Here is a 52,437-nt window from a genome sequence, read left to right on the forward strand (position 1 = left end):
GGCTGAAGGAGCACGCCTGGAAAGTGTGTATACGGCAACGTATCGAGGGTTCGAATCCCTCCCTCACCGCCAAATTGATAGCCCAGTTGATTTAATCAGCTGGGCTTTTTGTTTTTATCCGCGGTGCATTTTCTTTTTACTTAGTCGACTTGCCTTCACATCTCCTCCACTCGTTATTGCTCACTGTAAGCCTGTAGCTGTTCGACCAACAGATCGATAAAACCTTGGCGCTCAACACCCAACAAAACCGTAGCATTCGGCTCGTGCGTGCTTAGGCGGTATCTATCCACCACCGTCATACCGACAGTGTATTGGCCCTGCGTCTCGACGCTCACGTGGCATTCAATACCGGTAAACAGCTCAGGACGCAGTAACCAGGCAATGGTGCACGGGTCATGTAGCGGCGCACCGACAAAGCCCCATTTCGGATCGCGGTGATAAATCATGAAAAAGTCGAGCAGTTCAGCCACAGTGCGGGCGATAGGGTTCGTGATGGCACGAATACGTTCGATATCCTCATCCATCACTTGCGCGGCGTGTGTGACATCTAGCCCACACATGGTGATCGGCACGCCTGCGCCAAATACTATTTCTGCCGCTTCCGGATCGACATAAATATTGAACTCAGCCGCCGGTGTCCAGTTCCCCGGACCGGCGCTCCCGCCCATCAGTACAATCCGTGCAATCTTCGCCTTGAGCTCGGGATGGGCACTGAGCAGCAGTGCAATGTTAGTGAGCGGGCCGGTCGGTACCAGCGTTACCGGCTCTATGCTCGCACGCAGGGTTTTGGCCATCAATTCGACCGCCGTTAAGGCTTGTGGCGCAAATCCCGGCTCAGGTAGGGCAGGGCCGTCGAGACCGGATTCGCCGTGAACGTTATCGGCAATGATCAGCTCGCGCAGCAGTGGCTTGGGTGCGCCGCCAGCTACTGGAATATCGTGACGACCTAACAAGGTGAGGATGCGCAGAGCATTGCGCAGCGTTTTATCGGGGGTTTGGTTACCGGCGCTGGTGGTTACGGCGAGTACGTTCAGCTTCGGGCTGGCTAGCGCAAGAGTGAGCGCAATGGCATCGTCATGGCCAGGATCGCAATCAATGATGATAGGCAAAGCCTTATCCATAGCTATTTCTCCTGTTACGGCTACGGCGGGAAATAGCTTACCCTACCAGCCTCAGACGCCCCTTTCCGGCGCTCGGCTCACACTTATCTTTAGCAAGTGTGAGAGTGATTCGTATGCGGGAGATAACGCGTGGCAGGTGATGAGAGGATGAAAAGGCGTGATGAGGTAAGAAAGTAAGAGTATGCGAGAAGGCGCTATCGAGAACACGCCATCGAGCAAAATAATAAAGCCCCGTCAGGATCACTCCCGACGGGGCTTTTAAAGCAAAAAACAGCAGGGTAAATGCGTTATACGTTGAACAGGAAGTTCATGATATCGCCATCTTTAACGATATAGTCTTTACCTTCGGCACGCATCTTACCGGCTTCTTTGGCGCCTTGCTCACCACGGTATTTGATGAAATCGTCAAATGCGATGGTTTGTGCGCGGATAAAGCCTTTTTCAAAGTCAGTGTGAATTTTACCTGCCGCTTGTGGCGCTGTGTCACCCACAGAGATAGTCCACGCACGCACTTCTTTCACGCCCGCGGTGAAGTAAGTTTGCAGGTTCAGCAGTTTGTAACCGGCGCGGATCACGCGGTTCAGACCTGGCTCTTCGATACCCAGCTCAGCCATAAATTCAGCTTTATCTTCGTCTTCCAGCTCGGCGATATCGGCTTCGATAGCGGCACAAACAGGAACCACGACTGAACCTTCAGCGGCTGCGATAGCGCGAACTTTGTCCAGATACGGGTTGTTTTCGAAACCGTCTTCGTTCACGTTAGCGATGTACATGGTTGGCTTCAGGGTCAGGAAGCTCAAGTACTTGATGACAGCTTTTTCATCATCGCTCAGATCCAAGGTGCGCAGCATCTGGGCATTTTCCAGGTGTGGCAGACACTTTTGCAGTACTTCCTGCTCCAGCTTGGCATCTTTGTCTCCGCCCTTGGCACGCTTTTGTACACGCTGCAGAGCGCGCTCACACGCTTCCAAGTCAGACAGCGCCAGCTCGGTGTTGATCACATCAATGTCATCAGCCGGGTCAACTTGGCCAGCAACGTGAATGATGTTGTCGTTTTCAAAGCAACGAACAACGTGACCGATCGCTTCGGTCTCACGGATGTTAGCCAGGAACTGGTTACCCAGACCTTCACCTTTGGATGCGCCTTTTACCAGACCGGCGATATCCACGAATTCCATGGTGGTCGGCACAGTGCGCTGAGGGTTGATGATCTCAGCCAGCTGGTCAAGACGTGGATCCGGCATCGGCACCACGCCGGTGTTAGGTTCAATGGTGCAGAACGGGAAGTTAGCTGCTTCGATACCCGCTTTGGTCAGGGCGTTGAACAGGGTAGATTTACCCACGTTAGGCAGACCTACGATGCCACATTTGAATCCCATGATGTAATTACCTTCTACACTCGAAATGTCATGCACGAAAAAAGGGTGCAAATCAAACTATAGATTATATCACAGCTTTACCGGCATTGAGCAGGGCTGCTGTGCGTGAACGCTGGGGCGAGCTATCAAACCATCAGACGTTGGCTTTGAATGCATGCAGGCGATTCATGGCGGCCAGCATGCCGTCTTTCATCAGCACATCGGTGCAACGCACCGCCTCATCAATGGCATCATCAATCAGACGCTGCTCGGCAGCCTGTGGTTTACCGAGCACAAAACCCGTGACTTTATTTTTATCGCCCGGATGACCAATACCGATCCGCAGGCGGTGGAAGTTCGGATTGTTCCCGAGCTTGCTGGCAATGTCTTTCAACCCGTTGTGACCACCGTTGCCGCCACCGAGTTTAAACTTGGCCACGCCCGGAGGCAGATCCAGCTCATCATGGGCGACCAGAATTTCATCGGGATTGATGCGATAAAAAGAGGCCATCGCCGCCACGGCTTTACCGCTTAAGTTCATAAAGGTGGTCGGCACCAGCAGGCGCACATCTTGACCATGGATACTGACACGGCCGGTATAACCGAAAAACTTAGCTTCTTCTTTTAAGCTGGTGTTATAGCGGCGGGATAGCAGATCCAGATACCAAGCTCCGGCATTATGGCGGGTAGCCGCATACTCGGCTCCAGGATTGGCCAGACCGACCAACAGTTTAATCGTACTCATGACAGTCTCGGGTTGATAAATATAACTGATGCAGGCGATACCCTGCTCGAGTTCACGGGGCAGGGTAGACAATGGGCGCTATTCTACACGCTGGCGGCCTAGAATGACAAAAGGCACCCGAAGGTGCCTTTTTGCATGTAGCCATTAATACCGTTGGGAATTAATGTTCGAACATGGCAGAGATTGACTCTTCATTGCTGATACGGCGGATGGCTTCAGCCAGCATGCCTGACAGGGTCAGTACGCGTACTTTGTCCAGCGCTTTGAACTCAGGCGTCAATGGAATGCTGTCGGTTACAACCACTTCATCAATCATGGAGTTCTTGATGTTGTCAATTGCAGTACCAGAGAACACTGGGTGCGTGGCATAAGCGAATACACGCTTCGCGCCGCGCTCTTTCAGTGCTTCAGCCGCTTTACACAGCGTACCACCGGTATCGATCATGTCGTCAACCAAGATGCAGTCACGGCCATTCACATCACCGATGATGTGCATTACCTGAGACACGTTGGCACGTGGACGACGCTTGTCGATGATCGCCATGTCGGTATCGTTCAGCAGTTTAGCGATGGCGCGCGCGCGCACAACACCACCGATATCCGGAGAAACCACAACCGGGCTGGTCAGGTTTTTCGCCAGCATGTCTTCCAGCAGAACTGGGCTGCCGAACACGTTGTCAACCGGAACATCGAAGAAGCCCTGAATCTGCTCGGCGTGCAGGTCAACCGTCAGAACACGGTCAACACCCACGTTGGACAGGAAATCAGCCACTACTTTTGCGGTAATAGGTACACGAGCAGAGCGTACGCGACGATCCTGACGGGCATAACCGAAGTAAGGGATAACCGCAGTGATACGACCTGCCGAAGCACGACGCAGAGCATCTACCATTACCACCAGTTCCATCAGGTTGTCGTTGGTTGGGGCACAGGTAGACTGGATAATGAAAATGTCACCACCACGGACATTTTCGTTAATTTGTACACATACTTCGCCGTCGCTAAAACGACTCACAGTAGCGTCGCCAAGAGAGATGTACAAACGGTCAGCGATGCGTTGTGCCAGTTCCGGCGTTGCGTTACCAGCAAAAAGCTTCATGTCGGGCACGAGAAGAACCTCAGGCTTGCGTCCAGGATACGGGGGGAATCTGACGGGCCTTTTAACGGCAGACAGCAGGTATCTGTCGGTAAAATGCACCAGCCCGTAAGGGCCAGATTCAATCAGTAAATCAATTTAGTTGTTCACGGATATTCGTTTACGCTGCAGTCATGTCACGAAACTGCTGTAAGGTTTGCTGCAAAGGCGAGATGTTAACGCCTTTGGCTACAAATCCTTGCAACCAATTCGGTGCCGACTGCAAAACTGTACGGGCAGCGGCTTCTGTATCAAATTCAGCAAAGACACAGGCACCGGTACCGGTCAGTCGAGTCGGGGCGTATTGTAACAGCCAAGAAATAAGGTGTTCAACCTCGCGAAAACGTTTTCTTGCGACATTTTCGCAATCGTTTTCGTATGGCGCTGCCATCAGGGCTGTCAAAGTACGCTCCGGGGTGTTACGGGTCAGTTCGGGATCGCCGAAGATTGCCGCTGTAGGAATGCTGATGCCGGGATGCGCCACCAGATACCATTTCTCTTGTGGTGCGCAGTCTTGCAACTGCTCACCGACGCCTTCTGCAAAAGCGGCATGGCCGTGCACAAACACCGGCACATCGGCGCCCAGTTGTAGTCCTAATTGCTCAAGCTCGCTACGGCTGCATCCGGTTTGCCACAAACAATTGAGCGCCACCAGTGTCGTTGCCGCATTCGATGAGCCGCCGCCTAAGCCTCCGCCCATCGGCAGAATTTTATGTAGGCGAATGTCCGCGCCTTGTGTGCAGCCGGTATGCTGTTGCAACAGGCGTGCCGCACGGATGATCAGGTTGTGCTCATCGGGAACATCAGGGATAGAAGGAGATAACGTTAGCACCCCGTCAGGACGGGGAATAAAGGAGAGGCTGTCGCCATAATCCAGAAACTGAAACAGGGTTTGCAAAGAGTGATAACCATCGGCACGGCGGCCAGTGATATATAAAAACAGATTCAGTTTGGCCGGCGAGGGCCACTGTAGTGGCTGCGCCGGTGGGCAATCAGAGTATCCAGTCATCGATTTTCAGTTTGATCCGTTGGTCGCCTTGTGTCAGTTCCATTGCCGCAGGTAATACGGGGCTGGAATTCACATCATAACTGTTGTAGCGCATCATCCAAGTGCCATCAGGCGTGACATGCTGCAAGGTGGCTAGCCGTTGTCCGGCCAGGGTGTAGGTATCGTTATCACCGGGCAGGCCGAGAATCCAGTGGCGCAAATTGGTCACCGGAATTTGCATTCCGGTCAGGCGATACACCAATTCATCGGCATTGACGCCTTGGTAGGTTTTACCATCGTTATCTTTTAGCGTGATATTGCCGGGTGCGGCGCTGATTTCCAGTACTGTGCCACCGAGTGGGTTGAGTAACAGTAGCTGATAATGCTCTGCATCTTTCTGTTGTAAGAAGAAACGTGCAGATTGGCGGCGTTGTGGCGTGAGATAAGCAAAGGTGCCGCGTGCCTGAAAGCGGCTGAGATCGTTTAACTGCTGCACATGGGCAGACCAGCTAACGGCTGGGCCAACCGGTTCGGGTGGCGTGCTGACACAGGCGCTAAGCAACCAGACCAGTGTCAATGGCAGCAGGCGCAAATAAATGGATTTCGGCATGATAACGAAGAAAATTCAGTAAGAAACGTAGTATAGCCGATCTTGATTTTACCGGCCAGCCATTGATCTGTGCGACCTGCGTGCGTGATTGCTTTAATTGATCGACATCATCAAGTAGAATAAAGCGCACTATTGATGATGTATCAACTCTTCATATCTGACTGATTCTGCATGGCATTGCTTGCTCTCGGTATAAACCATAAAACCGCACCGGTTGCGCTGCGGGAGAAAGTGGCTTTCTCTCCAGAAAAGATGACGCTGGCTCTGCAGAGCCTGGCGGCGCACCCGGTTGTGCGTAGCGGGGTAGTGCTGTCTACCTGTAACCGTACCGAGTTGTATCTGAGCGTAGAAGATACCGCACAGGCCGGCGAATCGCTGATTACTTGGCTGTGTGATTTTCACCAAGTGCCAGCCCATCCGTTACGCGACAGCGTATATCTGCACCATGATCAACAAGCCGTCACCCATTTGATGCGGGTGGCCAGTGGCTTGGATTCTCTGGTTCTCGGTGAGCCGCAAATTCTGGGGCAGGTCAAAAATGCTTATGCGCTGGCGCAAGAGCGGTTATCGCCCGATTTAGAGCGTCTGTTCCAGAAAACCTTCTCGGTGGCTAAACGGGTACGCACCGAAACCGAAATCGGTGGTAGTGCGGTGTCGGTGGCTTTTGCTGCTTGTACCTTAGCGCGTCAGATTTTTGAGCATATGGCGAATTTGACCGTGCTGCTGGTGGGCGCGGGGGAAACCATCGAGCTGGTGGCGCGTCATCTGAAAGAACATGGTGCCAAGCGGATTATCATTGCTAACCGTACGGCCGAGCGCGCACAAGCGCTGGCGGCGGAAGTGGGCGCGGATGTGATTTCGTTGCCACAAATCCCTGAACATCTGATGCAAGCCGACATCATTATCAGCTCCACTGCCAGTCCACTGCCGATTATCGGTAAAGGGATGGTGGAGCGCGCACTGAAAGCGCGCCGTTATCAGCCGATGTTACTGGTGGATATTGCAGTACCGCGTGACATCGAAGAAGAGGTGGGGCATTTGCCAGATGCCTACTTGTACACGGTGGATGATCTGCTGGCGATTATTGAGCGCAACTTGGCGCTGCGTAAAGCTGCGGCGGTGGAAGCGGAAGCTATCGTGAAGGAAGAGAGTTTGGCCTTCATGCAGTGGATGCAATCGCAAAGCGGTGTGGAAACCATCCGCGAATACCGCTCGCAAGCTGACTTAACGCGTCAGGAACTGGTAGAAAAAGCCTTGCACTCACTGCGCAATGGTGGCGATGCCGAAGCGCTGCTGGTGGAGCTGGGGAATAAACTGACCAACCGCCTGATTCATGCCCCGACTCAGGCGCTGCAACATGCCGCCAAACAAGGCGATCACGATCGTCTGGCTATTTTACGTACCAGCCTTGGGCTGGACGTCTGACTGACTGTTTTCTCACAGGATTTACGCTTTTCATGAAGCCTTCCATTGTTGCCAAATTAGAGGCGCTGCTTGAGCGCCATGAAGAAGTTCAAGCGATGCTGGGTGAGCCGTCGGTGATTGCCGATCAGGAGCGCTTTCGTGCATTGTCCAAAGAGTATGCCCAGCTGACCGATGTGGTGAAGTGTTTCCGTGATTGGCAGCAGGCACAAGAGGATCTGTCGACCGCCGAAGAGCTGCTCGATGATCCCGAAATGCGCGATATGGCGCAAGATGAGCTGAATGCTGCGAAAAACAGCATCGAGCAGTTGGAGCAAGAGCTGCAAGTCCTGTTGCTGCCAAAAGATCCTAACGATGAGCGTAACTGTTATCTGGAAATCCGCGCCGGTGCGGGTGGTGACGAAGCGGCCATTTTTGCCGGTGATCTGTTCCGGATGTACAGCCGTTTTGCCGAAGCGCGTCGCTGGCGGGTGGAAGTCGTCAGCTGCAGCGATGGCGAGCATGGCGGTTATAAAGAGATGATTGCCAAGATCAGCGGTGATGGCGTGTACGGCGTGCTGAAATTTGAGTCCGGTGGTCACCGCGTGCAGCGCGTGCCGGCGACGGAATCGCAAGGCCGTATCCACACCTCAGCCTGTACGGTGGCTATTTTGCCAGAAGTGCCGGAAGCGGAAATTCCAGATATTAATCCGGTCGACCTGAAAATTGACACCTTCCGCTCCTCCGGTGCCGGTGGGCAGCACGTTAACACCACTGACTCCGCGATTCGGATCACGCACTTGCCAACCGGTTTGGTGGTGGAGTGTCAGGATGAGCGTTCACAGCATAAGAACAAAGCTAAAGCGATGTCGGTGCTGGCCGCGCGTTTGCGGGCCGCTGAAGAAGAAAAGCGTCATCAGGAAGAGGCGTCTACCCGTCGTAACCTGCTGGGCTCTGGCGATCGCTCCGATCGCATCCGTACTTATAACTATCCACAAAGCCGCGTGACGGATCACCGCATCAACCTGACGCTGTACCGCCTGGAAGAGGTGATGGAAGGTAAGCTGGATATGCTGATCCAACCGATCGTTCAAGAGCATCAAGCCGACCAGTTGGCTGCGCTGTCAGAGCAGGATTGAGTCTGATGCGCACCGATGAATGGTTGCTCGCCACGACGGCGCGTTTACAGCGCGCCGGCAGTGAAAGCGCGCGCCGTGATGCCGAAATCTTGTTCGGTCATGTGACGGGCAAAAATCGCAGCTTCTTGCTGGCGTTCCCTGAGTATACGTTAAGCGGTGAGCAGTGTGAGCAGCTCGATGCGCTGGTATGTCGGCGCGAGCAAGGCGAGCCGGTGGCTTACGTAATTGGTGAGCGCGAGTTTTGGTCCTTGCCGCTGCGCGTATCGCCAGCAACCTTGATCCCGCGCCCGGATACGGAACGTTTGGTGGAAGAGGCGCTAAACCGGTTACCCGCGGCCTGTACCCAGCTTCTGGATTTAGGCACAGGCACCGGCGCGATTGCTTTGGCGCTGGCCAGTGAGCGGCCCGATTGCCAGATTATCGGCATTGATGTGCAGCCCGATGCGGCCGCTTTAGCGGCAAGCAATGCGGAACGCTTAGGGATAAACAATGCCCGGTTTCTAACTGGCAGTTGGTTTGAGCCGTTACGCGCCTTAGTGCCTGCGCCACGCTTTGCGCTGATCGCCAGTAACCCTCCTTATATTGATGCCAAAGACCCGCACCTGAGGCAGGGCGATGTGCGTTTTGAACCGCGCAGTGCACTGGTGGCCGATGAGCAAGGGCTGGCCGATATTCGTGTGATTGCGGCGCAGTCACGCGAGTTTTTACTGCCCGGTGGCTGGCTGTTGGTCGAGCATGGCTGGCAGCAAGCGACCGCGGTACAGGCGATTTTCCAAGCGGCAGGTTATCAGCAGGTGGAAACCGTACAAGATTATGGCGGCAATGATCGGGTAACGTTGGGTTGTTATGCCGATGTGCCTGCTTAATTTAATATGCTGACTTTAATAGTTTACTTTAATCAAAGTAACGCAATAAGAGATTGTTAACTCAAACTGTTAACCAATAAGGACGTGGCCCCATGTACATGTTTTTAAAGCACCTGCATCTGACCACCATCGCAATTTCTGTCACGCTGCTGGTTTTGCGATTTATCGGCAGCATGCTGCACGCCTCAGTGATGCAAAAGCGCTGGGTGAAAATCGTTCCTCATATCAATGACACCATTTTGCTGCTCACCGGCGTTGGCTTGATTGCGGTCACGGGTTTTTACCCGTTTACGCCGCAAAGCGCGTGGCTGACTGAAAAATTGCTGGGCGTGGTGATCTATATCCTGCTGGGTTTTGTAGCGCTGCGTGAAGGGAAAAACAAAGCGATTCGCACGTTTGCCCTGTTGGGTGCGTTAGGCTGGATCTGGCTGATTGCCCAAATGGCGATGACCAAAGTTCCTTTGTGGTAATCGTGCGTAGCGATAAGCTACACGGCTGCGATGACTCGAGAGCCGCCGAACGAGAGCGACTGCACCTGTGACTGACGATGTGACAGAAATAGTGACGGAAATTGTGACCGAAATAGTGGCGAAAGCAAAAAGCAAAATCCTGTTTGATTTTGAAGAGCACACCCTCGCGCAAGGATTGAGCTGGCTGGCTGGCCGGGTATTTCCGGATTTTGATGCCGATGAGGTCGAACGGACGCTGGCGCAGCTCTGTGATGACGTTCGTGAGTTGCACGTGGTCGGCCCTGAGTTGGCGCGCACGCTGGCGTTGCTGGAAATGGTCTATCAAGACTGGGGCTTTCACGGCGATTACCAGACCTTTTATCGCTCCGATAACTTGCGGCTGGATAAAGCACTGAGCACTCGTCAGGGCGGGCCGGTGGTGCTGGGCATTTTGTTGCTGACGCTGGCCTCTGAGCTGGATTTACCGCTGTATCCGGTGGTGTTCCCAACGCAGTTTTTAGTGCGTGCTGAATTCGATGACACGACGCTGTTTATCAATCCGTTCAACGGCGAGATTGTGGATGAGCATATCCTGACGGCGTGGCTGAAAGGTCAAGAGGGCATGCTGGCTGAGCTGCGAGATGAAGACGTGGATATCAGCTGTCATTCACAGGTCATGATGCGCGTGATGGATGCGATGAAAGCCGCCTTGATGCACGAGAAAAGCGGCGAACTGGCGCTGCAGGTCAGTGCCTTGTTGTTGGAGCGCAGCCCCGGCGATCCGTATGAGATCCGTGATCGTGGCCTGATTTATGCCACACTGGATTGTACCCAGGCCGCCAAGGATGATTTAACCTATTTTATCAAGCAGTGCCCGAAAGATCCGGTGATTGCTCTGGTGCGTGAACAAGTGCGCGCACTGTCGATCCCTGAAGTGGTGCTGCACTGAGTTCTTACCTACGTAAAGGTCAAACGCATGCAACAGAAAAATGTACGTATCGGCGATATTGATGTCGCGAATGATAAACCGTTTGTGCTGTTTGGCGGCATGAACGTGCTGGAATCGCGCGATATGGCGATGCGCGTGTGTGAGCACTATGTCGAAGTGACCAACAAACTGGGCATTCCGTATGTGTTCAAGGCGTCTTTTGACAAAGCGAACCGCTCTTCTATCCACTCTTACCGTGGCCCAGGCTTGGAAGAAGGGATGAAAATCTTCCAAGAGCTGAAGCAGACTTTCGGCGTGAAGATCATCACTGATGTGCACACTGAAGCGCAGTGCCAGCCAGTGGCTGACGTGGTTGACGTTATCCAGCTGCCAGCGTTTTTGGCGCGTCAAACCGATCTGGTGGAAGCGATGGCGCGCACCGGCGCGGTGATCAACGTGAAAAAACCGCAGTTCCTGAGCCCAGGTCAGATGGGTAACATCGTTGATAAGTTCGCTGAGTGCGGCAACGATCAGATTATTCTGTGCGATCGCGGTAGCAACTTTGGCTATGACAACCTGGTTGTGGATATGCTGGGTTTCAACGTGATGAAGAAAGCGTCTAACGGCAGCCCAGTGATCTTTGACGTGACTCACGCCCTGCAGTGCCGCGATCCGTTTGGTGCAGCGTCTGGTGGTCGTCGTGATCAAGTGGCGGAACTGGCTCGTGCCGGTATCGCCGTTGGGATCGCCGGTCTGTTCTTAGAAGCGCATCCGGATCCGGTCAATGCCAAGTGTGATGGCCCATCCGCGCTGCCACTGGCTAAACTGGAGCCGTTCTTGCTGCAGATGAAAGCCATTGACGATTTGGTGAAAGGCTTCCCTGTGTTGGATACCTCTTGCTAAGCATGCGGCTATCATGCGCCGTGTGATTTGTTCGATGATGCACTTGCCGGTGGGTGATAGCGTTATCGAAACATGAGCGGCAAATAGCAACATGAAAAAAGGCATCCTAAGGGATGCCTTTTTGTTTGGGTTCGCGCGTTAAATACGCGATTAATGCGCGATGAAAATGCGATTACAGAATAAAGCGGTTCACCTCTTGGCGCAGGTGGAACGCCAATTCGCTCAGCTCTGCGGCTTGACGCGCCGCATCACTGGCTTCTTGCGCCAGATCTTGTGCCACTTCCTTGATGGATTCTGTATTACGGGTGATCTCTTCGGTTACCGAGCTTTGCTCTTCGGCCGCCGTTGCGATCTGCGCTGCCATATCGTTGATCACCGTGACCACATCGTTAATCTGAATCAGGTTGTTGCCAGCGGTATCGGCATCATTCACGCTGGTATCAGCCAGATTACGGCTACCGGACATGATATCCACCGCTTTGCGCGTTGAGTGCTGCAGATTGTTGATCATCGACTCAATCTCTTCCGTGGAGGCATGAGTTCGCTGCGACAACATACGCACCTCATCGGCTACCACGGCAAAACCTCGACCTTGATCGCCAGCGCGTGCCGCTTCGATGGCCGCATTCAGCGCCAGCAAATTGGTCTGTTCGGCAATCGAACGGATGGTCATCATGATTGTGCTGATGCTGGCGGCATGGCTATGCAGCTCATCAATCACACCGGTGGCCACGCCCACTTCTTCAGCCAATTGACGGATAGAGTGCTGGCTTTGCACTACTTGCTCACGACCATCATGGCAGATGCTCACGGCGCTACCGGCTTCGGTGGCGGCTTTATCGGCACTGGCGGCAATCTCATGGGTGGCGGCGGACATCTCGGTTACCGCGGTGGCCACCATGGTGATTTCACCTTGTTGCATGTGGATACGCTGAGTGCGCTCTTCCGCGCTGGCGGCAGTATGTGTTGCTTGATTGTTCAGGCTGTCAGCAATATCGCGCATTTGCAGCAAGATATTCTGTAAGCGTTCGACGAAGCGGTTAAAGTTTTTGGCTAACATTCCCACTTCATCATCATAGCGTGGGGTGATGCGCACGGTCAGATCGCCTTCACCATCGGCAATTTCCGCCAGTGCTGCCGATACGCGGTTCAGATCGCGGAACAGGAAACCAACCAGCAAGGTAATACCGACGGTGGTCAGCAGAGTCAGCACCACAGAAATACCGAGCAGCAGGTTACGGGTACTGCGGTAGTTAGCAAGCTCAGCATCTTCATCTAGCACAAAACCAAGAACCCAGTCACTGTCAGGAACGCGTTGCAGCAACATCAGCTTGTTTTGCTGGTTGATGGTCAGCGCGCGCAGCGTACCGGCACTTTCCAACTCTTCCACGCGGCTATTGGAAAGGGTAGGGTCCAACTTGGTAATTGGCTGCATGCTCAGCTCTTTATCGGGGTGAGCAATGATTTGATCTTGGCCACTGAGCAGCATGACGTAACCGCCATTACCGATTTTCAGCGAGCTGATTTTGTTCAGCAGCTGATCCAGTGTCAGGTCAGCCCCAATCACGCCTTGTAATACGCCGTTTTCGATCACCGGAACAGAGATAGTCACAATCAGCTGTTGTGTTACCGCATCGCTGTAAGGTTCGGAAATCACCACTTTCTGCGCTTTGGCCGCATTCATATACCAGTCGCGAATGCGTGGATCATAGCCTGCGGTAGTTGGACGCTCTGGGCGGTCAAACATTTGTCCGGTGGCGGCACCGTAATAGATGTCATCGAAATGACCGCTGAGATAAGCTTGAACCAGATGGGGGATGAGTGTGGAAGTGTCTTTGGTGAACGGGGTGACGGCTTGTACGGCGCTGATTTTTCCTTGCAGCCAAGTAGATATATCGCCGGAGACGGTGATACTCATGCCATCAATACGCGTTTGAGTATCTTGTTGGTTTTCGTTATAGAGATGGACAGAAGACTGCCAGGTCAGGATGCTGGCAACCAGCAAAATGGACAGGAGACTGATCCCTGTGATTTTTTGTTTAAGAGAGAGTCGCATAGTGCCGGTAAACTCCGTTTGGCAAGATGACTGTAAGCCTTTATCGGCCTCGCTCTGCTCACTCTTGAGAGTCTTTAATCGTTTAAGATGTAACCAGCGGTGTCCACTTGCAACAAAGTGCAGCTTCCGCAACTCTTGCATGCGAAAGCTGCGTATTGTCTCGCAACTTTTATCTTTTGCCCGTTTTTAAGCGCGTCTTTTACGTGAGGTACTGAGAAGTGTGCTGATTTACTTAACAACTACACACAGACTCCTCAGTCGCCTCTTTTGCAGTACTCTCTTTCTTCGTAGCGCCGCGGCTTAAAGAATAAAGCGATTCACCTCTTGGCGCAGAGTCAGGGAAAGCTCGCTCAGTGAGGCGGCCTGACGCGCGGCATCATTGGCTTCTTGGGCCAAATCGGTTGACGCTTCCTTAATCGACTCCGTATTGCGGGTGATTTCTTGCGTTACCGAGTTTTGCTCTTCCGCCGCGGAGGCGATTTGTGAGGCCATATCACTGATGGTGTTAATGGCTTCTGCTATCTGATTGAGGCTGACTGCCGCTGAATCGGCATCGGTCACACTGGTTTGCGCCAATGTTTGGCTTTGCGCCATGATCTCAACTGCGCGGCGGGTGGCCTGCTGCAGATTGTGGATCATGGTATCAATCTCTTCGGTAGACACATGGGTGCGCTGTGACAGCATACGCACTTCATCGGCCACCACCGCAAACCCGCGACCTTGTTCACCAGCACGCGCCGCTTCAATCGCCGCGTTCAGAGCCAGTAAGTTGGTTTGCTCCGCAATGGCTCGAATAGTCAGCATGATAGAGCTGATGTTATCGGCGTGCTGATTCAGCTCCATGATCACATCCGTGGCCATGCCCACTTCTTGCGCCAGTTTACGGATGGAGTCTTGGCTCTGATCAACTTGCTGACGGCCGGTATCACTCAGATTTACCGCATTGTGAGCTTCACGCGAGGTCGCATCCACATTGCCGGCAATCTCGTGGGTGGCGGCTGCCATTTCGGTGACCGCCGTAGCTACCATCGTGACTTCATCTTGTTGCAGATGAATGCGATGGGTACGCTCTTCTGCGCTGGCTGCAGCTACGTCAGCTTGCGCGGTCAGGCTATCGGCCACATCGCGCAGGTTGAGAATAATCTTGTGCAGACGCTCAACGAACAAGTTGAAGTTCGTCGCCAACTGGCCAATTTCATCTTGTGTCCGCGGATGGATGCGCACCGTTAGATCGCCTTCACCGCGGGCGATTTCGGACAGCGCAGCGGAGACGCGGTTTAAGTCGCGGAACAGGTAGGTGACAGCGCCACCAATTAGCACCGCTGCCAGCAGCGTGAACACCGCAGATACGATCAGCAGCTCCATACGTGTTTGCAGGTAGCTACGCTCCACTACATCTTGCTCGACTTGCAGGCCGACCAACCAGTCAGTACCCGGTACCGCTTTAAGGTAAACCAGCGTTGATTTGCCGTTAATGTCGAATTGGCTGATGTCTTGATGTTGCAGCTGTTGCTCGATTTCCGTCTGGGTAAATTGTGGTGAGATCCGCGTAGTAGGTTGCATGATCAGCTGCGCGTCACGGTTGGCAATGATTGTGCCATCGCGGGTAATCATCAGCGCTTGTGCACCTTCGCCTACCGGCATATCACTGATGGTTTTGGCGATTTGCTCCAGTGTGAGATCGGCGCCCAGAATGCCGAAAAATTGCTGGTTGAAATACAGCGGTTTGGACAAGGTGATCACCAAACCACCCGAAATGCTGTCTTTATACGGCTGGGAGATCCGTAGGTTGTTTTTTTGCAGGGTTTCTTGATACCAGCTTTTTTGCGTTGGATTGTAGCCGCTAAAATCCCAATCGGTGTGTGAAGAGATCATGCGGCCATCGGCGGCACCAATATAGACATGGTCAAATTGACCGTTTTGCTGCGCTTGTTTTAAGTGCGTAATTTGGGTGGCTGGATCAGCCAGATAGGTAGGGGCGCTATCTAATACCGCCAGTTTATCGTTCTGCCACAAACTGACGGTGGCGCTGGCGGCATCGGCCAGACTGTGCAGGCGTTCTCTAATTTGTGCGCGTGTTTCGTTATACAGATTATTGGTAGCAACCCATGTTAACGCAGTGGCTACCGCGATCACCGCAAGCAAGCTAGTTCCCAGCAGCTTTTGTTTTAAAGACAATTGCATTCTTCTATGAACCTTAATTCTTATATTAATTTGTGAATTACGTCACAATATTTCAGCGAAGTTGCAAATACTAATCGATGACAGACACAGATGCACATATCTCAACAGAATTTGTCACACGAATTTATTGCAAAATATGTCAAATGGCTATTTTGGCTATTTAGACGTCCAGATGTTTACAAATCTATGCGTCTCAACGTAAAATCGGGTCATAGACTTAAATCACCCTTATGTTGTGGGTTCTTATGACCGATAATCAAAATAATATTCCGGCGCGTTCCTTTGCGGCTTTGCTGCCTTTGCTTGTCTTTTTAACGGTATATATCGGAACCGGTATCTACTACACCCTGCAGGGGGCGGATTTCGCGTTTTACCAGTTACCGGCACCGGTTGCGGTGTTACCTGCCATTGTGCTGTCGCTGTTGCTGGCCAAAGAGCCGCTCAATAAAGCCATCAACCGTTTTATCGGTGGGGTAGGCCATCCCGATATCATCGCCATGTGCATGATTTACTTGCTGGCCGGTGCGTTTTCATCGGTGGCGAAAGCGACCGGCGGTGTGGATGCCGCAGTTGGTCTGGGCTTATCGGTATTGCCGGGCTGGGCGTTGTTACCGGGGCTGTTTTTAATTGCCGCGGTGATTTCCACGGCCATGGGCACGTCGATGGGCACCATTGCGGCGCTGTCGCCAGTGGCGCTGGGTGTGGCGCAAGCGACCGGTATTTCGCTGCCGCTGATGGCAGGGGTGATCCTCTCCGGTGCGATGTTCGGCGATAACATGTCGGTGATTTCCGATACCACCATTGCGGCGACCCGCTCTCAAGGCTGCTTGATGCGCGATAAGCTCAAGGAGAACTTCCGTATTGCACTGCCTGCAGCGATTGCCACGCTGATTTTGTTTTTCTTCCTGACGCGTAGCAGCGAAGTTCCGGCGGCTGAGCCTTTCTCATGGATTTTAGCGCTGCCGTATCTGGTTATCTTGGTGTTGGCGCTGTCTGGTCTGAACGTCTTTTTAGTGCTGGGTGTGGGGATTTTGTCCGCCGGTCTGATTGGCTTTGGCGCTTCCGAGACCTACACGCTGGGCGGTTTTGCGCGTGATATTTACAGCGGTTTTGGCAGCATGCAGGAGATTTTCTTGCTGTCGATGCTGATTGGTGGCCTGAGTGAGCTTATGAAGCAGCAAGGTGGTTTGGCGTTCTTAGCGCATCATATCCAACGTATGATTGAGCGCTTGAATAGCTCCGGTAAACCGCATAGCCGTGCCGGTGAGATGGGCATCGCGCTGCTGGTGGCGCTGACGAACTGCTGCACCGCTAATAATACCGTCGCCATTATTGTGAGCGGTGGCGTGGCGCGTACGCTGGCGAAAGAGAACCAAATCAGTCCACGTCGTGCTGCCAGTGTGCTGGATATCTATTCTTGCGTAGTACAAGGCTTGTTGCCGTACGGGGCGCAGGCGCTGCTGCTGGCATCAAGCTTTAAATTGTCGCCACTGGATGTGGTCACTCATGCGTGGTATTGCGTGGCGTTGGCGATCAGTGCGTTGCTGTTTATCTGCTTACGTCCATCACGCTGATTTTCCTCTTCGTTGTCTCATGTTGCTTTGCGCCGTCCACGTGGACGGCGTTTTTTTTCGTGCTTCCCTCCTGCGATTGCGGTGATCTGTCGCATAAAGTTTGATGTAAATAACAGTTCGTTGTCTTGGCAGAAGAGTTATGCGCCACAAAAATTTAGACTGGTTCCCGTGCTTAACAGTGGCAGCACCCGACAGCGCCGCATGCTGTTTGGAAATACGCTGATAGCGATTGGATAAATAGAACGAATAAAAGGAATCATCATGACATTCAAGACCCCGTATAAGATTACGGTATGCAGTCTGGCGGTAGCGCTGGCCTTAGGAACCGGCGTAGCGAATGCGCAGACATGGGAAAAAGATAAGACCTACAACATCACCATCCTGCATACCAACGATCATCACGGCCATTTCTGGCAAAACGATCAGGGCGAGTATGGTTTGGCAGCGCAAAAAACGCTGGTTGATCAGATCCGCAAAGATGTCGAGTCTAAAGGCGGCTCGGTGTTGTTGCTGTCAGGCGGTGACGTTAATACTGGGGTTCCTGAGTCTGATTTGCAGGATGCCGAGCCTGATTTTCGTGGCATGACCATGATTGGTTATGATGCGATGGCACTGGGTAACCACGAGTTTGATAATCCGCTGAGTGTGCTGCGCCAGCAAGAAAAGTGGGCCGGTTTCCCACTGCTGTCAGCCAACATTTATGATGAGAAAACCGGTAAGCGCCTGTTCAAGCCGTATGAGCTGTTCGACAAGCAGGGCGTGAAGATTGCCGTTATCGGTTTGACTACCGAAGATACACAGAAAATTGGTAACCCTGAGTACCTCAAAGGGATCGTCTTTAAAGATCCAAAAGTGGAAGCGAAAAAGGTTATTGATGAGCTCAAGCAAAGCGAAAAGCCTGACGTGATCATTGCGGCGACCCACATGGGTCACTATGAAGATGGTCAGCACGGCTCCAATGCTCCCGGTGATGTGGAGTTGGCGCGTGCGCTGCCAGAAGGCGCGCTGGATATGATTGTGGGTGGTCACTCACAAGATCCTGTGTGTATGGAAGGCGAGAACAAGCGTAATAACAAATATGTGCCAGGCACCCCGTGCCAGCCAGATCGTCAAAATGGCACGTGGATTGTCCAAGCCCATGAGTGGGGCAAATACGTTGGCCGTGCCGATTATCAGTTCAAAAATGGTGAGCTGAAGCTGGTGAGCTATGATTTGATCCCGGTAAACCTGAAGAAAAAAATCAAGCTGGATGACGGCAAATCAGAATACCAGCTGTACACCACCGAAATCCCGCAAGATAAATCGATGCTGGATCTGCTGACCCCATTCCAAGACAAAGGTCAGGCGGAGCTGGGTGTGAAGATTGGTGCGACGAACGGCAAACTGGAAGGTGACCGTAACGTGGTGCGTTTCCAGCAAACCAACCTTGGCCGTCTGATTGCGACTGCGCACATGGATCGCGCGAATGCCGATTTCGGGATCATGAACTCCGGCGGTGTGCGAGACTCTATCGAAGCGGGTGATGTGTCATATAAAGATGTGCTGAAAGTGCAGCCATTTGGCAACATTGTCAGCTATATGGACATGAAAGGCAGCGATCTGATTGATTACCTGAATGTGGTGGCTACCAAGAAAGTCGATTCCGGTGCGTATGCCCAATTTGCCAACATCTCGATGATCGTGGAAGACGGCAAGGTGCACGACGTGAAAATTGGCGGTAAGCCAATTGATATGAACAAGACCTACCGCTTTACCATCCCAAGCTTCAACGCCGCGGGTGGTGACGGTTATCCGAACATTGCCAACAAGCCAGGTTATGTGAATACCGGCTTTACCGATGCCGAAGTGCTGAAGGATTATATCCATAAGAACTCGCCATTGGATGTGTCTAAGTTCGAGCCAAAAGGCGAGATCGTATACAAATAATTCGTCGGTTTACTGCATGTAATCTGGCGCTATGTAGATCAGTCGTCAGATGGCTAGCAAATGTAGACCGGTAGAAAGTAAAAAAGCAGGCGTAATGCCTGCTTTTTTTGTGTGTTGCCGAGAGTGTGTCTAATCCATGTCTTTTATCGGCAAAGTTATTTGGCGGTGTCGATAAATTAAAGTGCCGCTTTTTTTTCGCGCTTTAATTTTAGCTCATCGCTTAACGGGGCTTAGAGCGCGACCGTTTTCATTACCGACATCACTTTATTGGCGTAGCCTATCGCGCGGCCTTTATCCCAAGAGTGATAGCGACCAATGCCTAACTTTAAATTGTTTGGCGACGAGTCCAGTGCATTTTTCAAGATTTCAGCACCAACGCGTAAATTGGTTTTTGGATTAAATAAATCCGCCGGTTCATCGACCCGAGAGCCGTGCCAGCCTAAGTTAACTTGCATCGCACCGACATCGATGTGCTTTTTATCGGTCGAGCTGATTAATTGCGTCAGTTTCTTTTCCGCTTCTTGTTTAGAGTCAAGGTAATAAGGCTTGCCTTTTTTGTTAATTGTATAAGGCCAAGGCTTGGCATTATTACCTTTGGTCATTGATGACTCTACAACAGCAATAGAATAGAGCAGTTTAGGATTGATCCCATACTCGTTGGCCACATCAACAAAATCACTTTTTGTTAGGCCGTTAATCGCAGAGGCAAAAACGTTAGTGGAAAATAGTGCAAACGTAGCAACGGTAATAACCATGAAACGTTTGAACATGCGGTGAATAGCCATGAAAGAGTTCCTCGTTAGTAAATCAAAGCAACTTATTCATCCTTAAATAAAATTATGTTTAATATTGGTATTGCGCGGTTTATTCAAACAGGGTTATAGATTGTTTTTAGCAATAGCAATCTATAACCGATGTCCGTACCGATTATTATGGGGTGCGTTAACGTGATAGTCGTTAATCAATGATGCTGCACCACATCTCGTATAGTCAGTTATACGTAGTTCGTTGTTTAGCGCAGTGAGTCGTCATCCTAGAGGATGTTGTTATGAATTATGGAGTTCGGCGGTGCCGTAAAACTGAGTTGATTATAGGATTGTGTGCGAGTTAATCAAATCGGACGCCAAGTAGCCTTTTATGTGACTGATAAAAACCAATAGTCACATACCGAGTGATAATTCATCAATTAATATTGCGAAATGTGATCAAGGTAAAATCTATTGTTGAATAAATGATCAATTAAGATCTTTATCGATAGCAATTGGCATAAAAAAATGAATAAAAAATAAACATTTCAGATGATAAAAATGTGATCTGTATCAACAAAAATGGCTAAATTGAGTTTAGAGCCTGTCGGAGGCAAAAAGTGAATATTTGCCTTATTAGCAAGGCAGTAACGCAGAAATTGTTATGGTATAACAACCACTCACTCAATAACTCATTGTTATAAAGAGAGAATTTTTCCTGCGATTACTGAGGCCTGTCATGTTGTTAATTATTTGTTTTAAAAGGCGGTTTTTCGCTATTTTGTGAACAGAGCGTAAGATTTTCCAGTGTTTGTGTGATTAGCGCGCTTTGCGCCGGGCATCAACGCCGCTAAAAGCTATCAGTAACCATGTCGCTAACGAGTGCTACGGGTTCACGTTCATCAGACCAAGCGGATAGGGCGTACTGTCTATGCACAGCATGAAGAATGCTTATATAGCTATATAGACAGTACGCACAAGAAGACCACTCACTGCCGCGAGTAACCAAGGCTACCAACCGCCGCCTGAGTAGCCGCGGCTGAGCGGTGGAGGTTAGTCCATCAAGGCGGCAAATTGCTCAGCAACTTCGATTTTACAGGCTAACTCCGCTTGTCCGGCACCGTTACCGGAGGCGTATTGCAGACGTTTGGCGGTACAAACCTTATCGCTGTAAGTGTTGTAGCTATTCAGCGCATCTTGCAATGCAGCACTGGCACCTTTCGCGCCGGCGCTCAGACCTTCCAACTCTTGCATCGCGGCAGTCTGTTTTACCATGGTCGCATGGACTTTTTTCTGCGCCGCATCGAGGCGCGCGGTCAGGCAGTCAGTCACTTGCTGGTGATTTTGACCACTGGTGGTGCATTCACTCAGCGGATTGGCCAGCAGTGGGCTGCTGATCAGCAAAGCACAGGAAAACAGAATCGCGTTGCGCATGGGGTCACTCCTCTTTGGCTATGGGTGCCAACTTTCCATTTAATACAGTGAGTAAATCCTGAGGTGCCAGTTCGATGTCCAGTCCGCGTTTACCACCGGAGACGAGGATCGAAGAAAATGCGTCGGCGCCTTGATCCAGCAGGGTCGGCAGCAGCTTCTTTTGTCCTAGCGGGCTAATTCCGCCCACCAGATACCCGGTGATGCGCTGTGCCAGCGCCGGATCGGCCATGTCCGCTTTCTTAGCGCCTAAAGATTTGGCGACTTTCTTTAAATCCAGCATGCCGGAGACTGGAACAATAGCGACAGCCAGATTCTTGGCTTCACCGTTCAAGCTGACCAGCAAGGTTTTGTATACCCGCTGCGGCTCAATCCCTAACTTGCTTGCGGCTTCTTCTCCGAAATTGGTGTTATGCGGATCATGTTCGTAAGCATGCAGAGTAAAGGCTATCTGGTGTTTCTTTAAAAGTCTTACTGCGGGTGTCATGGTGTAACCTGTGAGAGTTAAAACAAAACGATATAATAGTATGACAAATTAACTTGCGGGTTGTCATGCATCCCGTTGTGTATTGTCGCTGTGTAGTTCTAAAACAGCAGCTATCATTAACACTACAGATTACTGTTAATAACGTTAGCACAGGTAAACATGAAGAGAGCTAACAGGGGCGTAACGGAGTCCCGATATTTGTATCTGCCTGTGAATAAGCTTGCCACTGTTTCTGTCGGCGATTGAGTTGATTGACGAAAAAGAATATATCAGAGTAAATGCTCAGCTGATATATCATAGCTTCCTGCCTTTGCAGCAATACCCAAGCGTCTGCAGCGGGATGTAGCCAGTTATTCCGAGTATTGTGCTTATCCGGAAATCTGGCCCAATCAGAACTCAGAGCGATCTACAGCACGTGGCTGGCTATTTAGGATTAATTATCATGGATTCGGACATCATTTCACAAAAGTCGCGGTTATTGCTGGTGGATGACTCGCACTCCTGCCGTCTGTTGCTGAGCTCTATTGTCAAAGATTTGGGTGAAGTGCTGTTGGCCAGCGATGGCGAACAAGCTCTGCTGTTAGCACGTGAGCATTCCCCAGATCTGATTTTGCTGGATATAGAATTGCCACAGCAAAGTGGGATGGATGTGTGCCGTGAATTACAATCTGATGCGCTGACACAAGATATTCCAATTATTTTCATCACCGGTATTCATGATCCACAAAAAGAAGTCGAAGGGCTGGCGATGGGGGCGGTCGACTTTATCTATAAGCCTTATCACGCCGCGATTATTCGAGCGCGGGTCAGCACGCAGCTCAAACTCAAACGCTTATCTGATCAATTGCGCCAGCTGGTTAATCTGGATGGATTAACGGGGCTGTACAACCGCCGCGCATTCGACAAAAAATTATCGACGGAAATACAGCGTCACAGCCGTACTCAGCAGTGTTTGGGGTTGGCGATGATCGATGTCGATCACTTTAAAGCCTATAACGACACCTATGGTCATCTGGCCGGTGATCAATGCTTAAAGGCGATTGCTCATTGTTTGCGACAAAGCGCCCGTCGCGCTGGCGATATGGTGTGTCGTTACGGTGGGGAAGAATTTGCCATTATTCTGCCGGATGTATCGGTCGAGAAAGTGGCGGATTACGGCAGTTGGCTGTGCGAACAGATAGCGGGCTTACAGTTGCCGCATCGCACCTCGAAAACTGCGGAATATGTGACGATCAGTGTGGGATTGGTGGTGTTTTGCTACCCGCCGGCAGCTGAGGTGATGATTGCGCAGGCTGACCAAGCCCTGTATGAGGCCAAAACGCAGGGGCGGAATCAGGCGATTGTTCGCGGCTGCGTTGATGAATGTTGAGCCTTGGCGCGTAAATCAGGCGATAAAAAAACCGGCATGAGCCGGTTTTTTTATGTCAGTGCTCAAATGGTGCACTGAGCTCAGCTTGCCGCGCGACTTATTTTAGGTAGCGTGTTTCCAAATGATGACGGAAGTAGGCTGGGTTGAGTGGCTCGCCGGTTGCCTGTGTGATCAGCGCTTGGGTACTGAGGCAGCTGCCATGCTGCCAGATAGCCGTATTCAGCCAGCTAAACAGCGGCTGCAGATTACCTTGGCTAATTTGGTCATTCAGCGCTGGGTTATCGGCATGCGCTCGCTGGAATAACTGCGCGGCATACATCGCGCCTAGGCTATAGGTCGGGAAGTAGCCAAATGAGCCGTCGGTCCAGTGGATATCCTGCATACACCCATCGCGGTAGTTGCCTTGGGTGCTGATGCCCAGATAAGCCTGCATCTTCTCATCCCACAAGGCTGGAATGTCGGCAACTTCAATCTCACCTTCAATCAAGGCGCGCTCGATTTCGTAGCGCAAAATGATGTGCGCAGGGTAGCTAACCTCATCGGCATCCACGCGGATCAAGCCCGGTTTAACGCGGGTATTAAGCGCCAAGAAATTATCTTTCACAAACGCCGCTTGATCGCCAAATTCATCGCGGATCAGCGGCAGCAGCAGATTCAAAAATGCCGGAGAGCGTGCCAATTGCATTTCAAACAGCAGGCTTTGCGATTCATGAATCGCTGTGGAGCGCGCTTCGCCGATCGGTTGTCCTAACCAATGGCGCGGCAGATTTTGCTCATAACGGGCATGGCCGGTTTCGTGGATCACCCCCATCAGTGCAGGCAGAAAATCCTCTTCGCTATAACGGGTGGTGATCCGCACATCTTCGGCCACACCGCCACAAAACGGGTGCACGCTGATATCTAAGCGACCAGCATTAAAATCAAAGCCTAACAGCTGCATGATTTTTAGCCCGATATTACGCTGTGACTCAGTGCTAAATGGCCCTTGAGGCTCGATGATCACCGATTGGGTCTGACGGTTTTCTACCCGCTTGAGCAGTTGTGGCAGCCACGTTTTTAAGTCGGCAAACAGCTGATCCAACTGCTGCGAGGTCATATCCGGTTCATACAGATCCAGCAGCGCATCGTAGCGTGATTTGCCACTGGCTTCGGCGCGGATTTGCGCCTCTTCGCGCGACAGAGCCACAACGCGTTCGAGGTTTGTGGCAAAGCCGTGCCAATCGTTATTTTTGCGCTGGGTACGCCAAGCATGCTCACAGTGCGCACCGGCCAGTGATTTAGCTTCTACCAGTTGGGCCGGTAACACATTGGCAGCCAGCCAGCGACGATGCATTTCCTGCAAATTAGCACGCTGCGTGCTATCCAAGTCTTCTTGCTCGGCGGCTTGCAGTAACGTGCCGACCTCGGGCGCGGTCAGAATTTGGTGCATCAAAACCTGCAGTTCGGCCAAGGCTTGCGAGCGGGCGTTATTGCCACCGGCTGGCATCATGGTGTGCTGGTCCCAGCCACAAATCGAACCGAGATGGGAGAAACGATACAGGCGTTGGAAGGTGGCTTCGAGTTGAGAATAAGCGTGAGTCGTCATCAGTTTATCTCTTTATGTAAAACAGTGAGCACTGGGCAGTTTCACCGAGTCATTCAGAGCAAAGACCCGAGAAAGAGGATATTAGCAGGGTAACAGGGAACGATGAGGCCGTACAGGTAGTGGGGCACGCGGCGCAGGATCTGGCGGGGCGTCAGTAGTGAGACTTATCGCCGCACGTTAAAGATGAAGCGGACGTATTAGTCCAAACACTGGATTTTTTTGTTATATAAAATAAAGGGTTAGTTATTAGGTGCGAAAATCGTGCTATTGTATGACGCATTAACGCCACCATCGAGGATTGCGCAGAATGGCACAAGTAAAAGGACGTGTAATAGGACTTGGGATTGTAGCGCTGGCCGTTGCCGCAGGTCTGCAATATTACACTGGCTCTGTTTTTGACCAGCAATTACAGCAAGTTAAAGCTGATTTATCCCCTCAGTCTGGGGTGACCATTACCGAAACGGCACGTTCGTTTTTTAGCCGTCAGATTGATGTGAAAGTCGTGACGGAAAGTGGTGATCCGAGCGTGCAAGCGGCCGAAATTCTGGCGAAAAACGCCGTCAGCATTTGGCCACTGCATATCAGCGCGACCACTACATTGGCATCACAAGGCTTGGTGGCTGAGCTGGAAAAACTCAGTGGTAAACCACTGCCTTTTGCGATGCATTCAAGCTATACCTTGGGTAGTGACGTTAAAAGTAATTTCACCCTCGGCGAACTGAAACTGACCGATGAAGGCAATCAGTTTTTGATTAAGCCGCTGACCGGCGATCTGACTTACAACGTTAATCAGCGCGAGCTGGATCTGAAAACCGATTGGCAGGGCGGCGATCTTAAGAGCAATCAAGAGACTGCACTGCAAGTTGGCGCAGTGAGCATTCTGACCAAGCAGCAGCAAAAACAGGGGCTGTGGTTCGGTACCAATACCTTTGATATCGCCAGCTTTTCCAGTGAAACGGCAGCTAGCCAAGTAACCTTTAGCAATCTGAAGATTGATACCGATCAGCAGGAAAAAGGTGAAGGTCTGGATTTTATCAGCCAGATCACGCTGGGTGATTATCAGCAAACCAAACCGCTGCAGCTGAATGTGAAAGATGCGCTGCTGAAGTTTCAAGTGACTGGTTTGAACCGTGATGCGCTGCTGGTGATGAGCAAGCAGCAGAAAATCTCTGAAGAGCAGGCCCAAAACGAGCTGCTGCAACTGTTAGGTAAAGGCGTCAAAGTTTCTATCGATCAGCTGAGTGCCAAAATCGGAGAAGGGATGCTGCAAGGTAAAGGCGTGATGCAGTTACCGGCTGACCGCGCGATGCCAAGCAATTGGGATGAGCTGCTGCTGCCACTGACTGCTGATGCGCAGCTGAGCGTAGATGAAAAAGTCTTCCTCAAGCAGCCACAAATGTTGCTGATGCTGTTGCAACTGTCTAGCCAAGGCTGGATTAGCCAGAAAGATGGTCAGTTGCACTCTTCCGTTACCATCCATGATGGCATGCTGTCAGTTAACGGTAATGAAGTGAGCCAGCTGTTTTAAGCATTGCGTTTTTTATATCCGATCTCATGAAAAGGCCGCTTGCGGCCTTTTTTATTATCTTCCCTCAGCTAAGTACACGCGACTTTTGCTCGCTAATGTTCGGCTTGCTAAGCATAAACACATTTAAGATACAATTATGATGTTTATGTTATTGTGCGGAATATGCTTAAATTACTCTGCTTTTTACTTGTTTTAACGCTGCAGTGTTGTTCGTGCGTGTTAGCGCTTATCGGTTGTATCAAATGTGTTAGTTGGTTCAGTAACCCCTAACTTGTTCATTATCGGTTGATGGATGAATAAGTATAAAAACACATTTGCATGACTACGCAGTGGAATATTACTGCGAGATATAAATCTATTTATCGGTAGGCGAATCCAATTCGTGAATTGAATGACAAAAAAACAGTGAAACACACAGCAGCAAGCGATGTAAAAATCAGCAAATGGTAACAAAACGTGATCGTAAAAGAGTGTTTGTGAGCGGAAATGTATGGGACTCGCATCTCTGAAAGCAAACAGACTGTATAGAAGCTAACGCTTACAGCAGGCGCTGAAGATGAACAGAAATATCATAAAATTCGTCAAAAATGGCTACGGGGTCGTCCCTTTTGTTTGTGATGTTGTTGTCACCAATTATTTACTGAACTTTCATGAGTTTGGCGAAAAAATTGCCGATCGCACAGATGTCAGCATATTGATTACACTCTGTTTTTTACTGGTTGCCGGTAATGTGGGCGTGTATCGGGAAAATATTCGTCAGCATCTGACTCACTGCTTATTTAAAGTGGTGACAGCATGGGCGATCACCGCCTTTTTGCTGTTCTTGATGATGCATTACATCGATTTTCTTGCCGAAGGCTATGCCGATGTCTCGGTTCGTGAGGCCGCGCTGTGGCTGAGTTTGCCGGTGATGGGATCATTATTATCGCGCGTGGTGATTTACGGCCTTAACTTACTGATGGTGCAATATGGCATCAACGTGCGTAATGTGGCGATCCTTGGCGCCACCGGTATTGGGTTGGCGCTGGAAAAAGAATTGGATGAAAATAAAGCACTGCGTCTGCGTAATATCGGCTTTTTTGATGATCGTGATGCAAATCGTTTCGGTTATAAATCACGCAAGCCAATATTAGGCAATTGCGCTGAATTAGTCCGCCTGATTAACGAAGGGAAAGTCGACGAAGTCTATATTGCGTTGCCGTTAGAAGCACGTGGTCGAATTAACCATTATTTAGACCAACTGTCAGATACTACGGTAGATACTTATATTGTACCGGATCTGTATGCCTATAGTTTGCACCATACGGTAGCCAAATCGGTCGGTAATATCAGTACGTTGAGCGTATTTAGCTCGCCATTTGATGGTATTGGTGGTTTTATCAAACGGGCGGAAGATATTATCTTAGGGGCGTTGATTTTACTGCTGATTTCACCGGTTTTATTGTTTGTGGCTATCGGCGTGAAATTATCATCACCGGGGCCGGTGCTATTTAAGCAAGACCGCTATGGCTTAGGTGGCAAATGCATCAAAGTCTGGAAGTTTCGTTCCATGAAAGTTATGGAAAACTCAGATAAAGTGGTACAGGTGACGCGTAATGATCCACGGGTAACTCGATTTGGCGCATTTATCCGTCGAACCTCGTTAGATGAATTACCGCAGTTTTTTAATGTGCTGCAAGGCTCGATGTCGATTGTTGGCCCGCGCCCTCATGCGGTGGCGCATAACGAAGAGTATCGGGCGATCGTTAACCGCTATATGGTGCGTCATATGGTGAAACCGGGCATTACGGGGCTGGCGCAAATCAACGGTTTTCGTGGTGAAACCGATACCGTGGATAAAATGGAAATGCGGGTGAAATACGATTTGCGTTATATCCAGACATGGTCACTGGCCTTGGATATCAAAATTATCTTCCTGACCATCTTCAAAGGATTTGTGGGTGAAACGGCCTATTAAGGCAGTTCTGGGGCCTCGGCACGCCGTTGAGGTGAGCGCTGCCGATGTGCGGCGAGCTGTGTCGTGGCCGGTGCTGTGCTCGCTGGCGGGACTATTACTGCCGGCTTCGGTGCTGGCCCAATCGGTTATTGCAGCCGCTGAGCCACAGCCGGTAAACCATCGTGGGCCGTGGGGCGTACAAATTCAGACGCGGTTAGATAGCGAGTATGGTTACAACAGCAATGTCACTGCGCAGCGTGATCCGGCGTTGGCCATTGGCTCTAATTATTATGGGCTGACCCCGTCGCTGCGCGTCTCTGGTCAGCGCGGTCAAGACCGCTATGCGCTTTCATATCAAGGCGCTTATCGCGAGTATACGGCCAGTTCCGCGGACAGTTACTATGATCAGCGTTGGGCGTTGAATACCCGCTGGCGTTATGGTTTGCGTCATGCGCTGGCCTTGAATGCGTCGCTCGATAAATCCCATGAGTCGCGCGGAGAAGAATTAACCGAAGGCTTTAGTCAGCGCCAGTTAGAAGGCTTCGGAGTAACGCGCGAGATGCCGTTTACGCTGGATGATACTGAGCTGCGTTACAGCTATGGTGCACCAGAGGCGCGCGGTAAGCTTGAAGTGGCGCTGCAACAAAAAAATAAGCGTTATCAGGCATTATCGTCGTATACCCCAGATTTTGCTGAGTATGTGGATGAGAAAAATTGGCGAGAGAATACGCTAATTACTGAGTTGTTTGATCAGGTTTCGCATGAGTCCCGTTTTCGCTATACGTTGCAGACCAATCAGCGTCACTATCGGGCATCGCCACAAAACGATACTAACGATTACTTTGCGTGGTTTGGTGTGCGCTCGCAGTTAACGGGTAAAACTAAGGCCGATGTGAACATCGGTTGGTTGCACAAAACCTTTGCCGCTGGCGAATCGCGCACCTTTGATGGTCTGAATTGGGATGTGCGGGTGGATTGGATGCCGGTGAATCGGTCGCAGTTCAGTGTGGTCACTTGGCAGCGCGCGGTCGATCCGGACTCCTCGGGCGTATACGTGAATCAACGCCGTTATGCGCTGGGCTGGCTCTATAATGTGACGCCGTCGCTGGCGGTACTGACCGATTACCGATTTACCCGCGAAAAATATCAGGGCAAACCACGCAGCGACAGCTTTCGTGATTTTTCGCTGGGTATCGAGTATCGGCTACGCCCATCGGTACTGCTGAGTATGAATTATCTGCGCTCGTCGCACAGCACCACCAATCCGACTGATCCTTTGTTTATCGGTAATCGGTTTGTGGAGCGAGATATTGGCTATGACAGAAATGCCGCTGCATTGGCGGTCAAAATCGCATTTTAACCACAAGGATGCGCTGACATCGATGAAAAACACGTTGTTATTGATACTGACCAGTTTGGTGCTGACGCTGACCGGATGTGCGACTTCATCGCCGGTTTCGATTCCGGTGTCGCCGGAATACCATTTGGGGGCAGGGGATGAAATCAGTATTCAGGTCTATGACGCGCCGGGGCTATCGATGCGCGTGACGATCGGCCCGGGCGGAGTGATTAACTACCCGTATCTGGGCGAGGTGAAGCTGCAAGGGCAAACGACCGAGCAGTTAGTGCAAACGCTGACCCAGGGGCTGCAAGACGGCTATCTGGTTAATCCGCAGGTAACGGTGAATATTACCCGTTTTCGCGATGTGTACATTGGTGGCGAGGTGGAAAACCCCGGCGCTTATGCTTACCGCCCTGGGCTGACGGTGGAAAAGTTGATTGCACTGGCCGGCGGTTTTACTGATCGCGCCGATCGCCAAGCTATCGAGCTGCGCACCAGTACCTCGCAGGAGAATCCAGCTCCACAGGGGAATACTGCAAAAGTGCCGTCGGATGCGGGACAAAAAAGTAGCCCAAGCCGTGTGAGTCCGGTCAGTCTGGAGCAGAAATTACGGCCCGATGATTTGGTGACGGTCGCGCAGAGTTTCTTTTAATTGTTAACCCAAACAGATAGATAATCTATGGCGTCATTATTGGTTGAAAAAGGCATGAAGCTGGAAAGTACGCTGGATTTTAGTCGGGTGACGGCTGAGATCCGGCGTGTCTGGCTGCGTATCGTGCTGTTCGTGGTGCTGGTATCGGCGCTGGCGCTGCCGTTTATTATCGGCATGACGCCGGTTTATCAAGCTTCGGCTACGTTGCTGTTTCGTGCTGAGGCTGAAAATGTCTCGCCGGTTGAGAACGTCTACCGTTTTGACTCAACCCGCAAAGAGTACTACGACACCCAGTTCCAGATTTTGCAATCTCGTCGCATTGCCGAACAGGTGGTCGATAAGCTCGGTTTAGCTGCGTTGCCAGAGTTTGCCGGTGGGGCAAAAGGCGGCTTGCTTAGTCGTTTATTGGGGCGCTCTGCTTCAGCCCCAGTGGCGCCGGATTTGGCGCGTCGTCATGCGGTAGATTGGCTACTCAAGCATCTGACCGTGACGCCCATTCGCAATACCCAGATGGCAGCGGTGACCTTTGAATCGCCTGATGCGAAGCAGGCATCACAGATAGCGAATGCGGTCGCGCAGGCTTATATCGATTTTTCGATTGAGCAGCGTTTGGCGGCCACGTTGCAGGCATCGCAGTGGAATAAAAACCGCTTGGCCGAGCTAAGCCGGCAGATCACTGCGCAGGAAAAGAGCCTGAATGACTTTTTGCAGCGCAATGGTTTGATTACCTTTCGTGGTGTTGATGGCCTGCAAACCGAAGAGTTGGGGATTATTACCAACAAACTGGCGGATGCGCGCGAGCAGCGCATCGCGGCGTTGGCACAATATCAAGCGATCACTAAATCAGATGGTAGCTATATTGCTGATTTGTCGGCGATCCCTGAAGCATCGAGCCATCCCCAAATTCAGGATTTGCGCATTGCGCTGATTAAAGCGCAAGAAAATTTGGCTGAATTAACCCGCGTGTACGGTGATAAGTTCGACAAAGTGCAGCAGGCCAAAGCCCAAGTAGCAGCGATCCGAGCGCAGACGCAGGTGGTATTAAAAGAAATTGCTGACGGGATTTATCAGCGTTATCAAGCGGCGCTGAAAAAAGAGCAGCAATTTCAACAGGCGTTAGTGCAGAAAAAAGCGCAGTTCAGCCAATTGGCCGAACAAACCGCTGAATATGACAACCTGAAAAACAATCTGAATAAAACCCGCGAGTTGTACAACGCGTTTTACCAGCGCCAACAAGAAACGCAGGCGAATAGTACGTATACCGAAGCCAGCGCGACCTTGTTTGAGCCTGCCGAGCAGCCATTGCATCCAGCCAAACCGAATAAGCCGTTATTCCTGATTATGGTGGCGGCATTTAGCGGCGTGCTGGCGGTGTGTTTTGTGGTGGTGAAAGCGTCGCTGGCTAATACCGTGGATACGCTGACCCAAGCCGAGCGCCGTTTGGGGAGTGCGCCTTTAGGCGAGATTGTGCGCCTTGCAGACACCACACTGACGTTACCAGATATGGTGCGCTTGAGCAGTTTAGAGCCGCAGCTTAGCGAATCGGTGGATGGACTGCGTGCCGCCCTGTTGTTGCAACCACACGCTTATCCGTTACTGATGGTGAGCTCGACGGCTACGGGCGAGGGTAGCAGCACGATCAGCGCCTTACTCGGGGCGGCGTTGGCCCAAGACCTGCCTACCTTGCTGATTGATGCTAACTTGCGCGATGGTCATGTCAGCCGCAGTTTTGCGGCTACCGGTGTACCGGGGCTGGCGGAGATACTGGCCGGTACGGCGGAAGCAAACCAAGCCATTTTACCGGCTACTGCGGATCGCCCTTGGGCGCTATTGCCGGCGGGTAAGCCGACGGTATCACCGCTGCTGGCGTTGTCTTCCGAGCGATTACCGGCATTGTTGCAAGCGCTACGTGGCTACTACGCGCGCATTATCATTGATGTTCCGGCGGTTACGACTTGCAAAGATGCGCTGCTGGTGGGCCGTTACGTGGATGGATGCGTGTATGTGGTGAAATCTCGTGAGCTGCCGACGAATCAGATTTTGTCGGGTTTGCAGGCGCTGCAGCAACAGCAGATCACGCTGGCCGGTTTGGTGCTCAATCAGGTACCGGAATCATTGGTGGAAGGGGCAGAGAACTTGCTGCCAGCCGGTGGGCAACCGGCATCGCACGTTGCCGATCAGGGCGACGCGAGCTTGCTACCATAATGAATTCGGCGCCCATAATGAATGTGATTGCCCTGATGAGTCTAGTTACCGTGATAAACGTGGTTCGTGTATGAGTCTGATTAAAAGTGCCACCACCATTGGTGGTGCCTCGGTGATCTCGCAGGTGATCGGGGCGGTGTCGGTCTGGCTGATTTCACACAAATTTGGCATGAATGAAGTGGGCACATACGCCCTGACTTACAGCGTGGCCTTGATTGGCGCGCAAGTGGCCATGTTTGCCGCTCAGCTGTTACTGCCCAAGGTGACCGATGAAGAGGTACCGGCATCGGTGATGTTTTGCCTGCTGCAAGCGTGGCTGATCCCACTGCCGTATACCTTGCTGATGTTGCCTTTTTTTAGCCTCAACCCGTGGACGACTTATCTTCTAACCGTCACCCATGCGCTGATTTTGGTAGCAGAAAATCTGGCACTGCGTAGCGAACACTTTCAGCGTTTGGGCTTGCAGCGCATTTCGGCGTCGTTAACGGTACTGGTGTGTTTGGCATTAGCGCCGTCGGCCGGCATTTTCTACTGGGCGTGGGCGCTGCTGCTGTTTGTGGTGATTGGTGCGTGGCTACTGAATGCCTTTGATATGCGCCGCTTGCAGCGCCGCGATGCGTCGTTAACGGCCATCGTGGCTTATTGGCGTACACATCGGGTGCATTTGAGTGGCATCGGCAGTGCCGAGGTGCTGGCGATGGCCACCGCGAACTTGCCAGTGATGTTGGTTAATTACTGGTTTTCTCCGCTGGTAGCCGGTTACTTTGCTGTGGTGACCCGTTTTTGTTTAGCACCGGTGCAGATTATCGGCAATGCGGTGCGTAACTCGGTGTTTTCGCGCTGGTCGGTGGATTTTCGTCATCAGCACTTTAATGCGGCGGAATTTGCCAAAGTGCGTTGGTTGCTGCTTGGCATGGGCGCGGCAGCCGTAGTGGGGATCTGGATTTTCTATCCCCTCATTATGCATGCTTTTTTCGACAGCCAATGGGTGGATTCGATTCAAACCTCGCGCTATATGCTGCCATATGTCTTTACCGCGCTGGCTATCTGCCCGCTGACCGTCATTGAACTGGTGTATGGCTCGGCGGGGTACTTTTTGCGGATCCAAATTGAGCAATTGCTGGTAGTAGTGCTATCTCTGTTGGTTCTGCCGTATTTCTACCCGAACTATTCGCTGGCAGTGTTAGCCTATGCGTCACTTACGGCGCTGCGTTATGCCTTTATCTACTTGCGTGTGAATCATCGCGCGCGTTTGCTCACGCAGCACGGTGTGCGCGGATGAACACCGCGACCTACATGCAAGGCTACCTGTTCACTACCTTGGTGGTGTGCGGGTTGGCGCAATATTTTACTGGAGTGTCAGCCTTTTTGTGGCTGCCCTTTTTGTTGGCACTAGGGATGGTGCTCCTGCTGCCACTGCAAACCCGCTATAGCCCCTTGCATCTGGATCACTCGACAACCTTATTGCTGGTGCTGTTTGCCGGTTTCTTTTTATTGGCGCTGTTAACCACTTTGCTGCAAAACGGCGTGGCTGTGACCATTGTCGGCATGAAAAATGAACTGGCGCTGTCACTGATCTTCCCTGCCTTGCTGCTGGGCTTTTGCCGCGAATCGCAGATTTATCGTATTACACGTTGTTTTTATTGGGTGTTCTATCTGCAAATTCCGGTGGTGGTGTACCAGATTTTAGTGGTAGTGCCGCATCGCGTGGCGGTGAAAGGCGAGTTTGAAAAGTGGGATTCGGTGGTCGGCACGTTTGGCGGCGATCCGCTTGGCGGGGGGAATACCGGAGCGCTCGGTATGTTTTGCTTGCTGATCATGCTGCTTAAATTGTCGGAGTTTAAATACGGGCTGACCAGTAAAGGGTCGCTGGCGCTGCACCTGCTGCTGGCTTTTGGCCTGTGTGTGCTGGGTGAAATCAAGTTTGTCATTTTCCTTGCGCCGCTGCTGTTGGCTCTGGTTTGGCTGTCGCCTAGCTATATTCGTGGGATGAAAAGCTTCGATCTGAAAAAGCTGCTGTTGATTGCGTTGGGTTTGGCGCTAATTTTAGCGCTGGCGGTGATCATCTTGGCCGCATCCTACTCATCGGCCTTTGGGGCGGGGCAAACCAATGGGGCGCTGGATCTGTTCTTGGATTCCCTGAGCTATATTTTTGACCCGCACCATATCAACCCAGAAACCGGCGAACTGGGTCGGATGACCACCTTTTTCTTCTGGGCGGCCAATGCAGATTTGCATGGTTTTAGTAATGTGCTGTTTGGTTATGGCTTAAATACCACTAACCACGGGAGCACGGTCGCACCGGGCTATCTGAATCTGGTGTTCAATGTGCTGCTCGATTCTACTTCGCTCAGCATGATGCTGTGGGAATTGGGGTTGGCGGGCAGTGTGCTGTTTATTGCGCTATTTGGGGGCGCTTGTGTGCTGGCGTGGCCGAAGCCGCTGCTGGAGCGTGCCGCCATGAGCGAAGCCGATGTGCGATTGGTGAGTTATCAGCCGGCGTTTGTCGCGTTTACCATCGCCTGCTTGTTAAGCCTGCCTTACAGTCAGTTACTGATGCTCATCCCGATGCTGCAATTTTTGTTTTATTTTGTCTTGGGGGCCATGTTGGTGATCCGCAACGCGGTTTATCAGGTCGCACAAAGTGGTGAAGCACAATGAATTCATTACCGTTTATCTCCGTCATCATCAAAACCTTCAACGAACAAGACGGCATTGGCCGCACCATTGATAGCGTGCGCGCCGGCATGGGAGATTACCCACATAAAATCATCGTGGCAGACAGCCTATCGACCGATAACACCACTCAAATTGCCAGCGAGCGCGGGGTGACCGTGGTTTCGCTGCAGCACGCCGAAGAGCGCTGCTGCGGGGTGGGGGCGCATTTAGGTTATCTGTTTAGCCAAGGCGATTATGTTTTGTTGCTGGATGGCGATATGCAGTTAGCGCCGGAGTTTTTACCGGCGGCAGTGCAATTTTTACAGCAACAACCGCAGTATGCTGGCGTGGCCGGACAAGTTGAGATGGATGACGCTACCAGCTACGAATTTAAATCGCGCAAACAGCGTCTGCACCGGATTTATCCGTTAGGTGATTGCCAATGGCTAAGCGGCGGTGGCTTATACCGGCGCAGTGTTATCGAGCAGATTGGTTATCTGACCAACCGCAATTTACACGCCTATGAAGAGGCCGAGTTGGGTATTCGCATTCGTCATGCCGGTTACAAGTTGCATCGTCTGGCGGTGCCGTTTTTCCATCATACCTCTTACACCATGGGTTCGCTGGCGCTGCTGAAGTTTCGTTGGAAACTGGGCTACCTGTTTGCCAGTGGCGAGCTGGTGCGTAGTGCGTGGGGCCAGCCTTACTTGCGTGAAGTATTAGGCGTGATCCGTAACGAGCTGGTGTTTGGCTTGTATCTGCTGCTGTTATTGCTGGCACTGCTGGTGTCTGCGGGAGTGGGCAACGGTTGGATTGCGGGTGTAGCTGTATTACCGCTGTTGGCCTTTGTCGGCCTGAAAACAGTGAAAAATCGCTCTTTGGTGGATGCGCTGCGCAGTGTGCTGAATCTGACGGTGTATGCCGCTGGGTTGGCACGAGGCCTATTTTTAACGCCCAAATCACCACGTGAATACCCTGAGCATCGGGTGATTAATCCCTAAGCATGCGAATAGAACTCACCAATAACGGGCGACAGATAACCGAGTAACAGGAGCGTGTTCGGATCCGAGAATCGGAACGAAACGAGGCAAGCATGAAGATTTTGCTGGTTAACAAATTCTTTTTCCGCAAAGGCGGCGCGGAAACCGTTCTGTTTCAAGAGCGGGAGATGCTACAGGCGGCGGGCGTTGAAGTGATCGATTTTTCGATGCAGCATGCGCGGAATTTTCCATCGCCGCAGGCGGATTTTTTTGTCTCCAATGTGGAGCTCGATCGCGACCATAATGCTCTGGATAGCCTGAAAATCGCGGCTAACTTTATCCATAACCGGGAAGCGTGCGCTAAATTAGCTGCATTGATCCGCCAAGAGCGGCCCGACATTGTGCATTTCCACAATATTTATCATCAGCTGACGCCATCGATTATTCGGGTTGCCAAGCAGATGGGCTGCAAAACGGTGTTGACAGCGCACGACCTGAAAATTGCCTGCCCAAGTTATAAGATGCTGCGAGACGGCAAGCCGTGTGAGCTGTGCTCGCAAGGCTCGGTATGGAATGCGACCTGTTATCGCTGCCAAGACGGCTCGCTGGGTAAAAGCCTGCTGCTGTCGCTGGAAGCGCAATATCACCTGTGGCGCAAAAGCTATCAGGATGTGGATGTCTTTATCGCGCCGAGCCAATTTATGGCCGGTATGATCCGTCGCCGTTTACCGCATGCTGACATCCGCGTCATTGTTAATGGGATGGATGCCAGCGCGATTACGCCAGCCAAAGCAGAAGATGATCAGGGCTATTTCCTGTTTTTAGGCCGTTTAATGCCGGAAAAAGGCGTCGAAACCTTGGCCAAAGCGCAGCAGAAGATGCGTCATCCCGCCGCTTTGCATATCGTGGGCGAAGGTCCATTGCAGGCGCATTTACAACAGCACTATCCGCACGCGCAGTTGTTGGGCTTTATGCAGGGCGAGGCGCTCAATGCGCAGCTGCGCCATTGCCGCGCGGTGGTGGTGCCGTCTGAGATTTACGAAAACTGTTCGATGTCGGTATTAGAAGGCATGGCGTGGGGCAAACCGGTCTTGGGCACGCGCATCGGTGGGATCCCTGAGCAAATCCGTGATGGTGAAGAGGGCTTTTTATTCGGTTTTGCCGATGCCGATGAACTGGCGGCTAAAATGGATATCTTGGCACAAGACAGCGCGCTGGCTCACCAGATGGGCCGCCATGCACGCCAGCATCTGCTGGATAACTACACATTGCAAGCTCATCAAGCGGCACTGATAGCCTTATACCGCGAGTTGCACCCAGAGTAACAGCGTACATCTTACTGAATTACATCAAGAGGTCATCAGCCCATGGCTGTTTCAAATTCGGAAATCGATCCGGCATCTGCGCCGCACTCTACAGCCTCATCTGCCGCACCGCGCGTGATGGTGCTGGGCACCCGTGGGATCCCGAATGTCTTGGGTGGCGTCGAAACCCACTGTCAGGCGCTGTATCCGGCACTGTTGCAAGAGTCAGAATGGCAGGCCACGGTATTAGCGCGTGCGCCGTATGTGGATTATGTTCGCAGTGAATACCGTGGTGTGCAGCTGCGCGCCTTGCCCGCGCCGAGGAAAAAATCCCTTGAGGCGATTGTGCATTCGGTATTGGCCGCCTTGTACAGCCGTTTTCACCGCTGTGATATCGTGCATGTGCATGCCATTGGTCCGGGTTTAGTGGTGCCATTATTGCGCCTGCTGGGTAAAAAAGTGGTCTTTACTCATCATGGCCCCGATTACGAGCGTCTGAAGTGGGGCGGACTGGCTAAAGCCATGCTGCGGTTAGGCGAAAAATGGGCGGTGACTTATGCCAATGAGGTCATTGTGATCTCGGAGGTGATTAACGATCTGATTAAAAAACAGTATCAGCGCCACGACGCGCACCTGATTTTTAATGGGGTGGAGCCAGCCCAATTGCCTGATGAGGCCAAGCGTAGCGAAATTTTAGCCACGCATGGGCTGACGGCTGGAGAGTATCTGGTGGCGGTCGGTCGGCTGGTGGAAGAGAAGGGGCTGCATGATTTGATTGCTGCCTATCGTCAGTTGCAGACACCATTGCCATTAGTGATTGTCGGTGATGCTGACCATGAAACGCCGTATAGCCGCAAGTTAAAAGAGCAAGCTTCGGCGACACCGGGCGTGATCATGACCGGCTTTCTCTCTGGCGATGCACTGCGTACCGTGTTTTCGCAGGCGCGCTTGTTTGTGATGCCGTCCTACCATGAAGGTTTGCCGATCGCACTGCTGGAAGCTATGTCGTATGGTTTGCCGGTTCGTGTGAGTGACATTCCGGCTAACCTAGCGGTGAAGTTGCCAGATGAGTGCTATATCCCTGTAGGGGATAGCAGCGCGATGGCGCACGCGCTACAAGCGCAGTTAGATCAGCAGGCGCCCACTCCGCCGGATTATTCCCATTATTTGGCATTGTATGATTGGCAGCAGATTGCTCGGCAGACTGCCGAAGTGTATCGACAGACTTATCGACAGGCTTATCGATAGGTGCAGGGCGAATAGCGACACATCAAGCGTGGAACAAAAGCACTCGGCTCACAGAGCAACACTAAATCATCCACAATACTGCAAACCCACGAATCAACAATGAGACAGGCATGGTGAAAAGCGAACAACAAGCTGCCGCATCCCATTCAGGGCGAACCCCGGCGCAAGAGGCGGTGATCCGCCGTCTGCATTTAGCGCTCGGTGATGAGATGTTGGCGAGTCTCACGGCAGAGCAGAAAGACCAGCTCGAGCATGCCGTGATCCTGATGAATGTTGCTAATCGCCATGTGGTGGATGTGCGTAAAACGTTTGGGTTCTCGCGCTGGCGCTATTACGTGGTGTTTTTGTTAGGTCGTGATCGCCGAACTCAGGTGCGGCGGGAAGGGCGACTGTCTGGTTTTTTACGCACGCTGTTGGTTCTGTTGGCTATCGGCGTGACATTTGCCGCGGCGGTTTTGGTGCTTTATCTCATCAAATCGGCGCTTGGCATTGATATTTTTAAAGATTATTCCTTTGGTATTTGGGATTGGTTTCGCCACACCGTCCTGGGTGCCAATGGATAAGGGAAGCTGATGAAACCGATATATTGGCTGGGCTTGCTACTGTGTACCTTCGGTGCACAAGCTGCCGAGAGTGGTATGATTACTGTACATCCTCAGCCGCTGGATACCATTTTGACCAACCCCGGAGTCGGGGTAGAGACATTTCAGGATAACTGGGGCATGCCATTGCAAACCCCAGAGCAGTATCCTGCCACTACGGTGGATTATTACCGTTTTTATTGGGATGAGCTGGAGCCGCAAGAAGGGCAAATCAACTTTGCCATGCTCGATAGCATCATAGCCAAAGCCAAGGCGCAAACACCGTCCAAGCAAATTGCATTGCGGGTGATGGATTTGGATGAGCCGACCAGTGGCTCAAAACTACCGCGCTGGCTGATTGATAAGCCGATTCGCGGCAATTGGACTGCTGATAAATCCACGTTTGTGCCCGATTATGCCGATCCGGTGTTTCAGCAATATGCCGCGAAACTGCTCAATGCACTGGGCGCGCGTTATAACGGGAATCCGCAGTTGGCCTACATTGATATTGGTGTGGTCGGCTCGTGGGGCGAATGGCATCTGAGTAATTTTCCACAAGAAGAGCCATTGGCGCAGCGCTACACGCCCGAGCAGTTAAATGCTTATGTGGATATGCACCTTAAAGCCTTCCCTGATACGCCCAAAATCATGTTGATCAATGAACCCAATAGCTTTGCCTATGCGCTGAAGCAGGGCACTGGCTGGCGCGCAGATTGCCTCGGTGATTGGCATAATTTCTCCGATACGTGGAGCCATATGCGTGATGAGTATCCGCAGCGCTTGCAGCAAGCCGCCGCCGAAGGGGCGCCCGTGGATAGCGCATGGCAGCACGCGCCGGTGAGTTTTGAAGTGTGCGGGAAGATGTCGCAGTGGCAGACTATTCAGCACTATACGCGTGCGGAAGTGCAAGCCACCTTTGATTGGGCTCTGGCACAGCACATGTCGACACTCAATCTGAAGTCTGACCCGATCCCCGCCGAGTATCGCGATATCGTAGACAACGCACTAAAGAAAATGGGATATCGCATTGCATTGCAAAGCTTGACCCATCCGGCCACCATTGCACCCGGACGCACGCTGACGTTGACCGGAGAGTGGCGTAATGAGGGGGTGGCACCCGCGTATGTTCATTATCCGCTGAACTATCGCTTAGTGGGCGCGAAGGGTAACGTGATTAAGCAATGGACTAGCCGCAGTGATATTCGTCAGTGGCTACCGGGTGAGCATCAGACCCAAGACAGCATCACGTTGCCGAAAAAAATACCGGCAGGCAATTATGCACTGGAGTTAACCTTTACCAATGCTTACCAAAAGCCAGCGTTGAATTTGGCCAATGAAGGCAAGCAAGCGTCGGGCTGGTATCGCGTTTCTCAAATAGAGATTAAGTGATCTTTAAGTATTAAATAGAGCCATGATAAGGCATGGCTCTATCTGTTATCGATAGAGCAGGCAACGGTAATTACAGAATAAAATCAGGCGAGACATCAAAATGTAGAATATTCGCCGACACCTCAATCCACGCCTCACAACCTCGGCTGATGACATCTCCAGAGCGGCGAATTAACCCGACGTCATAAGGCAGGGGCGGATCGCTCACTGGGATCGCAGCAAAGTCGGACGCAGTTTTGTTTTGCCAGACGGATGCCGGAAGCAATGAAATTCCCATACCGGAGCGTACCATGGCCGTAACCAATTCAAAGTTACTGCTGCGGCCAACGACCTTGGGAATTAGCCCATGTAACCCGAAGGCACTGTAGATTAACTCATTGACTTTAAACTGCTCGGCAAACAGGATAAAGGGCTCGCGGGCGAGCTCCACAATAGAGACATGACTTTTCTGACTTAATGGATGCTGACGTGGAGCGACCATCACCAAAGAGTCGGTGGCAAATTTTTGAATTTTATACCCTTCAGCATGCATGGGTAACATTGCTGCTGCAATTTCGATAGCACCACTATGCAGAGCATCCTCTAATTGCGGAGTTGGCATTTCAACAATTTCAAGTTCGACTTTGGGACAACGTTTACGAAAAGTAAATAATATTTCTGGGAAATAAACTGCGCCAATAATAGGTGGTAGCCCTACTTTTAATATCCCAGTAATTTCTTCACTGATATCATTCAGCTCTATGTGTAAATTATTTTCCTGCTGCAGAATGTTTTCAGCATAACGTAACAAAATACGTCCACGATCGGTTAAACGAACCCCGCGCGATTCACGAATTAATAGCTCCCCGCCTAACTCATCCTCAAGTTGCTTAATCGCCCGGCTAATCGCGGGTTGCGTGACATGCAGCGTTTCTGTAGCACGGCCAAAACCATTATTTTTTACCACTTCAATAAAATATCGGAGCTCGCGTAAATTCATGTTAATCCCAAGTGAATAACGTTTGGTTATGAGGGCGATAAAAATAAAGCATTTCCATTATGCGAGGGATAAACAAATACTGCAATTACGCAAACGACCTCGTTTGTTAGCATAAATTAATTGAGGAAAATATTATGGCTAAGACTGTTATTCAACATGTACTGTCCCGCCTGTACGATCTGGGCATCAGTGATATTTTCGGTGTTCCTGGTGATTATGCTTTTCCTATCGAAGATGCGGTGTGTGAAGATAATCGCCTGCGCTGGATTGGTAACTGTAACGAGTTGAATGCGGCATATTCAGCCGATGGCTATGCTCGTATTCATGGTATGGCTGCGTTGAGTACCACTTTTGGTGTGGGGGAGCTCAGTGCTATCAGTGGCATTGCGGGCGCATTTGCCGAATCGCTGCCGATTTTCCACTTGGTAGGTATGCCGGCAAGCAGTGTGCAAGCTCAAGGCGGGCTCGTACACCACACATTGGGTGATGGTCATTTCACCACGTTTTATGAAGCCACTGCGCCGTTTGTGTGTGCTCGTGCAATTATGACTCCGGAAAACTGTGTGGCTGAAACGGAACGCTTGATTGCTGCGGCTCTGCGTTACCGTAAACCAGTATACATGGTTTTCCCGAGTGATTATGCCACCATGCCTGTAGTGGAAATGGCTGTGCCTGCCGCGGTGACAGAAAGCAGCGATCCTGTGGTACTGACTGAAGTGGTCGATATTCTGGTTGATCGCTTGAATAACAGTCAGCAAGCTTGCGTGCTGCCAGGGATCTACTTAGCGCGTCATGGTGTGCGTCAAGAAACGCTGAGTCTGATTGAAGCGGCGAACCTGCCGTTTGCCACCATGATGATGGATAAGAGCGTGCTGGATGAAAGTCATTCCAACTATATCGGGATGTATAACGGCAATTTGATGGATGCGAATGTCCGTGATTTTGTTGAAAGCAGCGATTGTGTGTTGAGAATCGGCGCGATTATGTCAGATTTCAACACTGGCGCATTTACTGCGCGGCTTGATAGCCGTAAGTGTATTGCCATCATGCCGGAGTCAGTGCAAATCGGCGGGGCTGTGTATAACCGAGTGCTAATGAAGGATGTGCTAGAGGCGGTGGCTAAAAAAGTCAGTAAAAAAGCTTTCCCTGCACATGCACCAAAAGTTACAACACTGCCAGTAGTGACTGCCAGTGGCAAGATTACGGCAGAATATCTTTATTCACGTTGGCAACAAATGCTCAAACCGAATGACATTTTGATGGCTGAAACCGGTACATCATCTATGGGCTTAGGTTTTGCTCGTATGCCACAGGGTTCGACTTTCCACAACCAAACTTTGTGGGGCGCGATTGGTTGGGCGACCCCTGCGGCCTTTGGTGCGGCAATGGCGGGACCAGAGCAACGTACGGTATTGATTACCGGTGAAGGCTCACACCAGCTGACCGCGCAGGAGATTAGCCAGTTTTATCGTTTTGGCTTGAAGCCGCTGATTTTTGTCCTCAATAATGATGGATACTTAATCGAGCGTTTATTGTGCAAAGATGGTGACATTTATTACAACGATCTGGCGCAGTGGAAATATGAAAAACTGCCAGAGGCGATGGGATGTGAAAACTGGTTTACCGCTCGTGTCACGACGTGTGAGGAGTTGGATGCCGCAATTCACCAAGCTGAAACTTGCGGTACGGGTGCTTATATCGAAGTGATTACAGAGAAATATGCATCATCAGAGCTTGCTGAAAAATTGCACCAATCTATCAACTCACTGTACTCGGCTTAAGATTCAGAATCTTGAGTATTGTCTACACAAGTAGATTATTTTAAAAAGCGTAAAGGCCATCCATCATGATGGCCTTTATTTTTACGCAATAAATGTTAGAACTATCAAGAAACGACCACGCTCAACTTTACGAATTATTTATGCATTGGTTTATTGGTATTCTTTTTATAAATGCATGCGTGGCATAAAATTGCGACAAAAGTCGACGAGAAAAACATATTTGTTTAAAACTGATTTTGTATGGCATAACGCTGTTATCTGTCTCTTGCTTTATGGTAGCTAAGCGGTCATAACTCCTGTATTATCCATTGATTTTAATGACATTTTCAGCTTGGTTTTGATGCGGGATGAATAACATGTCTATTGTTTTGCTTAAATAAGCAATGAGGGTTGATGGATGCTAGTGCAAGGACGTTTCTGGAATCTGGCGATAGCAAGAGTATTGGCTATTGTATGCGCATATTTTATTTTGCTTTTTTCTCTCGGTATTATGCAGCATGCATTCAGCCATACCGTCATGGATGAGGCGATTAAACAGATAAAGTATTTGGCTGCGTTTTTATTCTTATCTTCGAGCATTCACCCGTCATTCTTCGAAAGTCTGCTGGCAGCCTGTTATTTACTCGTTGCGGTCTGCTCGTATTTATTGTGTGAGCAACTCTTATCTTCACTATTCCTACGTTTGTGGCCTAAACCGTAAGTGAGAGTAGTTTGTATTTCAAGTGAGCCGCCAATTCGTAGGCAAAGAGCGAGTTAAAAATGCAATTAATGCTTTTCCATATTGTCAATCTATTTTAGAGGTGAAAGTATCTTAGTGAAAATTACTTTTACTGACCTCTAAATCATCACACAATAATCGAGTTACATGTGATATGTAATGAAATTACTCTGCGCATGCAAATGCATATTTACTCTTGTGATCTTTATCAATACAATCCTCTCCTTCAATCTGGCCTCTTGAACGGTTGGTGCTTTAGTGACAAAAAAGTACATTAGTATTATTTCATTTATTATTACTATTGTTGCTGTCACTTTGATGCTGGGAATATTTCAAGCATCAAGTCTCAGTCATGCGATGTTTTCCGCAGAAAATAATTTCATGTGGATGGTTTTTCTCATGCGACTTTTCTTTGGCATTGGCCTAGAGGTGGCAAGAGTCATCGTTTCTTTAACGATCATTTCTTCGTGTGTGCTCTTTTATTGGATGATCCGCCATTTATTGATAATGACTTTTATTGATAAAAAGGAGTCATCAGCAGAAGAGTCTACTCCGCAAAATAAAATTTAAGCGACATAAGCTAACATTATGATTTATTAGTAATAGTAGATCATAGTGCCATAACCGGCTCAACGCATCTTTGAGCCGGCCATTCATTAGAGAAGTGCAGTCGATAATTACTCAGTGACGCTAATCTTAATACTGTACGTTTGCTGAGAGAGCCTCTCAAAAGGTCTTGCATATTGCAGGACTAAATCACCATGCCCCTTTTCAATCCCGAGCAGTTGAAGAATGGTTTTGCCATCGCAGCCCGTCATGCCAGGTTTGCAATCAGTAGAGAGCTGGTAATTCATATTGAGCAGAGCAACTTCATCTGGTAGTTCCCTGAGCAGCCATGTATAGCCTGTGGTTGGGTTGGCGGGTAATTCAATAAGATGCTGCAAATGCTGATACAGATGGAAAATTGAAATGCTAATACATTAATTTCAGAAGTATTAATGTGATGCATTTCCCGCAATCTGTATTGGTATATGTGACCACAATCAATAAATAGGTAAGGTAATAACGTAATAGGTAATTTCAAGCGCCACGTTATCGCTCTGGCCTCCCGTGGAATAGCTGCACCGTTATCTCTCCCGATAGCGGTGCATTTTTTTATCTTTAGCCCGCAGATTTACCCACTAAAGTAAACTAATCATGACAGTACGCAGTAGGCGCTTACAAAACCCTCTACTTTCTCTGTGTTTGTCGCTGTGTCCCTTGGTTATACTCAAGAGGTTAATTAACTAGGCAAGCAAGGATTGGACATGAGCACAACGGTTACCCGCAGAGGCGTTCCGGTTGAAGTCGCCGGGCATTTCCCCGCTAAAGGCGAACAGGCCAAGCCTTTTACGCTGGTGGATAAAGATCTGAATGATGTCACGCTGGCCAGCTTTGGTGCGCAGCGTAAAATCTTAAATATTTTTCCAAGCATTGATACTGCAGTGTGTGCCACGTCGGTACGTAAGTTCAATGCTGAGGCATCTGGCTTGAATAACACGGTCGTGTTGTGCATTTCAGCGGACTTGCCGTTTGCGCAAGCGCGCTTTTGTGGTGCAGAAGGGCTAGCAAATGTCATCACGTTATCAACCCTGCGCTCCGCATCCTTCATGCAAGATTACGGGGTAGCCTTCGCTACCGGTTCAATGGTCGGATTAGCGGCGCGCGCTGTGATTGTGCTGGATGAAAACAATCAAGTACTACACAGTGAATTGGTTGCTGAGGTGGCTAATGAGCCCGATTATGCCGCGGCATTGGCAGTACTGAAGTAACTAAAACTCGATTTTTTTACGTTAAAGTAAGCCCGCTGGTTCACAGTGGGCTTTTTTTATGGCCAATTTGGCATGCGGTGGTTAGCTACTCTGGAATGCAAGGCAAAAAAAAGCCAGATACGGATCTGGCGAGGGAAATTCAACACACAGGAGAAATGAATGCAGTGAAATACTAAAAAGACAGAGGACTAACTCTGCCTTTACGTTAGCGAGATCTCGGGCATGGATCACGTATGAAAGCGTATCAGTATGGCTTAATCCGTAACGAAATTACTTTTGTTCATCACTGCCCAAATAATAGTCAGGAAATAATATCCATGAGTAATTACCGTGTGTGATTATTTTCAGTAAGTGAACTCGTATGATTGAGCGTTGTTTCGAAGTGATGCTGCAAGTATCAACCATATATTCTGATACAAATCATATTCATTATTATCACAAAATCGAACATTCATGTGTTTACCCGCTTTTACGTTCTCCATACAATCATTGGCATTGAATGCGATTTAGGTAGGGGATAACTATGAAAAGAACAACCATTTTGATTGTTTCTCTGCTTATCACCCTCGCCATGGCATTATTGATTTTGGGCAGTTTCCATGCGCAATCATTAGAGCAAGCAATAAGATTAGCGGAGAGTGATTTTTTATGGATGGTCTTTTTTGTTCGTTTATATTGGGGGGCTAACTTACTTTTCTCTCGCGCCATTGCATTGCTGACAGTCACCGGCTCGTGTGGGCTGTTTTTTATGGTAGTCACTTTTTTGTTAAATATGAGTTTCCCCAAAAAAATTGATGGAGTAACTCACTGAGAGTGAAAAAATAATATAGGGACACTTCACTTTCTGGCCATACTCAATAAGTTGCCCATGCAGATTTTAAATTGCTCAGGCAATCATCTGGATAGAGATATATTGGGTTATAGTTGCGACATTTTGGTTCATCCTGCGCTTCAATTTGTGATATTTACCGCACAACCATAATTCCTCCATGAAACACGACTGATAGACTTATATTATCGACGGGTAGCATATGAATTCAGCACCACGTATAGCATTGGCAGCGCGTGGGGTTGCTGCACCAGTACCATTACCCTCGGTGCTGGTGCTTTTTTATGTTTTTCCATCTAATGATCTTTTTTGATTTATTCCCTGTGTTGGGGCTATTGCTCTTTTACCCCACCATCTACGCCCTCTTCCATGAGAGTGATGCTGTTCGCGTTTTTGCGCTGACAATTTTCTGATGCCGCATCCTGATGTAAGAAAGATTTAATAAGGCAGGGGTGTTGTGGGCATTCCACAGTATTGGCAAGGAAAGCATAAGCGGTTAAATAGGGGAGAGGGGCGCGCAGTTGTGGGGATAACTTATTTGGAGCTCTACGCGAGGAGGTTTCCTCTTTATGTCCGAAATTTAGCATTGCATTTGATTCAAAAAGAAAAACCAGCCGTATAGGCTGGTTTTAAGGGAATTTTTGGTCGGCATGACTGGATTCGAACCAGCGACCCCTGACACCCCATGACAGTGCGCTACCGGGCTGCGCTACATGCCGACTGAATGCTATCCTACTGATTTAATGGATAAATGCAAGTCGGCAAATTAAAAAAGCCACAAAGCTGCCAGCCGGCTCACAGAACCGGACTACGCGGCGGATGTCAGCATCAATATGCGCGCCGGTCTGTGGGTAGGTCATCATGTACTGATGACCTACAACCGCTTAGTCAGTGATAAATCGCCGCACTTCTTTCAATGCTTGCAGCAATACCGCCAGCCGTGGTTTGTCTTCCGGCAATGGCTTGTAATTGTTGTCATAGGCATTGAACTGACCACGGTTATCCAACTGCATCTGCTGATCTGGGCTGATGATCACCAACTGATTCGCGTCACCGGCCAAGATCCAGTTATTTTTGCGCTCAGGCGCAAACAGGTTTTCACCCTGCGAGTAGTCTGAGGCTGGATTGGTCACGTGCAGCAAATCTTCCATCAACGTGGTGGATACATCCAGATTGCTGGTCAGTTTTTGCACCGTGGCGGCAGGTTTACCTGGCCAATGGATGACCAATGGCACACGCAGCTCATACGGGCTAAAACTTTGGTTATAACCCCAGCGGTTATGGCCGGTCTCGTTAAATTCCATGCCGTGATCCGAGGTGATAATTACAATGGTACTTTGCAGCAGGTTATCTTGCTGCAATGTGGTAAATACCTTCTGCAATTGCTCATCCACACTGGTGACGGCTTCGGCGTATTTAGCTTCTAGCTCAGTGGCGCTGGTAGCTTGAATAGCATCTTCGTTGCTGTTTTCCAATCCACGGCTGCGCTGGCTGATGGCTTTATCGAAGGCGGCCGGCACGCTGTAATTGACGTAGGCAAACCATGGCTCTTTACGATCCGGTTGGGTAACCCACTGTTGCCAACGCTGTGTTACGGCAGCATCACTTTTTACTAGATTTTTCGGATGGTTTTTCGGTAGATAAAAACCATTGAACAGCGAACGTCGATAGAGCGGGGCAGCGAAGCCATTGGCAGAGAACAGACCCATTTGGTAGTTCTGCTTTTGCAGCAAATCGATCATTTCTGAGGATTTTTGAATCGAGAGAATGCCATCCAAATAGGTTGGTGTAATGCCATAAAACAGCCCGAACAGGCCGCTATTGGCATTATTGCCGTTGCTAAAGTTATTGGTAAAGCGCTGTGCGCCATCCGCAAACTGATTAAGCGCTGGCATCTCTTGCGGATTGAGGGCATCTGCACGCAGGCCATTGACCACAATCATCAAGACATTATAACGAGGTGCGCCCGCCGGAATTTGGTAGTTCACATCTTCACGTGGATAGTGAACGGTTGAGGCATCTGGGCTGCCGAATTGGCTGCGTTGCTGGGCGTATTCAGCCTGATCCAAGAAACCATAACGCTCCAAAAAGCGCTTAGCGGTCATTGGATAATACAGCGGCAGGTTGGCCTTTTGCATGGTGATTGGGCGATACAAAGTCGCATCGGCCCAGCTGTACACCAGATGTGCGGTAATAAAGCAGGCGATAAAGAGCACCGCAAAATAGCGGTCGAAGGTACGACGGCTCAGGCTGCGTAGCTTGTTCCAGCTCCAGTTGGCGAACAGTAGCTCAATCAAGAAGATAAGTGGAACGGCCACAAACAGTAGCTGCCAATTGCGCGAAAGCTCGCCGTCATCAGGATTGACGAGGATTTCCCACACCACTGGACTTAGGTGCAAGTGGAATTGGCTGAAAACTTCGGTATCAACCAATAATAAGGTAAGACCGCTGGTCGCCAGAATGACAGCAACCAGCCGTAAGATCCGTTGCGACATCACCACAAAGGTGAGCGGGAACAGAATTAGCAGGTAAGCGGCAAAGCCTAAAAAACCAAAATGCCCGATCCAGCTGACAAAGGCATAGACCCGTCCGAATAGTGTCGGTGGCCAGTCGGCGGCCAGAAAATAGCGGCTACCAATCGCCAGTGACGCCAATATGTTAAATAAGGCAAACCAGTGTCCCCAGGTAATCATCTGGGACACTTTTTCTCGGTACTGCGGGCCGGTCTTGAACATCAGGCTTCTGCCACCCCTGTCATTTATTGCAGTTTCTCTTCTTTAACAGAAGAAAGCAGTGCATCGGCAAAAGAGCGTGCAATCACTTTACGCTGTGCCGGGGCAATGCTGGAGTTAATCACGTTAGTGACCATATTACCTAAAACCATCAGCGACAGGTCAACCGGAACCTGATGACGCTCGAGAGTTTCAATCATTTCATTCAGAATTTGTTCGACTTTTTCGTCGCTGTAACGAGATTTTTGTGGCATTAAACTGTGCTCATAACGGTGTTTTAGTGGAATATGATACCTAAAGCGCCTGCCGATTTCTGCTTTTTTGTGCACTGACCTGTTGATTGCTTTTCGGTTGCGCTGCGAGAGGCAGGGTGATTCAATATCCCCTTATTCAAAACCCTCACAAAAGCTTGGCTTTTGATGAATCAACGCGCATGCGGAGAAACGGCAACATGACCCTTAAAGTTAACCATATCGTACTGCACCAACTGGTCAAACAAGATGAATCAACGCTGCAAATGATCTTGCGTGATTCCTTACTGACCGTCAGTGACGCCACTGAGCAGATGATGGAGGAACTGCACCGGGTATATTCCGCTAAGGCCGGTAAGGCGTATGGCCTGTTTGATACTGAAAGCCAGTTTGCCGAAAAGCTGCGGGCGCTGGTTCAGCAGCAAACCGATTTTCTCTCTTTTTCCCGTGAGGCGACCACGCAGCTGCGTGATGAGTTGTCCAAATACCCGTTTGCCGAAAGCGGTGTGGTGGTGATGTGCCAATATCGCTATCTGGCGTCAGAATACCTATTCATTGCCCAACTGAACAGTTGCGTCAGTATGCGCGTCAACGAAGCGCTGGATGTGAGCACGACGCAGTATCTGGACATCAATCATCTGGATGTGGCGGCGCGCATTGATCTGACCGAGTGGCAGAGCAACCCAGAATCGCAACGCTATCTGACTTTCGTCAAAGGCCGAGTCGGGCGTAAAGTGTCCGACTTCTTTATGGATTTTCTTGGCGCGGCAGAAGGGCTAGATACCAAGGCGCAAAACCGTGGCTTGCTGCAAGCGGTGGATGACTATTGCGCCGAAGCGCAGTTGGATAAAAGCGAGCGTCAGGAATACCGCCAGAAGGTTTACAGCTATTGTAATGAGCAGCTGCAAGCGGGCGAAGAGATTGCGCTGAAAGAGCTGTCTAACGAGTTGCCAGAAGTGGGTGAGCAAAACTTTTATCAGTTTGCCGAGCAACAAGACTACGCATTAGAAGAAACCTTCCCGGCCGATCGCAGCACACTGCGTCAACTGACCAAATTTACCGGCAGTGGCGGTGGCATTACGCTGAGTTTTGATGCCTTACTGATGGGGGAGCGAATTTTTTGGGATCCAGCCACAGATACCCTGACTATCAAAGGCACGCCACCGAATTTGCGTGATCAGCTGCAGCGCCGTGGTGGCTCTTCTTCTTGAGCGACAAATGATAGATAACAAAAAACGCCGCAATTGCGGCGTTTTTTTCATCGGTCGAAGCGCGAAAAAAATTAAGCGCGAACGAAGTCGATGTGAGTTACTTTTGGCTTGAACGCGTGACGCTGCATAGCCTGAACTTTAACTTTTACTTCTTCGCCAGCGATAACCAGAGTCAGTTCGCTGTTGTAGAAAGCGTCATTCTTTTGCACGTTGATGATAGCGTCGTGGTCCAGAACGATAGATACTGCTGGCTTGTTGCCACCGTAAACGATAGCAGGGATTTTGTTAGCAGTACGCAGGCGGCGGCTCGCACCCTTACCCTGCTCTTTGTCAGAACGAACTTCAGCGTTGAAAGTGAACATTATTGTTTCTCACTTAAGGTTAGTTAAAGGCTTAACGCAGGCGACCCAGCATTAAACCCGAGTAAAACGAGGGCGGATTTTACCGAAATTATACCCTGACCGCAAATTGAATCTGTCAGTTAGCGCCTTGTTCTGGCAGCGTTGTGGCGCTGACGCAACGCGAGAGCTGACATTTTGCCCAGAAACTGCCTAAAAACGATCCTTATTGATCCTTGCGCATGATCTTGATGATCGTCTTGTGTTTAACCACGCAGCTCATGGGCTTTGCGAAAGCGTCCTTGGTAGTCGAAGATTTTGTCGCGGATCTTCAGGTATTTTCCCTGCTGGCGCGCGACCACAAAGTCGGGATGCCGCAGCAACTCTTGTTGCTTTAAGATATCGTCGGCATTTTTCCACGCCAACGGCACGCCTGGCGCGCGCTGATGTTGACGCAGGAAGTGCAGGGTAAACACGTGCCGCTGTGCGCTGGTGCTCAGATAGAAGCGTTCTTTGACATCTGCGCCGTCTTCATCGAAATAGGTGATATCCAGCCATTCGCCTTTACTGTCTTGGCCACTTGCTAGGTGCATGCCTCCGCAGCGCAGTACCAGCGCATCGCGCAGGTTCAAGGCGGCTTTGAGCATATCGTCTGGGTCAACCAATACCTGATCGCATTGCTGACAGCGGCGCGCGGCAATGTCGTTTTCTGCGCCGCAGTGCGGACAGCTTTTAAAGCGAAAACGGTAGTCGCACTGTTCGCGAGCGCCATCGTCGTCTTCAAACCAACCCTGACAGCGGCGACCAAAGTGCTCAATGACCTGACCGGCGCTGTCTGTTTTGCCCCAAAATTGGTTGGCAAAACCACAGGCGGGGCAAAAAACCTGTACCGGTTGGCTGTCAGAGGCCGGTTTGTGGCTTCCTACTTCGGGGGTGTACAGATCGTGCGGGTTGCCGGCGTAG

43 protein-coding genes, 1 tRNA gene and 1 pseudogene are annotated in these 52,437 nt (G+C 50.6%); 26 read left to right on the forward strand and 19 right to left on the reverse strand.

What is annotated here, in order from left to right; translation table 11 throughout:
• Window positions 1-173 precede the first annotated feature (173 nt).
• The 6 genes from rihA to lolB form a co-directional block, all read right to left on the reverse strand.
• On the reverse strand, window positions 174-1,121 hold the full coding sequence (gene rihA / locus L975_RS02630; RefSeq protein WP_047707060.1) for a pyrimidine-specific ribonucleoside hydrolase RihA: 948 nt from the start codon (window positions 1,119-1,121) through the stop codon (window positions 174-176).
• 287 nt (window positions 1,122-1,408) lie between these two features.
• Complete coding sequence (ychF, locus tag L975_RS02635) at window positions 1,409-2,500, reverse strand: redox-regulated ATPase YchF (RefSeq protein WP_010862060.1); 1,092 nt, start codon at window positions 2,498-2,500, stop codon at window positions 1,409-1,411.
• A gap of 133 nt (window positions 2,501-2,633) precedes the next feature.
• Window positions 2,634-3,224 carry an aminoacyl-tRNA hydrolase gene (gene pth, locus L975_RS02640; protein WP_010862059.1) on the reverse strand — a complete coding sequence of 197 codons (591 nt, stop codon included), beginning with the start codon at window positions 3,222-3,224 and terminating at the stop codon, window positions 2,634-2,636.
• A gap of 160 nt (window positions 3,225-3,384) precedes the next feature.
• Complete coding sequence (locus L975_RS02645) at window positions 3,385-4,332, reverse strand: ribose-phosphate pyrophosphokinase (protein ID WP_010862058.1); 948 nt, start codon at window positions 4,330-4,332, stop codon at window positions 3,385-3,387.
• A gap of 148 nt (window positions 4,333-4,480) precedes the next feature.
• Complete coding sequence (gene ispE, locus L975_RS02650; RefSeq protein WP_052181227.1) at window positions 4,481-5,368, reverse strand: 4-(cytidine 5'-diphospho)-2-C-methyl-D-erythritol kinase; 888 nt, start codon at window positions 5,366-5,368, stop codon at window positions 4,481-4,483.
• Entirely contained in the window at window positions 5,352-5,957 is a 606-nt protein-coding gene (gene lolB, locus L975_RS02655) for a lipoprotein insertase outer membrane protein LolB (RefSeq protein ID WP_039046128.1), read from the reverse strand. The genes ispE and lolB overlap by 17 nt, the downstream gene beginning before the upstream one ends.
• Window positions 5,958-6,128: 171 nt before the next feature.
• On the opposite strand from lolB, the gene hemA reads away from it, so the two are divergent.
• The 6 genes from hemA to kdsA all read left to right on the forward strand — a co-directional run bounded on the left by hemA (window position 6,129) and on the right by kdsA (window position 11,643).
• Entirely contained in the window at window positions 6,129-7,382 is a 1,254-nt protein-coding gene (gene hemA, locus L975_RS02660; protein WP_010862055.1) for a glutamyl-tRNA reductase, read from the forward strand.
• A gap of 32 nt (window positions 7,383-7,414) precedes the next feature.
• On the forward strand, window positions 7,415-8,497 hold the full coding sequence (gene prfA / locus L975_RS02665) for a peptide chain release factor 1 (protein WP_010862054.1): 1,083 nt from the start codon (window positions 7,415-7,417) through the stop codon (window positions 8,495-8,497).
• A gap of 5 nt (window positions 8,498-8,502) precedes the next feature.
• On the forward strand, window positions 8,503-9,363 hold the full coding sequence (gene prmC, locus L975_RS02670; RefSeq protein ID WP_047707062.1) for a peptide chain release factor N(5)-glutamine methyltransferase: 861 nt from the start codon (window positions 8,503-8,505) through the stop codon (window positions 9,361-9,363).
• A 92-nt stretch (window positions 9,364-9,455) separates the two neighbouring features.
• A complete protein-coding gene (locus L975_RS02675; RefSeq protein ID WP_039046130.1) occupies window positions 9,456-9,833 on the forward strand; it encodes a SirB2 family protein in 378 nt (125 codons plus the stop codon).
• A gap of 91 nt (window positions 9,834-9,924) precedes the next feature.
• Window positions 9,925-10,761: a SirB1 family protein gene (locus L975_RS02680; protein ID WP_165807561.1), complete on the forward strand. Its 837-nt coding sequence runs from the start codon at window positions 9,925-9,927 to the stop codon at window positions 10,759-10,761.
• Between the two features lie 27 nt (window positions 10,762-10,788).
• Entirely contained in the window at window positions 10,789-11,643 is an 855-nt protein-coding gene (gene kdsA / locus L975_RS02685; protein WP_010862050.1) for a 3-deoxy-8-phosphooctulonate synthase, read from the forward strand.
• A gap of 172 nt (window positions 11,644-11,815) precedes the next feature.
• Here kdsA and L975_RS02690 read toward each other — a convergent pair whose 3' ends face one another.
• Window positions 11,816-13,699, reverse strand: a complete 1,884-nt coding sequence (locus L975_RS02690; protein WP_010862049.1) for a methyl-accepting chemotaxis protein — start codon at window positions 13,697-13,699, stop codon at window positions 11,816-11,818.
• A 300-nt stretch (window positions 13,700-13,999) separates the two neighbouring features.
• Window positions 14,000-15,883, reverse strand: coding sequence for a methyl-accepting chemotaxis protein (locus tag L975_RS02695; protein ID WP_047707063.1), 1,884 nt, complete (start codon window positions 15,881-15,883; stop codon window positions 14,000-14,002).
• A 245-nt stretch (window positions 15,884-16,128) separates the two neighbouring features.
• Between L975_RS02695 and L975_RS02700 the strand changes: the two genes are divergently transcribed.
• Together L975_RS02700 and ushA are read left to right on the forward strand one after the other, a co-directional pair.
• Window positions 16,129-17,457 (forward strand): Na+/H+ antiporter NhaC family protein, encoded by a 1,329-nt coding sequence (locus tag L975_RS02700; RefSeq protein WP_039046134.1) that lies wholly within the window; start codon window positions 16,129-16,131, stop codon window positions 17,455-17,457.
• Window positions 17,458-17,718: 261 nt separating this feature from the next.
• Entirely contained in the window at window positions 17,719-19,383 is a 1,665-nt protein-coding gene (gene ushA, locus L975_RS02705; protein ID WP_010862046.1) for a bifunctional UDP-sugar hydrolase/5'-nucleotidase UshA, read from the forward strand.
• Window positions 19,384-19,613: 230 nt separating this feature from the next.
• On the opposite strand, the gene L975_RS02710 is transcribed toward ushA, so the two are convergent.
• The 3 genes from L975_RS02710 to ybaK all read right to left on the reverse strand — a co-directional run bounded on the left by L975_RS02710 (window position 19,614) and on the right by ybaK (window position 22,047).
• Complete coding sequence (locus L975_RS02710) at window positions 19,614-20,168, reverse strand: lytic transglycosylase domain-containing protein (RefSeq protein ID WP_010862045.1); 555 nt, start codon at window positions 20,166-20,168, stop codon at window positions 19,614-19,616.
• 1,014 nt (window positions 20,169-21,182) lie between these two features.
• The gene (locus tag L975_RS02715; protein ID WP_010862044.1) at window positions 21,183-21,563 is read right to left on the reverse strand and encodes a lysozyme inhibitor LprI family protein; all 381 of its coding nucleotides are present in this window, start codon (window positions 21,561-21,563) and stop codon (window positions 21,183-21,185) included.
• A 4-nt stretch (window positions 21,564-21,567) separates the two neighbouring features.
• A complete protein-coding gene (gene ybaK, locus L975_RS02720; RefSeq protein WP_010862043.1) occupies window positions 21,568-22,047 on the reverse strand; it encodes a Cys-tRNA(Pro)/Cys-tRNA(Cys) deacylase YbaK in 480 nt (159 codons plus the stop codon).
• Window positions 22,048-22,489: 442 nt separating this feature from the next.
• Between ybaK and L975_RS02725 the strand changes: the two genes are divergently transcribed.
• Window positions 22,490-23,416, forward strand: coding sequence for a diguanylate cyclase domain-containing protein (locus tag L975_RS02725; protein WP_047707065.1), 927 nt, complete (start codon window positions 22,490-22,492; stop codon window positions 23,414-23,416).
• Window positions 23,417-23,513: 97 nt separating this feature from the next.
• Here the strand turns inward: L975_RS02725 and L975_RS02730 are convergent, their stop codons facing one another.
• Complete coding sequence (locus L975_RS02730) at window positions 23,514-25,001, reverse strand: carboxypeptidase M32 (protein WP_047707067.1); 1,488 nt, start codon at window positions 24,999-25,001, stop codon at window positions 23,514-23,516.
• A gap of 307 nt (window positions 25,002-25,308) precedes the next feature.
• On the opposite strand from L975_RS02730, the gene L975_RS02735 reads away from it, so the two are divergent.
• The 12 genes from L975_RS02735 to L975_RS02790 all read left to right on the forward strand — a co-directional run bounded on the left by L975_RS02735 (window position 25,309) and on the right by L975_RS02790 (window position 40,824).
• A complete protein-coding gene (locus L975_RS02735) occupies window positions 25,309-26,529 on the forward strand; it encodes a DUF945 family protein (protein ID WP_010862039.1) in 1,221 nt (406 codons plus the stop codon).
• A gap of 556 nt (window positions 26,530-27,085) precedes the next feature.
• The gene (locus tag L975_RS02740; RefSeq protein ID WP_047707069.1) at window positions 27,086-28,486 is read left to right on the forward strand and encodes an undecaprenyl-phosphate glucose phosphotransferase; all 1,401 of its coding nucleotides are present in this window, start codon (window positions 27,086-27,088) and stop codon (window positions 28,484-28,486) included.
• Window positions 28,470-29,825 (forward strand): outer membrane beta-barrel protein, encoded by a 1,356-nt coding sequence (locus tag L975_RS02745; RefSeq protein ID WP_052181229.1) that lies wholly within the window; start codon window positions 28,470-28,472, stop codon window positions 29,823-29,825. Before L975_RS02740 ends, L975_RS02745 begins: the two co-directional genes overlap by 17 nt.
• A gap of 22 nt (window positions 29,826-29,847) precedes the next feature.
• Window positions 29,848-30,459, forward strand: coding sequence for a polysaccharide biosynthesis/export family protein (locus L975_RS02750; RefSeq protein ID WP_010862036.1), 612 nt, complete (start codon window positions 29,848-29,850; stop codon window positions 30,457-30,459).
• Window positions 30,460-30,486: 27 nt separating this feature from the next.
• Window positions 30,487-32,664 carry a polysaccharide biosynthesis tyrosine autokinase gene (locus tag L975_RS02755; RefSeq protein WP_047707071.1) on the forward strand — a complete coding sequence of 726 codons (2,178 nt, stop codon included), beginning with the start codon at window positions 30,487-30,489 and terminating at the stop codon, window positions 32,662-32,664.
• 70 nt (window positions 32,665-32,734) lie between these two features.
• A complete protein-coding gene (locus L975_RS02760; RefSeq protein WP_047707073.1) occupies window positions 32,735-33,946 on the forward strand; it encodes a lipopolysaccharide biosynthesis protein in 1,212 nt (403 codons plus the stop codon).
• Window positions 33,943-35,325, forward strand: a complete 1,383-nt coding sequence (locus L975_RS02765; RefSeq protein WP_047707074.1) for a hypothetical protein — start codon at window positions 33,943-33,945, stop codon at window positions 35,323-35,325. The genes L975_RS02760 and L975_RS02765 overlap by 4 nt, the downstream gene beginning before the upstream one ends.
• Window positions 35,322-36,323 (forward strand): glycosyltransferase, encoded by a 1,002-nt coding sequence (locus tag L975_RS02770; protein ID WP_047707076.1) that lies wholly within the window; start codon window positions 35,322-35,324, stop codon window positions 36,321-36,323. Before L975_RS02765 ends, L975_RS02770 begins: the two co-directional genes overlap by 4 nt.
• Before the next feature lie 92 nt (window positions 36,324-36,415).
• Entirely contained in the window at window positions 36,416-37,627 is a 1,212-nt protein-coding gene (locus tag L975_RS02775; RefSeq protein ID WP_047707078.1) for a glycosyltransferase family 4 protein, read from the forward strand.
• 117 nt (window positions 37,628-37,744) lie between these two features.
• The gene (locus tag L975_RS02780) at window positions 37,745-38,854 is read left to right on the forward strand and encodes a glycosyltransferase family 4 protein (RefSeq protein WP_047707088.1); all 1,110 of its coding nucleotides are present in this window, start codon (window positions 37,745-37,747) and stop codon (window positions 38,852-38,854) included.
• Window positions 38,855-38,964: 110 nt separating this feature from the next.
• The gene (locus tag L975_RS02785; RefSeq protein WP_052181230.1) at window positions 38,965-39,417 is read left to right on the forward strand and encodes a hypothetical protein; all 453 of its coding nucleotides are present in this window, start codon (window positions 38,965-38,967) and stop codon (window positions 39,415-39,417) included.
• Between the two features lie 9 nt (window positions 39,418-39,426).
• Window positions 39,427-40,824 carry a DUF4832 domain-containing protein gene (locus L975_RS02790; protein ID WP_052181231.1) on the forward strand — a complete coding sequence of 466 codons (1,398 nt, stop codon included), beginning with the start codon at window positions 39,427-39,429 and terminating at the stop codon, window positions 40,822-40,824.
• A gap of 70 nt (window positions 40,825-40,894) precedes the next feature.
• Here the strand turns inward: L975_RS02790 and L975_RS02795 are convergent, their stop codons facing one another.
• Window positions 40,895-41,803: a LysR family transcriptional regulator gene (locus L975_RS02795; protein WP_010862027.1), complete on the reverse strand. Its 909-nt coding sequence runs from the start codon at window positions 41,801-41,803 to the stop codon at window positions 40,895-40,897.
• A gap of 134 nt (window positions 41,804-41,937) precedes the next feature.
• Between L975_RS02795 and L975_RS02800 the strand changes: the two genes are divergently transcribed.
• A complete protein-coding gene (locus L975_RS02800) occupies window positions 41,938-43,584 on the forward strand; it encodes an alpha-keto acid decarboxylase family protein (protein ID WP_047707080.1) in 1,647 nt (548 codons plus the stop codon).
• Between the two features lie 976 nt (window positions 43,585-44,560).
• On the forward strand, window positions 44,561-44,872 hold the full coding sequence (locus L975_RS02810) for a hypothetical protein (protein WP_156121079.1): 312 nt from the start codon (window positions 44,561-44,563) through the stop codon (window positions 44,870-44,872).
• A 107-nt stretch (window positions 44,873-44,979) separates the two neighbouring features.
• Here the strand turns inward: L975_RS02810 and L975_RS17495 are convergent, their stop codons facing one another.
• Complete coding sequence (locus L975_RS17495; protein ID WP_072033008.1) at window positions 44,980-45,246, reverse strand: protease inhibitor I42 family protein; 267 nt, start codon at window positions 45,244-45,246, stop codon at window positions 44,980-44,982.
• A 363-nt stretch (window positions 45,247-45,609) separates the two neighbouring features.
• Between L975_RS17495 and tpx the strand changes: the two genes are divergently transcribed.
• Together tpx and L975_RS02820 are read left to right on the forward strand one after the other, a co-directional pair.
• Complete coding sequence (gene tpx / locus L975_RS02815; RefSeq protein ID WP_039046145.1) at window positions 45,610-46,113, forward strand: thiol peroxidase; 504 nt, start codon at window positions 45,610-45,612, stop codon at window positions 46,111-46,113.
• A gap of 523 nt (window positions 46,114-46,636) precedes the next feature.
• Window positions 46,637-46,924, forward strand: a complete 288-nt coding sequence (locus L975_RS02820) for a hypothetical protein (protein ID WP_039046146.1) — start codon at window positions 46,637-46,639, stop codon at window positions 46,922-46,924.
• A gap of 660 nt (window positions 46,925-47,584) precedes the next feature.
• Here L975_RS02820 and L975_RS02825 read toward each other — a convergent pair.
• The 3 genes from L975_RS02825 to L975_RS02835 all read right to left on the reverse strand — a co-directional run bounded on the left by L975_RS02825 (window position 47,585) and on the right by L975_RS02835 (window position 49,928).
• Window positions 47,585-47,661, reverse strand: a tRNA-Pro gene (locus L975_RS02825).
• A 165-nt stretch (window positions 47,662-47,826) separates the two neighbouring features.
• Window positions 47,827-49,677 carry a DUF3413 domain-containing protein gene (locus tag L975_RS02830; protein ID WP_039046147.1) on the reverse strand — a complete coding sequence of 617 codons (1,851 nt, stop codon included), beginning with the start codon at window positions 49,675-49,677 and terminating at the stop codon, window positions 47,827-47,829.
• Between the two features lie 23 nt (window positions 49,678-49,700).
• Complete coding sequence (locus tag L975_RS02835; RefSeq protein WP_010862016.1) at window positions 49,701-49,928, reverse strand: YejL family protein; 228 nt, start codon at window positions 49,926-49,928, stop codon at window positions 49,701-49,703.
• Window positions 49,929-50,125: 197 nt separating this feature from the next.
• Between L975_RS02835 and yejK the strand changes: the two genes are divergently transcribed.
• Window positions 50,126-51,136 (forward strand): nucleoid-associated protein YejK, encoded by a 1,011-nt coding sequence (yejK, locus tag L975_RS02840; RefSeq protein WP_047707082.1) that lies wholly within the window; start codon window positions 50,126-50,128, stop codon window positions 51,134-51,136.
• A gap of 71 nt (window positions 51,137-51,207) precedes the next feature.
• Here the strand turns inward: yejK and rplY are convergent, their stop codons facing one another.
• Window positions 51,208-51,498, reverse strand: a complete 291-nt coding sequence (gene rplY, locus L975_RS02845) for a 50S ribosomal protein L25 (protein WP_010862014.1) — start codon at window positions 51,496-51,498, stop codon at window positions 51,208-51,210.
• A 242-nt stretch (window positions 51,499-51,740) separates the two neighbouring features.
• Window positions 51,741-52,437, reverse strand: a pseudogene (locus L975_RS02850) (ATP-dependent helicase); the annotation flags it as partial.

The organism is Plesiomonas sp. ZOR0011 (assembly GCF_000800945.1).
GTDB classification, from domain to species: domain Bacteria; phylum Pseudomonadota; class Gammaproteobacteria; order Enterobacterales; family CAMTGL01; genus Plesiomonas; species Plesiomonas shigelloides.

Excerpts from the sequence above, each read along its gene's own strand:
- L975_RS02760 (WP_047707073.1), top strand. The coding sequence starts at position 32,735 with ATGAGTCTGATTAAAAGTGCCACCACCATTGGTGGTGCCTCGGTGATC.
- L975_RS02740 (WP_047707069.1), top strand. The coding sequence starts at position 27,086 with ATGAACAGAAATATCATAAAATTCGTCAAAAATGGCTACGGGGTCGTC.
- L975_RS02820 (WP_039046146.1), top strand. The coding sequence starts at position 46,637 with ATGAAAAGAACAACCATTTTGATTGTTTCTCTGCTTATCACCCTCGCC.
- tpx (WP_039046145.1), top strand. The coding sequence starts at position 45,610 with ATGAGCACAACGGTTACCCGCAGAGGCGTTCCGGTTGAAGTCGCCGGG.
- ushA (WP_010862046.1), top strand. The coding sequence starts at position 17,719 with ATGACATTCAAGACCCCGTATAAGATTACGGTATGCAGTCTGGCGGTA.
- L975_RS02755 (WP_047707071.1), top strand. The coding sequence starts at position 30,487 with ATGGCGTCATTATTGGTTGAAAAAGGCATGAAGCTGGAAAGTACGCTG.
- prfA (WP_010862054.1), top strand. The coding sequence starts at position 7,415 with ATGAAGCCTTCCATTGTTGCCAAATTAGAGGCGCTGCTTGAGCGCCAT.
- ychF (WP_010862060.1), bottom strand. The coding sequence starts at position 2,500 with ATGGGATTCAAATGTGGCATCGTAGGTCTGCCTAACGTGGGTAAATCT.
- L975_RS02730 (WP_047707067.1), bottom strand. The coding sequence starts at position 25,001 with ATGACGACTCACGCTTATTCTCAACTCGAAGCCACCTTCCAACGCCTG.
- L975_RS02765 (WP_047707074.1), top strand. The coding sequence starts at position 33,943 with ATGAACACCGCGACCTACATGCAAGGCTACCTGTTCACTACCTTGGTG.
- pth (WP_010862059.1), bottom strand. The coding sequence starts at position 3,224 with ATGAGTACGATTAAACTGTTGGTCGGTCTGGCCAATCCTGGAGCCGAG.
- L975_RS02675 (WP_039046130.1), top strand. The coding sequence starts at position 9,456 with ATGTACATGTTTTTAAAGCACCTGCATCTGACCACCATCGCAATTTCT.
- L975_RS02800 (WP_047707080.1), top strand. The coding sequence starts at position 41,938 with ATGGCTAAGACTGTTATTCAACATGTACTGTCCCGCCTGTACGATCTG.
- kdsA (WP_010862050.1), top strand. The coding sequence starts at position 10,789 with ATGCAACAGAAAAATGTACGTATCGGCGATATTGATGTCGCGAATGAT.
- L975_RS02830 (WP_039046147.1), bottom strand. The coding sequence starts at position 49,677 with ATGTTCAAGACCGGCCCGCAGTACCGAGAAAAAGTGTCCCAGATGATT.
- prmC (WP_047707062.1), top strand. The coding sequence starts at position 8,503 with ATGCGCACCGATGAATGGTTGCTCGCCACGACGGCGCGTTTACAGCGC.
- L975_RS02775 (WP_047707078.1), top strand. The coding sequence starts at position 36,416 with ATGAAGATTTTGCTGGTTAACAAATTCTTTTTCCGCAAAGGCGGCGCG.
- L975_RS02695 (WP_047707063.1), bottom strand. The coding sequence starts at position 15,883 with ATGCAATTGTCTTTAAAACAAAAGCTGCTGGGAACTAGCTTGCTTGCG.
- ispE (WP_052181227.1), bottom strand. The coding sequence starts at position 5,368 with ATGACTGGATACTCTGATTGCCCACCGGCGCAGCCACTACAGTGGCCC.
- L975_RS02835 (WP_010862016.1), bottom strand. The coding sequence starts at position 49,928 with ATGCCACAAAAATCTCGTTACAGCGACGAAAAAGTCGAACAAATTCTG.
- L975_RS02700 (WP_039046134.1), top strand. The coding sequence starts at position 16,129 with ATGACCGATAATCAAAATAATATTCCGGCGCGTTCCTTTGCGGCTTTG.
- L975_RS02715 (WP_010862044.1), bottom strand. The coding sequence starts at position 21,563 with ATGCGCAACGCGATTCTGTTTTCCTGTGCTTTGCTGATCAGCAGCCCA.
- ybaK (WP_010862043.1), bottom strand. The coding sequence starts at position 22,047 with ATGACACCCGCAGTAAGACTTTTAAAGAAACACCAGATAGCCTTTACT.
- L975_RS02790 (WP_052181231.1), top strand. The coding sequence starts at position 39,427 with ATGAAACCGATATATTGGCTGGGCTTGCTACTGTGTACCTTCGGTGCA.
- L975_RS02710 (WP_010862045.1), bottom strand. The coding sequence starts at position 20,168 with ATGGCTATTCACCGCATGTTCAAACGTTTCATGGTTATTACCGTTGCT.
- L975_RS02795 (WP_010862027.1), bottom strand. The coding sequence starts at position 41,803 with ATGAATTTACGCGAGCTCCGATATTTTATTGAAGTGGTAAAAAATAAT.
- lolB (WP_039046128.1), bottom strand. The coding sequence starts at position 5,957 with ATGCCGAAATCCATTTATTTGCGCCTGCTGCCATTGACACTGGTCTGG.
- L975_RS02785 (WP_052181230.1), top strand. The coding sequence starts at position 38,965 with ATGGTGAAAAGCGAACAACAAGCTGCCGCATCCCATTCAGGGCGAACC.
- L975_RS02780 (WP_047707088.1), top strand. The coding sequence starts at position 37,745 with ATGGTGCTGGGCACCCGTGGGATCCCGAATGTCTTGGGTGGCGTCGAA.
- rplY (WP_010862014.1), bottom strand. The coding sequence starts at position 51,498 with ATGTTCACTTTCAACGCTGAAGTTCGTTCTGACAAAGAGCAGGGTAAG.
- hemA (WP_010862055.1), top strand. The coding sequence starts at position 6,129 with ATGGCATTGCTTGCTCTCGGTATAAACCATAAAACCGCACCGGTTGCG.
- L975_RS02750 (WP_010862036.1), top strand. The coding sequence starts at position 29,848 with ATGAAAAACACGTTGTTATTGATACTGACCAGTTTGGTGCTGACGCTG.
- L975_RS02770 (WP_047707076.1), top strand. The coding sequence starts at position 35,322 with ATGAATTCATTACCGTTTATCTCCGTCATCATCAAAACCTTCAACGAA.
- L975_RS02725 (WP_047707065.1), top strand. The coding sequence starts at position 22,490 with ATGGATTCGGACATCATTTCACAAAAGTCGCGGTTATTGCTGGTGGAT.
- L975_RS02735 (WP_010862039.1), top strand. The coding sequence starts at position 25,309 with ATGGCACAAGTAAAAGGACGTGTAATAGGACTTGGGATTGTAGCGCTG.
- L975_RS02690 (WP_010862049.1), bottom strand. The coding sequence starts at position 13,699 with ATGCGACTCTCTCTTAAACAAAAAATCACAGGGATCAGTCTCCTGTCC.
- rihA (WP_047707060.1), bottom strand. The coding sequence starts at position 1,121 with ATGGATAAGGCTTTGCCTATCATCATTGATTGCGATCCTGGCCATGAC.
- yejK (WP_047707082.1), top strand. The coding sequence starts at position 50,126 with ATGACCCTTAAAGTTAACCATATCGTACTGCACCAACTGGTCAAACAA.